Source organism: Acetatifactor aquisgranensis (assembly GCF_943193215.1).
Lineage (GTDB): Bacteria > Bacillota > Clostridia > Lachnospirales > Lachnospiraceae > Acetatifactor > Acetatifactor aquisgranensis.
Genome location: NZ_CALPDH010000016.1, coordinates 1 through 57,671, shown reverse-complemented (window position 1 = coordinate 57,671; position 57,671 = coordinate 1). Strand labels below are relative to the sequence as shown.

Below are 57,671 nucleotides of genomic sequence, written 5' to 3'. Positions count from 1 at the left end.
GCATGGGGGCAGTATGCGGATTTCCCCTACGACAAGGTGTACGACGAGGTGGACATCACCGCCTGCTGTACAAAGGGGGCGAATTGCATCGCCATAGTGGTGTGGTATTATGGCATAGCCAGTTCCTCTACATACTGCCTGGGCAACGCGGGCTTGCTGTATGAGGTTGTGGGAGAGGAAAAAATGCTGTGCAGAAGCAGTGAGGACACGCTCTCCCGCATGAGCAGGGCCTACCGGAACCACAGGATGCATATCATCACCGGCCAGCTGGGCTTAGGATATGGCTACGATGCCGCCAAAGAGGATGACTGGATGACAGGAGCGTCATCAGATTTTCATCCGGCAGTGGTGGTAAAGCAGGAACTTCCCCTGCGCATCAGGCCCTGCGATAAACTGACATTGCTGTCAGATGTAGACGGCACAGAGTGCAAACGAATCAGCGACACGGATGTCATTTTTGACCTTGGCAGCGAGCAGGTAGGATTCCTGCGCCTGAAGCTGAACTCTCCCCGGGAGCAGGATATCACCATAGCCTACGGAGAGCATATAGAGGACGGCTGTGTGCGCCGGATTATCGGCGGCAGGGACTTCAGCGTTTCCTACAGGGCGAAGCAAGGGGAAAACGAATACCTGAATCCTTTCCGCAGGCTGGGCTGCCGGTATCTGGAGATTCATACGGAGCATCCGGTGACCGTGGAGAAGCTGGCCATTGCCCCTGCCATGTATGTCCTTGCGGAAAAGGCAAGGCCCCGGCTGAACGCGCTGCAGACGAAGATTTACGACATGTGTGTGGAGACCCTGCACCTGTGCATGCATGAGCACTACGAGGACTGTCCCTGGAGGGAGCAGGCGCTGTACGCCATGGACAGCCGCAACCAGATGCTGGCCGGGTATTATGCCTTCGGGGAGTACCGTTTCCCCAGGGCCTGCCTGCAGCTGATGTCCAAAGACAGGCGGGAGGACGGGCTGATGTCTATCTGCTATCCTATCAAGATGGATTTCGTCATTCCCTCTTTCTCCCTGCATTATATCACGGAGTGCAGGGAGTACCTGGACTACAGCGGCGATTTGGCATTCCTGGAGGAAATCTATCCGAAGCTGGTGTCCGTGGCGGAGGCGTTCACCAGCCATATAAAGGACGGCCTGATACCGCCCTTTGCGGGGAAAAGATACTGGAACTTCTATGAATGGCGGCAGGGGCTGGACGGAGCGGCCACCGATACCTCCCGGCCGGATGTGATCCTGAACGCGCTGCTGTCCCTGGCGCTGCAGAATCTGGGGGCAATAGCGGACAGGCTGGGCAGGAAGAACGATTACAGCGCTCAGGCCCAAACCCTTAACGGCCATATCCGTCAGGCATTCTGGGACGAGGAGGCCGGACTATGCCGCAATCTGTCCCGGGGAGGCGGCGGCAGCCAGTTGGGGAACGCCCTGGCAATCCTCTGCGGCGCGGTGACGGGCAGTGAGGCGGAAAGCTTATGCCGGCGCCTGCGGACGGATGAAGCGCTGACGCCGATCTCCCTGTCCATGCTCTGCTTTAAGTACGATGCCTGGCTGAAAGTGGACAAAGAGCGCTATGCCCCGGTGATTCTGGAGGATATCGAGAGGATATACACCCCCATGGTGGAATACGGCGGCACGACGGTATGGGAGACGGAGCTGGGGGAGAAAGATTTTGACAATGCCGGAAGCCTGTGCCATGGATGGAGCGCAATGCCGATATATTATTATCATATTTTAGAGAACCGGCTGTAGGGCGGCCAAGCCGCGTTTTTGGATCGCCGGGACAGCCTGATAAAGAGTTTTGCCGGGGAGGCCGCGGGAATGGATTCCCGCGGCCTCCTTTTCAGTAGGTCAGAAAATAGTCCTCGGTCTGGGCAGGCAGATCGATGGTGCTGGCTTTATCCAATTCATGCCCGGAGGTATGTCCCTCGGAATTGTCCGCCTGGCGGAACTCGCTGGGGCTCAACCCGGTCTTCTCCTTAAAAATACGGGAAAAATAGAGAGGGTCAGGAAAGCCGCACTGATAGGAAATCTCGCTGATGCTCCGGTCTGTCTTCAGAAGCTTGTTCTTCGCCGCCTCTATGCGGTATTCGGAGAGGTATTGCTTGATAGAGACTCCCATCTCCTGTTTGAACAGGGACGAGAGATAGCTGCGGTTCAAATGCAGATAGCTGGCGATGGCTTCTACTTTCAGATTTTCGCTGTAGTTGTCCTGAATCAGCGTGACCACAGCGCTGACCCACTGCTGCCTGGAATAGCCGATTCCGAACAGGGCGGCATTGTCCTCCAGCAGAGGCGAGTGGAACGTCAGGCGCTTTTCCTTGTTTTCCAGATATAAAATGGAAAAAAGCTGGTACAGCAGGCTGCAGGTCTTCATATACAGGGCGTAGATGTCATCCTGATACAGCATTGCCACATCGACGATTTGCGCCAGCACATCGAAGACAGAGGGATCGGAAAAATGTACGGCCTGCTTTCCGGGACGGAAACCGATTTTGGCAAGCAGATCCTCCGCCAGCGTCCCGGAGATGCCGATCCAATAATAGGCCCAGATGCTGCCGGTCTGAGAATGATAGGTGGACAGCTCGTTGGGATATATCAAAAAGCAGTCGTTGGCGTTCACCTTATAGGAGGCGTTCTGCAGATGGAGACAGCCGGAACCGGCGCTGACGAAATGCAGCAGGAAATGGTCGCGGACTCTGGGACGGACCTGGACGGAATGGCAGCGGTCCTGGCAGCCTGTCTGGATCAGAATCAGGTTTTTGTCCCGTTTGACATTGTAGAAATGAATGAAGCGCTGTAAATCGTCATGGTATTTATGGATTTTGATTAATGACTGCGTTGCCATGAGAGAATCCTCCCCGAATCGGATGTAATTCACATCTTTCCCCTCAATTATATAGGAAAAATATATATCTTGCAAGCGCCTGGGACAAATGACTTGTGCAGTTTGAGAGAAAGGGAATCCGAAAAAGATTCCTCCACTGACAAAATGTATAGCCGACCCAACATTTCTCCATGTCGGCGTAGCTTTTTTCCATTGGTAGAAAAAGCGGAAATCCTTATAATTTCATTATAAACCTTAGATTCAGGGACGACAATCCCGGGAAAGCAGAAAAGGAGAAAAATTATGAGGAAGAAAAAGAGTTCACTGATTGCGGCAGTTTTAATCGCGGGCTTACTGGCAGGATGCGGGAATTCGGGAAGCGCAGGGGTATCCGGCAGCGCGGGAGAGTCCGGCGGCACAGACGCTTCACAGGCGCAGGCAGAATCCGGCCAGGGCTCCGGCAATTTCAATGAGTTCGGCTGGGAAGTGCCCGAGGAGACCCTGGAGATCAATATCCTGGACGCCTCCGGAAGCTATGCCCCCACAGAGGCGGAAAAAGCCGGAGAAGAGAACGTAATCGCGTATTTTAAGGAAAAATTCAATATCCAGTTCAATATTCAGCACATTACCGGTGACGGGACGGAAGCCGTGAACCTGGCGCTGGCATCCGGGGATTACCCGGACATCATCAGGAACCTGTCCTTCACCACCATGGAGAAATTCGTCAAGATGAATAAGGCGGTGGAGCTGACCCCTTACATGGACAACATCGGGGCGGACGTGAAAGCTTCCATGGGCGAGCACTATCCTCTGTTCCTGGACAATGACATGAAGCTCTGGTACGTGCCCACCCTGATGGGCAGCATCTCGGAACTGCCGGACAACAGCGCCCACATCCGCTACGATGAGTGGCAGGCAATCGGCGCGCCGGAAATCAAGACGCCGGATGATTACTACAATGCGCTGAACGCGATTCTGGAGAAATTCCCCACCGCTCCCAACGGGGAGACCAGATACGCCATGTCCCTGTACGAAGACCCCGATCCGGCTACATACAGCGGCTTCTGGGGCCTGAAGAACGGCTACAAAGTGGATGATGAGGGCAACTTTACCTACTGGGCGTTCACGGATGAAGGCAAAGAGATGACAAAGTTCTTCAACCGCTTCTATCAGGACAAGACCCTTGATCCCGATGCCTTTGCCAACAATTTTGAACAGTGGAAAGCCAAGTTCTCCAGCGAGAGGATCGTGGGCGCGGTTGGCGGCTGGTGGATCAGCTACAACGCGGGACATGAGGTGTGGCAGAGCATGGATCCCAACATGCCTGAGGACAAACGCTTCGTGCAGATCAGCTTCAAGGGGGAGAATGCCGAGGGCGCGTACCTGAGCGGCAAGAATTACCTTGGCAGCTCATGCACCATCATCACGGACAAGGCGAAGAATCCGGAAGCCCTCATGAAATTCATCAATTTCCAGGCCACAGACCTTGGGAAAGCAATCTCCGGATGGGGCATTCCGAACGGTACGCCGATAGGAGATACAGGAAGAACCGGCAAGTTCTGGAACATCGATGAGAACGGCAACTGGGAGGTGGATTCCGAGGCCAAGCAGCAGCTCGTTACCGAGACCTGGTCCTACGATGACGAATATTACTGGCAGGGCGTGCCCTGGCTGTTCATGAACCAGTCCAGATGGGAGGACGGGGAGCACAATATCTGGCCTAACCAGATGTGGTATGAAGAGAACAAGTGGAAGTCCATGATGATTGAAAACATGGCGGGCACGATTTTTGACGCCTCCACCTACACGCTGCGGGTGAAATCCGATGAAGTCAAACTGGCGGAGCAATCCGTGAAAGATGCCTGGAAGATGAACTGGCCGATCGCGGTACAGGCCAACAATGATGAGGAATTCGAGGCTGCGTGGACGAAACTGCAGGATGCCCTGACAGTGGCGGGAATCGATAAGATTGAAGAGGCTTATTCCGAGAACTACAAGAAAGCCATGGAGAAGATGGGGCAGTGATACAGCTGACGAGAGGATAAAAGCATGGTAGAAAAAATCAAAAAGAAAGCGGGACATTGTTGGAAAATGTTTCAGAAGCAGCGCCAGCTCTGGCTGCTGTGCATTCCGATTATCATATGGGTAATCCTGTTTGCCTATGTGCCCATGTACGGTCTGCTGATTGCTTTTGTGGATTATATGCCCGGCATGTCCGTTTTTGACTGTGAATTCGTGGGACTGAAATATTTCAGGGAATTTGTGCTCAGCCCGGTGTTTCTGCAGCTTTTGCGCAACACGCTGGCCATGAGCGTCATGGGGCTGACATTCGGATTCGTGGCGCCTATACTGTTCGCGCTGTGCGTCAATGAACTGAAGAACGGATGGTTCAAGAAATGCGTCCAGACCACCTCCTATCTGCCGCATTTTATCTCCTGGGTCGTGGCGGGCAGCATGATTTTCATGCTGCTCTCCAACGAAGGAATCATAAACGATATCCTGAAGCGGCTGCATCTGGTGGAGGAGGCGATTCCGTTCCTGACGGAGGGCAGGTATTACTGGGTGATGTACACCATAGCCAACATCTGGAAAGGCATGGGATGGGCCTCTATCATCTATCTCTCCGCCATGTCCAGCATGGATTCGGAGCTGATGGAAGCCGGGGCGGTAGACGGCATGGGGCGGCTGGGAGTGGTGCGCTATGTCATCCTGCCTACGATTCTGCCCACCATAGTAGTGCAGTGGATTTTAGGAATCGGAGGAATCCTGAACGCGGGATTTGAGCAGCATCTGGTGCTGGGCAATGCCTCCACGCAGAATTACTGGGATGTCATCGATACCTATTCCTACCGGTACGGCATCCAACTGGGCTACTACTCCATCGGTACCGCAGTAGGGCTGATGAAGTCCGTGATCGGGGTGCTCCTGGTATGGGCCACCAACTGGTTCTGCCGCAAGAAGCTGGATACGGCAATTTTTTAAAGGAGGGATATCATGAGTCGTCCGTTCTATATCAAACAGACAAAGTCGGGAAGAGTGTTCGACGCGTTTAACATTGTATTGATGATTCTGGTTCTGGTCGCGGTGGTATATCCCTTTGTCAACGTGCTGGCGATTTCGTTCAATGACGGCTATGACGCGGTCAGGGGGGGTATCTATCTGTGGCCCAGAGTGTTCTCGCTGGAAAACTATAAATTCGTCCTGGCGGACAGCAGCCTGATACGCGGTTTCGTGGTGTCCGTGCTGCGTACCGTGATCGGCACCGTGACGGCGGTCCTGGGGAATGCGCTGCTGGGGTATGTCGTCAGCTGCAGGCAGTTTAGCGGCAGGAAGTTCATGCGGATCCTGTTTCTGATCACCATGTATTTCGGCGGCGGGCTGATTCCGGTCTATCTGCTCATGACTAGACTGGGCCTGGTGAATACGCTGGCGGTCTATTGGGTTCCCTCCATATTCAGCGCCTACTATATGCTCCTGTGCGCGTCCTATGTCCAGAATCTGCCCGAAGCGCTCTTTGAGGCCGCAAGGGTGGACGGAGCCAGCGAACTGTGCATCTTTACCCGGTTCGTCCTGCCGCTGAGCGTCCCCATGCTGGCCTGCATCGCCATTTATGTAGGGGTGGGCCACTGGAATTCCTGGTTCGATGTGAATCTGTACAGCAAGAACGGTACCTGGGACAATCTGCAGATTATCCTGTACCGCATCCTGAACCAGACCAATGCCATCTCCAACATGACGGATTCCGTCATGATCGCGGAAAAGATGAGGGGAATCCAGCCGCTCACCGTGCGCGCGGCCATTACGATTATCGTGGTGGTGCCCATTATCGTGATTTACCCTTTTTTCCAGAGATATTTCGTCTCCGGCATGACGCTGGGCGCGGTGAAACAGTAGAGGAGTACAGGGAGGCAGACTATGGCAGAAAAGGGAAGAATCGAATTTACCACATCGGAGGAATTCTGGAACAGAGGATTTGCCTGGGCGAAAGAACAGGCCCTTGCCTACAGCCATGAGGGCGACCTGGTAGGGAAATGGTACGAGGCCGCCCTGCCTGACAGACAGGCATTCTGCATGCGGGATGTGGCCCATCACGCGAAAGGAGCGGAGGCTCTGGGGCTTCGGGAGCACACCAAGAATATGCTCCTGCGCTTCGCCCAGAGCGTTGCGGAGAGCAGGCAGTTCTGCGGCTTCTGGGAGATAGACAAGGATTACAGGCCCTGTCCGGTGGATTACGCCGGAGACCAGGACTTCTGGTACAATCTGCCCGCGAATTTCGACGTGACGGACGCCTGCTACAGGATGTACCGGATGACAGGGGACAGGGACTATCTGTTCCAGTCGGATTTCGTGCGCTTTTATCAGACCACAGTGGAGGAATACGCCCGCTTATGGGACAGGGACGGGGACGGGCTCCTGGAGCGCAGATATCCCGGCTCCAGGCTGGGGATACCCTCCTACTGTGAGGACAGCCGGTTCATGGAGGCTCAGGCGCTGATCGATCTTCTGGCCATTGAAATCAGGGGATACCGCTCCGCGGAGGCCCTGTTCGGATGCCGGAAAGACCAGGAGAGGAGCGCCCGCTGCAGAGCGACGGCGCATAAGCTGGAACAGCTGCTGTACGAGCAGTGGTGGGACGATGAAGAACAAATGTTCTATAAGGTAAAAGACAAAGAGGGGAAGCTGCGGCACAGCGATGAAATCGGGCACACCCTGAGCCTGAGCTATTACCAGGTGGTGGAGGATGGGCAGAAATCAAAGGCGGTGCTGGACATCCTCGACGAAGAGGGGCTGAAAGGGATAAATGTGGAAAGCCTTTCCCATTACCCGGCGCTGTTCTATCGGAACGGACAGCCGCAGCGGGGAGAGAAATGGCTGAAAGAGCTGATATCGCCCGATCTTTTCCGCAGGGAGTACCCGGAAGTGTCCTACGCGGCTGTGGAGACATTTATCTACGAAATGGCGGGAATACATCCGAATGGGCCCGAGGCGGGCATCCGGATAGCGCCGCGGCTGCCGGAGGGAATGACCTGGTTCCGGATAGAAAATCTGCCTTTCCTGAACGGCGAAATAGATGTATACTGGAAGAGCGGTTCACTTTCTGTAACGAACCGCACAGGGCAGGCCATAACAGTGAACGGAAGAAAACTATGAATGCAGGAGGAATGGCAGATGGAGATGCCGATTATCAAAAAGGGCGCGCGATATGCGACTGGCTTAAGCCGCAAAGAGACAGGAGAAGAAACGGAGGTTTTCAGCGTTTCCCTCGCCCGAAGCAAAGAGGCAGGAGAGGAAAAGGAGATTTGGGCGGAATGGAGGTTCCCCTATGTGGACTGCGCCGGTATCTGGAATCCGCTGTGCGGCTTCGACCGCTCCATAGATGCGGATTACGGCAGGTTCCGGGAAAGCATGACAGCCAGGTCGGCGCCAATCTGCTGTATCTTCAGCGAGGACGGGGAGAACCGCTGCACGGTGGCGGTGTCCGAGACCAGAGAGCGGATTGGCATCCGGGCCGGCGTGCGTGAGGAAAACGGGACACTGGTTCTGCAGATACGGATTCCGGCGGAGATTGTGGAAAAGAACGGCTCCTGCGTGCTGGACATTCGGATAGATAGAAGCAGGGTGCCTTTTTACAGGGCCATCGAGAAAGTGAGCGAATGGTGGGAGGAGTGCGGCATCGCGCCGGTGCACGCCCCGGACAGGGCCAAGGAGCCGGTGTATTCCACCTGGTATGCGTACCACCAGAACCTGTCGGCGGCGGAAATCGAGGAAGAGTGCCGTCTTGCGGCGGAGCTGGGCTTTAAGACCGTCATTCTGGACGACGGCTGGCAGACGGACGACAACAACAGAGGCTATGCGTTCTGCGGGGACTGGGAGGTGTCCGGGAACAGGTTCCCCGATTTCGCGGAGCATGTGCGGAGGGTCCATGCCATGGGCCTGAAATACATGATCTGGTACAGCGTGCCTTTTCTGGGGAGGAAATGCCGGAAGTGGGAGGAGCTTCAGGACATGCTTCTGACCTATGACGACAATCCGCTGATTCAGGCGGGCGTGCTGGATCCGCGCTGTAAAAAGGTAAGGGACTATCTGACGGATATCTATGAGCGCGCTGTGAGAGAGTGGGACCTGGACGGACTCAAGCTGGATTTCGTGGATACCATAGTGGAGCAGGAGGATTCCCCGGCTTACGATCCGGAAAAGATGGATTTCGAGAGCGTACAGGAAGCGCTGGACTGTCTGATGCGCAGGGTGTATGAGAAGCTTTCCGGGAAAGACAAGGATATCATGATTGAATTCCGGCAGGGCTATATCGGGCCGAACATGCGCCGGTACGGGAATATGTTCCGCGTCTCGGACTGCCCCGATTCGGCTGTACGCAACCGTGTGGGAATCGTGGATCTGCGCATGCTCAGCGGACAGACGGCGGTGCACAGCGATCCTCTGATGTGGCATGAGGAGGAAGAGCCCCGGATAGCGGCCATCCAGATTATCTCCAGTATTTTTGCCACGCCCCAGATTTCCGTGAAGATGCAGACCCTGACGCCGGACATGCGCAGGATGCTTCGGTTCTGGATCGGATTCATGAGGGAGAACAGAGAGCTCCTACAGGGCCAGCCCATCTGCGCTGCGGAGCCCCACAATCTGTATCCGGTGGTCTGGACCCGGAAAGAGGAACGGGCGGTCATGGCTGTATATACGGAAAACCGTATACTGCACATTCCGGGAGGCGTAAAGGACTGCGTGATATTGAACGGCACGAAAGGGAACCGCATGGTTCTGGATACGAAAGGCGTTTCGGGCAGCGTGACGGTAAAGGACTGCTTCGGAGATGTGGTGGGCAGCCAGGAGATAGACGGCCGGTGCGGATTCTGCGAGATTGCCGTGCCGGTGTCGGGACAGGTATACTTCCGCGGGCGGTAAGCCTGGCCGGGAAACGTAAAAAGCCTTTCATGCACGGAGAATGAGACTTTATCCCATGTTATAGTGCATGATTCCATCTGGAAGAAATCTGTCTGGGAGAGTATAATGGTTCCTGAACATGGAAATGGTTCCCGTGTAACGCCGCACATTGGCAAGGGGAACCTGGTGCGAAAGAAAGGAACGAAACAGATGGCAGAGATGGATTACCGTAGAGAGATTGACGAGGCGATGTGCGCGGGACAGGAGGCGCTCCGCTGCCTGAACCAGGCGAAAGACTGTTTGAACAGCGCAGGGAACTGGGGCATTGTAGACATGCTGGGAGGCGGGATGCTCACCACTTTCATAAAGCGTTCCAAGATGAAAGACGCGGACGCGCTGGTGCAGCAGGCCCGCAGCGCCCTGAAGCGGTTCCAGAGGGAGCTGATGGACGTGGACAGCATACCGGAGTTCCACATCCAGACAGGTGATTTCCTGTCTTTCGCGGATTATTTCTTTGACGGATTCGTGGCCGACATGCTGGTGCAGTCCAAGATAAACGACGCCAGGCGCCAGGTGGAGAATGCGATACAGAAAGTGAATTATATCATGAGCCAGCTGAAGGCATTGTAAGGCAGAATATAGCATTTCTGCAGATTGGAATGGCTGGCAGAGCCATCGATAGAAAATTAAAGGTAACTTAAGAAAGAAGCCTTTGGAATGTTAAGAAATCCATGTTTCAATAGAAGTCAGAACAGAGGCGGAGGAAAGAGACATGGATTTGGCGGTTCTGGCGGATATTCACAGCAATTACATCGCCCTGGAGCGGTGCATGGAATATGCATTGGCCAGGGGCATCGAGGATTTTTTGTTCCTGGGGGACTATATAGGCGAAATGGCCTATCCGGAGCGGACGATGGCGCTGATTTATGATTACAGAGAGCACTATGGCTGTACTTTTATCCGGGGCAACAAGGAGAACTATTGGATGAACTATCGCGCCGGCGGGGAAAGGGGATGGCAGGAATTTGACTCTACCACGGGAGCGCTGTGGTACGCCTATCATCATCTGACGGACAGGGATTTGGACTTCTTCGGCGGGCTGCCCATTGCCCGCAGGCTGGAGTACGGATTTCTTCCGCCGCTTATGGCCTGCCATGGCTCTCCGTACAGCGAGCGGGAGGATATGCGGGCGGGGACAGAGAGGGCCAGGGAAATCCTGGCACAGGCGGACACGGAGCTGGTTCTCTGCGCGCATACCCATAAGCAGGAAAAAGAGGTCTGGCAGGGCAGGACGATGCTGAACCCCGGTTCCGTAGGCCATTCGCTGGGGGCCGGGGGAAAAAGCCAGTTCATGATTTTACACGGAGAGACAGAGGCTGGGCAGAGAGACGGAATCTGCAAGACGGGCAATGGGGACGAGGCGGCCAGGCTCCCCGGCGCAGGCCATGGCGATGGAATCGAAGCCCCGCGGGAGAGGCGGGAAGCCTGCGGCGGGCAGATATGTGCAGGAACCTGGCGGGAGGAATTCGTCACGCTGGACTATGACAGGGAAGAAGTCATCCTCCAGCTGACAGAATCCGGCCTGCGCGCCCGGACGCCGAACTGGTGCAGGATTACGGAACATTCCCTGCGGGGCGGTTCGGAGGAGATTCACCATGCGAAGGTGCTTGGCCGGGTGATGGCGCTGTGTGAAAAGGGGGAAGGACAGTGCGACTGGCCCCATATTCCGGAAAAGTATTGGGAAATGGCAATAAAGGAATTTTTCCCGTAAACTTTTTCAGAGAATAGCCGAAATATGTAACATAAGGACAGGTGGAAAGCTAAGGACAGCAGACAAATGTGGAAGCACAGGTTTGCTGTCTTTTTGTATGTCTTGGGAGTTTGACAGCCGTCTGCAACGGTTCGTGACATTACAGACCGCATTTTGTTACATAATACAAAAGTGGCACAGCCATCCTGTCGAAATAAAAAGGGAAGCGTGGTCATGGGAAATATGGACGCGCCGGACATAAGAGGTGGGGCATGAGGGTCGCGATATGTGATGATGATAAGGAGAGCTGCGCCAGACTGCGCAGTCTGATCAAAAAGCAGGAGCCGGAATGCGAGGTGGCCTGTTTTGACACGGGAAAGCATTTTCTGGAGACAAGAAAGCATTTTGATATTCTGCTTCTGGATATCGAGATGGAGGAGATGAGCGGGATAGAGGTGGCCAGGATCCTGCGCATTAATCAGGAGAAGACCATACTGATATTCGTGACGGCCCGAAAGGAATACGCCGCGGAGGCTTTCGAGGTAGAGGCTTTTTCCTATCTGTTAAAGCCGGTGGAGCCGGAGAAGTTCTGCAGGGTATTTGAGAGCGCCTGCAGGGAAGCAAGGAAGATGGAGAGCGCAGGCGGGGAGAAGCTTTTTTTCCAGACAAAGGCCAGACGCTTTGTGGTACAGAAGAGGGAAATCCTGTATGTAGAGAGCCATAAGCGCAAGGTTGAGATTCATACCCTGGGCGAAAACATCACGATTTATGCCACGATGAAGAGCATGGAAGAGCTGCTGGGAGATGGTTTCTTCCGCTGCCACAGGGGCTATCTGGTGAATCTGGCCTATGTGGCGGAATACGAAACAGGCGCCATCCTGCTGAAAAACGGCGAGAATGTGTATCTGGCCAGAGAGAAATATTCGGAATTCGACAGAGCATACACAAAGTATCTTCAAACCGTATAATGCAAAATGCGCCGGTATTGAGTTGAGTGCTGGACATATCAGGACAATACATAAACAGAAATGAGGGAAAAGAAATGAGAATCAGAACAGGAATGAGAAGAACTACCACACAGATGCTGAACAACAGCAGAAGGAGAACCGGTTTATCCGCTTCCAGGCGCAGTTCTCTGTTGAGTTCAGTGAGGAATCAGGATTCAAGGCTTACGAACTCCAGGCTGATGAACACCGCCAGCATCCAGAGTGCCAGGCTGACGCGGAGCACTTATCAGAAGCTGGAGAACTCAGCCACGTCCCTGATGGAGCAGACAAAGCTGCTGGCGGAGAAAGTGGACGCAGGCGGGAAAGATATCACGAAAACCGCGGCTGAGGCAGTGCGGCATTTCAATGACACGCTGGACGGATTGAAAAAGACATCCGGTATATTGAATAACTATTATCACCAGACCATGAGGGAAATTGCCACCACCAACAAGAGCGCCCTGGCGGAGATCGGCATCACCGTGAGAACGGACGGAACCCTTTCCGTAAATAAGGAGAAGCTTGCGGAGGCGGATCAGGAGAGAATCAAGAAAGTCCTCGGCGGGAAAAGCGACTTTGCCAAGCGGATGGATGCCGTGGCCTCCAGGGTAGCCGACAATGCCGCGGCGGGAGCGGCCAGCGCTGCCAGCCAGTACAATTCATCCGGGTATCTGGCGAATTCTTACTTTAGCAGGTATAATTTCAGAGGATGAGCCCGCGGGCGCAAGTTCAGGGACATTTTTTAAGAGAGAGGATATACGAGATGAGAGTCGGTACAAGCATAACAGGATCGGATTCCGCAGTAAATACAAAAACTACCAAGAGAATGGGAAGCCGTTTCATGGAGACGGGATATGCGGAGGCTGTCTCCGCCGGCAATACGGCCTGGACAGCATCCGGCAGACATCTGCCCGGGCCGGACGAAGAGAGCACAGCCGATGAAGAAAAGGAAAGGGCGAAAGTATCCGGGGCCAGGTCAGAGGCGGAGAAAATCTATCAGGCCGCTGTGGCCGGAAAACCGAATCCCTGGGGAAGCATGCGGGAGGTCGCCAAGGTTCCCTATGGGAGTCTGGCCAAGGACGGCGTGATAGAATATAATGGCGTAGTATTCACCTGCGACGAGAAGACCAACAGCATCTGCCTGGGAGATATGACGGATGAGAAAAACGTGCTGAACATTCCCCTGTCCGGAGGCGGGCACCTGAAAGTGAACCGAAACAGCATAGGGCTTCTGTCAAAAGCCGCGGGGATGTTCTCGCCGGAGGATATGAACCTGATCATGCGGGCCATCACCCAGGATGCGAAGATTGAGTCCGTGAAGAAAGAGATTGAGGACGAGGAGGCCAGCGTCGGCAACCAGCTGCGGCCTGAGGATGGCGCGAAGGCTGAGGATGGCGCGGAGACTGAGGAAGAATAAGTGTATTTCTATAGAAAAAGACGGTTCTGCGGGAGAAAATCTGCCAAGAACCGTCTTTTTTGCCGCCCTGACCGCGGAGATTCAGGCTATCGACGGTTCAGAAGAGTTGTAAACAGGCGGAAAAGGTATTATAATACAAAAGAGAGCATGTTTTACAGGAAAGGAGATCAGGATGCAATACGATATCATCATTGTAGGGGCCGGGCCGGGAGGTATTTTCTCGGCGTATGAGCTGTCAAAGAAAAACCCGGGGCTGGAGATAGCGGTCTTTGAGGCGGGACATGCCCTGGAGAAGCGCCGCTGCCCCATTGACGGGGACAGGGTGAAGAGCTGCATCGGCTGCAAGTCCTGCTCTATCATGAGCGGATTCGGCGGCGCGGGTGCGTTTTCCGACGGAAAATACAATATCACCAATGATTTCGGAGGCACCCTCCATGAATACATCGGAAAAAAGCAGGCTATCGAGTTGATGGAATACGTGGATGCCATCAACATGGAGTATGGCGGCGAGGGGACGAAGAAATACTCTACCGCCGGGACCCGGTTCAAGAAAATCTGTATGCAGAACAAATTAAAGCTTCTGGACGCCTCTGTGCGCCATCTGGGGACGGACATCAATTTCGTGGTGCTGGAGAACCTCTATGCCGAACTGCGGGAAAAGGTGGAGTTTCATTTCGACACGCCTGTGGAATCCATCGCCCTGGCCGGGGGCGGCTATGAGATAAAGTGCAAAGACCAGTCCTATTTCTGCGAGAAATGCATCGTATCCGTAGGGCGCAGCGGCAGCAAATGGATGGAGAAAATCTGTGAGGAACTGGAAATCCCCACCAAGTCCAACCGGGTGGACATCGGCGTCCGGGTAGAGCTGCCCGCGGTGATATTCTCCCACCTGACGGATGAACTCTACGAGAGCAAGATTGTATACAGGACGGAGAAGTTCGAGGATAATGTGCGCACGTTCTGTATGAATCCCTACGGCATCGTAGTCAATGAGAACACCAACGGCATCGTCACCGTCAACGGCCACAGCTTCGAGAGCCCCGAGAAGCGCACGGAGAACACTAATTTCGCCCTACTGGTGGCAAAACATTTCTCCGAGCCTTTCAAGGACAGCAACGGATACGGCGAGAGCATCGCCAGGCTCTCCAATATGCTGGGCGGCGGAGTCATCGTCCAGCGGTTCGGGGATCTGGTCAGAGGACGGCGCAGCAATGCCAACCGCATCGAAGAAGGGTTAGTTGCGCCTACCCTGGCGGCCACGCCGGGAGACCTGAGCCTGGTGCTGCCCAAGCGCATCCTGGACGGCATCATTGAAATGATCTACGCCCTGGACAAGATCGCGCCGGGCACGGCCAACGATGATACCCTGCTCTACGGCGTGGAGGTGAAATTCTATAATATGGAAGTGGAACTGGATAAAAATCTGGAATCCAGGCACAAAGGTCTCTACATCATCGGCGACGGCAGCGGCGTGACCCACTCCCTGTCCCACGCCTCCGCCAGCGGCGTGTACGTGGCCAGAAAATTGCTGGAAAAGTGAGAAAGCCCCATAAAACAGCCCCCACAGCAGATTTTGCGCTACATCTGCCGTGGGGGCTGCCGGTTAGTGCAAAGTCTTTATTCTGCCCCGAAAAAGCTTGTCAGATGTCTGCCAGTCCTACAGTTCATTCGTCAGCTGCTCGATTTCCGCAATGATTTCGCCGATATAGGCGATGGTGTCCAGAAGCGGGCCATCGGTGGTGATATCGATTCCGGCCAGTTTCGCCAGGCCGATGGGATCTAAGGTACTTCCGGCCGCAAGGACTTTCTTCCAGTCTTCCACCGCGGGCTGTCCCTCGGACTCGATTCGCCTGCACGCTTGCGTAGCAACTGTAAGCCCCGCGCTGTAGGTGTAGGAATACAGGCCCATATAGTAATGAGGCTGGCGCATCCAGGTGTGGGCTGCGTCATCGTCAATCTCCACATCCTCGCCCCAGAACTTCTCCAGGGTCTCTTTCATCAGGCGGTTCAGGACTTCCGCATTGACACTGCCGCCCTCGTCCACGATTTTGTAGACTTCCCTCTGATAGGCGGCTTCCATCAAATGAGTGACGAAATTGTGATAATATGTATTGCTTATCATGCAGGACAGCACCCAGCGGCGGAATCTCCTGTCGGGATTCGTCTTCAGCAGGTAATGGGCCATGAGCAGCTCATTCATGGTAGAGGGCGCCTCCACGAAATAAGTGGATACATTGGTGTCGAAGATGGACTGGGTGCTGTTGCAGGATTTGAAATGTCCAGCATGTCCCAGTTCATGGGCCAGTGTGAAGACGTCAGCCATGCGGTTGTTCCAGGAGAGCAGGATGAAAGAATTCTTCCCATAGGGGCTTGCGCAGAAGCCGCCGGTGGATTTTCCCGCATTCTGGGCGAAGTCCACCCAGCGGTCCCTGTAGGCTGTCCGCACCATCTCCACGTAATCCTCCCCCAGAATAGAGAGGCCTTTTTCTATGTAAGCCCTGGATTCCTCGATGGTGACTTTGGGGTCATATTCCGGGTCGATGGCGATTTTTAAGTCTGCGAAGGTCATTTTGTCCAGGCCGTGAATCTTTTTCAGCAGGCGGGCGTATCTGCGCATATGGGGCGCAAGTTGCTCTGTGATCAGGTCAATCTGGCGGTTGTACAGTTCCCTTGTGACTTTCTGACCGAAGAGCAGGCTGTCGAAAACGGAGTCGAAGCCCCGCAGGGTGGCCATGGTCTTCTCGGTCTGTACCTGGGTGTTGTAGGCGGCTGCCGTCACGTTCTCGTATTCCCGTATTTTTTTGGAGAAAGCGGCAAAAGCGGTGCGGCGCACTTCCGCATTTTTCTCATATTCATAGTCGTCCTCGAAAAGGGAGTAGCCCAGAGGGTATTCCTTTCCGGCGGCCGTAAAGGAATCGAACTTCATGTCCGCCAGCTTGGCCATGTTGTAAATCTGGTAAGGGGCGTACAGGCTCTGGGAGAGGGCCGCGAGAGCGCGTTCCGTCTCTGGGTGCAGCTGATGAGGCTTGTTCCTCAGGATATCCTCCAGATAGTGCCTGTTGTCCGTGGCCAACCGTACGGCCTCCTGCAGCGTGCTTTCGTCCTGCTCGATGATTTCGCTGTCGATGAAGCTTAAGGCGCTGGAGATTTCGGCTGCCAGACGGCTTAGTTTATCATTGCGCTCCTGATTGTAGGTGTCGTAATAGTCCACCGAGACCGCCAGGGAGCAGTAGGTGCCGGTCAGGGTGAGCAGGCGATTCAGCTCCCTCAGGTCGTCCAGGCAGGCGCCTATGGTCCGGGGGTCGTTCAGATTACCCTTGTAATCTTCTGCCATGCGGGCGCTTAAGCTTTTCAGCTTTTCCACATCGGCGTACATTTCTTCTTCCGTGGCATAGATGGAGGACAGATCCCAGGTCAGCTCCGCCGGGATGTCCTTACGTGATTTCAGTTCCATGTGTGGCTCCTCCTTTTTAAAGCTTCCTTTTAGTTTAACCGAAAGGAAAGGGAAATGCAACTTGCCGAAGAGCTTTTTTTATTATAAACTGGATCTAAGCTGTAAAGGCAGGGCAGGTATCAGGATATTTTCCAAATACAAAGGAAGAGAGGAAACGGTATGGCATATCGAATTACAGAAGATAAGATTACGGATTACAGGACATGCCTGATTGCTGAGGAGCTTTCAGACGGAACAGTGCAGAAATATATACGGGATGTACTGGCTTTTCGGACATGGCTGGGGGAGAGGGCGCTGGATAAGGCAGCAGCGGCAGGATGGAAAGAGCATCTGATGTCCAAAGGATATGCGGCAGTTACCGTGAATACCATGCTCTCATCGCTGAACCGCTTTTTGGGCTTCATGGGATGGCAGGAGTGCCGCGTAAAATTCCTGAGGATTCAGCGCAGGATATTCCGGAATCTGGACAGGGAGCTTAGCAGAGAGGAATACGAGAAATTGCTGGCAACGGCACAGAACCTGGGCAATACGAGGCTGAAGCTGCTGCTGGAGACCATCTGTGCTACGGGTATCAGAGTGTCCGAGGTGAAGTATATTACAGCTGAGGCTGTCCGGAAAGGGCGGGCGGATATTTTTCTAAAAGGGAAGATTCGGACGATTATCCTTCCTGGCAAGCTCTGCGGAAAACTCAGAACCTATATGAAAAAAAGAAAAATCACAGCGGGTGAAATATTTCTCACCAGAAACGGAAAGAGCCTGGGCAGATGTCAGATTTGGAAAGAGATGAAAAATCTGTGCAGGAAAGCCGACGTTCTGCCATCTAAGGTGTTTCCGCATAATCTGCGCCATTTATTTGCCAGAACTTTCTATAAGGTGTATAAGGATGTTGTGCGGCTGGCAGATGTCCTGGGCCATAGCAGTATTGATACTACAAGAATCTATCTGATTACCACGGGCGAGATGTACGCGCAGCAGATGAACCGACTGGGGCTTGTCAGTTGATATGCCGAAAAGATACAAAATCATCATTTTGTATCTTTTCGGCATCAGTTCAAACTCAATCTGTGCTCACAATCCCATACTTTACCACTATATCACGTCATAATAGTTTTTTCAAGTTTTCAATTCGCAATATGCTTTCATTCCTTCTTTCTTGAAAAGGAACCTATAGTGATATTGACAAACCGTGGAACAAGATTTTTCCGACGGTCTTTTTGGTCTGCACATATTTAGACATACGTAATTGTCATTATTAGCTGTTTTCTGTATTTTTCGACATCCTTTCGCCATCTCTTTGAACAAATGCAACAAAATGATGAGTTTGTGTCTTTTCTCTACATAAATAATGAAAATATAAAAAAGGAACAAGGGCATGGAACAGAGAAAGATAATCGATGTGCACGCGCATATCCTGCCGGGCATAGATGACGGGGCTGCGAACCTGGAAGAGTCCTGCAGTCTGCTGGAGAGAGCGGTGTCCCAGGGAATCATCGGTGTCGTTGCCACGCCCCATGATTTTGCGCGGCTAAAACCGGACATGCTCCGGGAACTGGCTGCTGAGGTGGAAAAAGAATTCAGGAGACGGTATCCGGATTTTACCCTGTATCTGGGACAGGAGATTTTCTTTCACGAAGAGGTACCGGAAAAACTGAAAGCAGGAGAACTCCTCACCATGGCAGACAGCAGATATGTCCTTGTGGAGTTTGCCACAGATGTGTCCTATGGCAGCCTGTACCGGGGAATCCGCCGGTTGGTCACGGTGGGATATCTGCCTATACTGGCCCATATGGAACGGTATGACTGCCTGCGGAAAGAGGAGAATCTAAGGGATCTGGAGGGAAGCGGGTGTCTGTTTCAGATGAACTATGGGAGCCTCCAGGGCAGACGGTTCCAATCAGATGTGCGCTGGTGCCGCAGACAGGTGCTGGAGGGCAGGATACATTATCTGGGAACGGATATGCATCGGATGGATTACAGGCCTCCGGACATAGCCGGAGCCATGGAGTGGGCAGGACGGCATGTGGATGGGACATTGCTGGAGGAAATGACGAGGGATAACCCGCTGCATATGTTACATGCGGCAAATAAAGGAAAGGATACATAAGTAAAATGGCAAAGGAACAAAGTCAGATTACCAAAAAGGACGATGATATTGAAATAGATTTGCTGGGGCTGCTGCTGGCGTTCCGTCACAGGCTGTGGCTGATTCTGCTGGCTGCTGTGGTTTGCGGGAGCCTGGCAGGCGCATACAGCAAGTTCGTATTGATACCGCAGTATACTTCCTCGGCTATGCTCTATGTTTTATCAAAGGAGACCACGCTGACTTCGTTGGCGGATTTGCAGATTGGCAGCCAATTGAGCGAAGACTATAAAGTAATCATTGGCACAAGGCCTCTGCTGCAGGAGGTCATTGACCGTTTGGGACTGGATATGAGCTACAGACAGCTGCGGAGCAAGATTTCCATCTCGGACAGCTCAGAGAGAATCATGACGCTGACAGTGACGGATCCGGATCCTGTGCTGGCAAAGGAGATTGTGAATCAGGTGGCAGCCACCGCTTCCGATTATATTGGAGATATCATGGAAATGGTTCCGCCGAAAATCATTGAGGACGGCGAAGTGAATTTCATTCCTGTAAGCCCTAATAATAAGAGGAATACTCTGTTGGGGGCCATGTTCGGAATAGTGCTGGTCTGTGGTGTGATTACGGTAAGGTTCCTTATGGATGACACTGTCCAGACAGAGGAAGATGTTGAACGGTACCTGGGTCTTAGCGTACTGGCCATTGTACCTGAAAGGGCAAAGACAAAAGAAAGCAAAAAAAGAAAAGCCTCCCGAAAGGCGCGGAAGAAAGGAGCAAAGAAATGAGTGTCAGCCAGCTGATGCTGCTTAAAAAGGCAGAGGATGACTATGCATATGACGAAGCTATCAGGACTTTGCGGACGAACCTTCAGTTCAGCGGCAGAAATGTCAGAGTAATCATGTTCACCAGTTCCATGCCGGACGAGGGCAAGAGCAATATATCCCTCTCCATAGCCAGATCCCTGGCGCAGATTGGAAAGAAGACTGTGCTCGTGGACGCAGATATCCGCAAATCCGTTCTCTTAAGCCACTGCGAGGTGAAAGGGGAGGTGGATGGTCTGTCCCAGTATCTGAGCGGACAGAGGGTATTGAAAGATATTATTTTTGAAACCAATGAGGAGAATCTGAACCTGATTTTTGCGGGGCCCTTTTCCCCGAATCCGGCGGAACTGCTGGAGGAAGAACTCTGTGGGCAGATGTTCGAAGCATTAAAACTTTCCTACGACTACATAATCGTGGACACTCCGCCTATGGGCAGCCTGACGGACGGCGCCATAGTAGCCAGATATTGCGATGGAGCAGTGATTGTGATAGAAAGCGGCGCTATCAGCTACCATCTGGAGCAAAAGGTGAAGAGCCAGCTGGAGAAGACAGGATGCCGCATCCTGGGGGCGGTACTGAACAAGGTAGACGCCCATGAAAAAGGTTATTACGGTAAATATGGAAAATATGGCAGATATGAGAAATATGGACGATATGAGAAATCTGAAAAGAAAGGGAAAGGGGCCAAAAAAGAGAAAAATGCTCCTGTAAATCAAAAGCAGAGCATTTCGAAAAAGTCCGGACATGATATCGAGTACTGGAATCTGAACGATCATGGCAAAGCAGGAGACCCCTATGAGCCGTAAAAGAAAGCGCAGAAACCGAAAAATCTGGTATCTGCTGGCGGTGGCCTTGCTGTGTGTGGCAGCCTTTGGCTATAAGACGGTTCGGCTCTACAGGCTTCGGAAAGAGACGGAAGCACAGATCGCAGAGCGGGTCTACACGCAGGCGGAAAGCAGCGTGCTGTTTCAGAGCGCGACTGTGGAATACGATGGGAAGACATATCGCCGCAACACCCATGTGAAAGCCATCCTCTGCATGGGCGTGGACCGGAAAGGGACCATGGAGGGCACTACGATTCCCACTATGGGCGGACAGGCGGACGGAATTTTCGTCATAGCCCAGGATACGGCCAGGAACACTTTGAAGATTCTGATGGTGCCCAGAGACTCCATGACAGAGATTACCATGACCGACTTGAGCGGCAATGTGCTGGGGAAAGATATCCAGCACCTGACATTGGCTTACGCCTATGGTGACGGCCGGGAGAAAAGCTGTGAGCTGACCATGGAGGCTGTATCGAATCTGCTATGCGGATTGGATATAGACCATTATATCGCGGCTAACATTGAGGTGATCAACATACTCAACGACAGCGTAGGCGGAGTGACAGTGACAGTGCCCTCCGCAGGCATGGAGAAGAAAGATGCTGCTTTCATAGAAGGCGCTACCGTGACCCTGCATGGGGAGCAGGCAGAAGCCTTTGTCCGTTACCGTGACATCGAAGAGACCCATTCGGCCATCTTTAGAATGTCCAGGCAGCAGGAGTACATCATGCAGTTCTTCGGCATAGTGAAAGGCCAGGCGGCCAGGAACAGCACAATTGTCACGGATATGCTGGGCCTGATAGAGCAGCATATGGTGACGGATATGGGAAAAGAGGAATATCTGAAAGTGGCTCTGGATGCGCTGGAGATGGAAAGCCTGGCGGAAGAGGACTTTTATGTAGTGCCCGGCCAGGCGGTGATGACAGAGGTGTACGATGAATTCCATGTGAACCAGGAAGCGCTGATGCCCATCATTCTGAAGCTGTTCTACCGGGAAGTGTCCTGATAAGGCAATAACCGGTTCGGAGACGGGCCGTTTATTGATAAATACTTTGAAGAAAGGAGGGTGGTAACATGAAAAGGAAGTATTTGCTGGCGCTTGTGCTGGCAGGAGCGCTGATTTTTGGCAACGCGCCGATTACTGCCAACGCTGCAAGCCCCAATGCCGGCGGCGCCATTGTCGGCGGCCAGGCGGCTGATGCCGGTGATGCATTGACCATCGGCGATGCGGGCACTCCGCTGGCAGCTCCTGCGGCTGGCGCGGCTGATGCCGGCGATGCGCTGGACGAAGGTGACGACGAAGCTCCGCTGGTGGCTGATGCCGGTGATGCGGGCGATGAGTTGGACATTGACGACGAAAACGCTCCGTTGGCGGCTCCTGAGGAAAGCGCGCCTGAAGGGACTCCTGAGGATGTCTCGCTGGACGACGATGATACGCCATTGGCTGTTTTGTCGCCGGAAGCTCAGACGAGGAGCGGGTTTTCCTGGTGGGGGTTCTGGCTTGGCGTGCTGACCATGGGCATCGTAGAGACTGCGGTCGTACTGGTGTTCAAGTCACGGAAGAAAGAAGAGAAATAATGGATGACATTATTCTTTCCTGAATCCGGTATTGCCAGGTGAAGAGGCACAGCAGGAACAGACGGGAAGGATGGTCTCTGCAAGAGACGTCCTGCCTGTCTGGCATGAAACAATAGTGGTCAGTATGGTGAGAAGATGAAACTGGGAAGAGGCTGGATAAAGGCTCTGGCGATATGGACGGCGCTGGGACTGACAGGCTGTGGTGCGGCTTCTGAATATGGAGATTCATCGGATTGGATTACAGAAGAATCATCCATGGAGGAAACAGTTGACGTCCCGTCAAAGGCAGAAGACGATGAAGAAGAGATTTCCCGGGAGCTGTTGGATGCAGCTGAGGAGACGCCTCAGACGGCATCGAAAGGAACGGAGGAGACATCCCAGGCTGAAGCGGATTTACAGGAATCCGGCACAAAGCTTACTTTCAGCCTTGGCGGTGATGCGTCCATGATGGACCTTCCGCAGGAAGTCGTCGACCAAATCGCGGCCATCAATACAGGAGAGCCGCCCGCCGGCGCGGTGGGAATGGATGAACTGAAGAGCTTTTATGCTCTGATTGCTACACATACGATTATCGGAAAGGATGCAGAGACCGGGGAGGAGGTCACCGGGAGCGGTAAATTGACCTTTTATGTCCCCAACTTACTGGAGGGTCTGGAGGATGTATCTGTACTGTTCTACGACAAAGCGGCAGGACAATGGGAGATTCTTCCCGTGGAACAGCTGGATACAGAAGCCAGGACAGTAAGCGTGATGCTCACAGGGTCAGGAGTCCTGACCGTTATATACAGGAGACAGGAGTAAGGGGTTCCGTACATGGAAATGTACAAGAGATGAGGGGATTATGTACAGAAAAGCGAGCAGCGGATGGGCGAAGCACATTGATTTTGTATTGCTGGACATGGTGTGCCTGCAGGTGGCATACTGTCTGGGGTGCCTGATATGGCAAGGGATGCTTCTGCCATTCAAGAATCCAATGTACCGGAATATGATATTTATCTTTTTCCTGTCTCAGATTTTTGTGACGCTTTTCGATGACAGCTTTAAAAATGTTATGAAGAGGGACTACCTTGCAGAATTTAAAGCTACCATCCGACATGCGTTCTTCATTGTTCTGTTTGCAACTTTCTATCTTTTTTCTACCCAGGAGGCAACAGACTACTCCCGGGGCACCATGCTGGTCACAGCGGAGGCATATATCCTGCTGGCCTACGCTGTGCGGTGCGGATGGAAAAGGGTACTTCGGGCACAAATCAAGCGATGGGATCGTTCTCTGGTAGTGGTGACTACGGCCGGGATGGCGGAAGAAGTCGTAGATAACCTGAAAGTGAACGATTATAACCGTATCCGGGTTATGGGATTGGTTTTGATGGATGAGGGCGACGCTTCTCTGGTGGGAGGAGAAATCGCGGGAGTCCCGGTGGTGGCTGACAGGGACACTGTGACAAATTATGTGTGTCAGGAGTGGGTGGACGAGGTGCTTCTGACGCTTCCCAAGGAAATGTCCTTTCCGGATGAGCTGTACGATGAGCTGGTGGAGATGGGGGTCACAGTGCATCTGCGCATTCTGCGCGCCATGCCTCTGGCGGAGCAGAAGCAGAGCATCGGAAGGCTTGGCTCTTACATGGTGTTAAGCTCCAGCGTGAATATGATTTCCCTGCGGCAGGTCGTCTATAAGCGGGCAATGGACATCTGCGGCGGCACCATAGGCTGTATCATTACGGTGGTTCTGACTTTTTTCATCGGTCCGCTTATCTATATCAAGTCTCCCGGGCCTATCTTCTACTCCCAGGAGCGGGTAGGTAAGAACGGCAGGATATTCCGGCTGTACAAGTTCCGCAGCATGTATCTGGATGCGGATGAGCGGAAAAAGGAGCTGATGGCCCGGAACCAGGTGAAAGATGGGATGATGTTCAAGATGAAGGACGATCCCCGCATCATTGGAGGGGCCAATGGGATAGGGGGCATCATCAGGAGATTTTCCCTGGATGAGTTCCCGCAGTTCTGGAATGTGCTGAAAGGGGATATGAGCCTGGTGGGGACCAGGCCGCCCACTGTGGACGAGTGGGAGAAGTACGATCTGCACCATAGGGTGAGATTGGCGGCAAAGCCTGGAATCACCGGGATGTGGCAGGTGAGCGGACGAAGCCGGATTACAGATTTTGAGGAGGTTGTGAAGCTGGATCGGAAGTATATCATGGAGTGGAGCACTGGGCTGGATTTTAAGATTCTGCTGAAGACGGTTCAGGCGGTGCTGAAGAAAGATGGGGCGTTGTAGGATTGAAAGATAAAAATAAATTGAATGTAGCCATGTTAGGCCACAAGCGCATCCCATCTCGTGAAGGCGGTATTGAGATAGTAGTTGAAGAACTCAGTACACGAATGGTGAAGCTGGGCAACAGGGTGACCTGCTATAACCGTTCCGGTCATCATGTCAGCGGGAAAGAGTTTGATGTGGATGCTTCCCATGAATACAAAGGTGTAAGGCTGAAAAAGGTATGGACGGTAAACCGGAGGGGATTTGCCGCCATGACATCATCCATGTGTGCGGCTGTGTGTGCGGCATTCGGGAGATATGACGTTGTGCATTTCCATGCGGAGGGACCATGTGCCATGCTTTGGCTGCCGAAACTGTTCGGTAAGCGGTGTGTAGCTACCATCCATGGGCTGGATTACCAGAGAGCCAAGTGGGGTAGATTTGCCAGCGCGTATATCATGGCCGGTGAAAAGTGCGCAGTGAAGCATGCAGATGAAATCATCGTGCTGAGCAGAGGCGTTCAGGAGTATTTCCGGGAGACATACGCCAGGGAGACGAAATTCATACCAAATGGCGTGACAAGGGTGCAGATTCGGAAGGCGGATTTGATTCAGACGAAATTCGGTCTGAAGAAAGACGGATACATCCTGTATGTGGGCAGGCTGGTTCCGGAGAAGGGCATACGGTATCTGATTGAGGCATATAGGAAGACGGCCACGGAGAAACGGCTAGTCATTGTAGGGGGGACTTCTGATACGGAAAGCTATATGGAAGAGCTGAAGAAGGTAGCAGGTGTGGATGACAGAATTATGTTCATGGGTTTCGTGCAGGGAGAGATGTTGGATGAACTGTATAGCAATGCGTATGTGTATGTGCTGCCATCGGATTTGGAGGGGATGCCTTTGAGTTTGTTGGAGGCTATGAGCTATGGGAACTGCTGTCTGGTGTCGGACATTTCGGAACTCACAGAGGTGGTGGAGGATAGAGCGGTTACATTTCGGAAAGGCGATGCGGGGGATTTGAGGGATAAGCTGCAGCGGCTCTGTAATGATGGAGATTTGGTGCGCAGGTATCAGGAAGAGGCTGCAGAGTTTGTATGTGGGAAGTATGACTGGGATGATGTGGTGAGACGGACGATAGAGCTGTATCGGGCATAGAAAGTGATTCCCAAACAACGGTAAATGCGTAGTCGATGTGCGGAAAGGTTCAAAATAATGATCATTGAGCAAAAGCAATTGAAAGGTACACCAGCAAAAGCAATGCATTATGAAGCATTAGACGGGGTGCGGGCGTATGCAATTATGGGAATTGTACTTATGCACGTTAGGGCAAATGGAAAGTATGCGATAGACGGATTTGTTTATAATACGCTGATTACCTCATTTACAAACTTCGTGTTTTTGTTTATGACAGTTAGCGCTTTTGGAATGTGCTGCGGGTATTATGATAAAATATTGAATCAGAAAATTACAGTAGAACAATTTTATACAAAGAGATATCAAAAAATATGGCCGTTTTTTGCAGCATTGTGTATGTTGGATTTGATTGTGTCACCAAGCATCGACTCGGTATATGAAGTATTTGCAAATTTGACATTATGTTTTGGACTGCTGCCAAACGCCAATATTGAAGTGATAGGTGTTGGCTGGACACTGGGAGTGATTTTTGTATTTTACATGCTATTTCCATTCTTCTGCTATTTATTGGCCAATAGAAAGCGGGCTTGGCTGGTCTTTGCAATTTCAATAGCTTTTAATGTATTGTGCCAGATATATTTTTTTGATACCAATCATATGTCTGTGCGTTTTAGGGCTAGAGCGAATATTGTCTATAGTGCGGTTTATTTTTTTGCAGGTGGATTGATTTATCTTTATCGTGATAAGATTTCGGAAATATCTAAGCATTATTGGAGAGTGATGCTTGGATTATGCGGGGGAGCAATCGTGATTTATTTTGCAATTGGGGAATCTACGATGACGACACTGTTGGTGAGTGTTGCATTGTTGATATATGCGCTTGGAGATTGCAGAAAGGGTATACTGATTAATCCTGTCATGAAATTTCTTGGTGGAATTAGCTTTGAAATTTATTTATGCCATATGGTAAGTTTCCGTATATTGGAGAAACTGCATTTAACACATGTTGTTTCGAACGAATTAATAGCTTATTGCATAACAGCTATAGGAACGATTGCAGGTGCAATTATATTTTCTGTATGTGCAAGATGGCTTTTATCTAAAGTCGGTGAGCTGAGAATAAATAGAGACGCTAAAATATGAGAAATGGACTGTAGATGAATACAGGTTGCAAATGAAAGGACAAAAAATGATTCGTGTATTGCATTCTGTGAGTAATATGGATCGGGCTGGTATTGAAACAATGCTGATGAATTATTATCGCCATATAGATAGAAATAAAGTCCAGTTTGATTTTTTGTGCAATAAGCTGAAACCCGGAGCCTATGATGATGAAATTAAAGCGATGGGGGGACAGATTTTTCACACGCCGGGATTGAATCCGGTTAAATATCCGTCATATCTTAGATATATGAAAAAAATGTTTCGGGAGCATCCGGAATATAAGATAATAGAGGCTCATAATGGAGCATTGGGAGTGTATGCGCTTCACGCAGCAAAGGTAAGCGGCATTCCTGTGAGGATTTTTCATGCCCATGGGGCAAGCATCACGAAAGATTGGAAGCTCCCCATAAAATTAGCATGTAAGGCTTTTCTGCCAGCTAATATGAATCAGCATTTTACGTGTGGAATTGCGGCGGCTCAGTGCTATTTTGGAGAATCAGTAGTTGCAAAAGGGAATTATGAATGGTTTCCGAATGCAATCGAAGTGGAAAGGTTTATATATAACCAGCAGATTCGCGATTATATCAGGGAAAAAAATGGGTTAAAGGATAAGAATGTTATCGGACATGTAGGACGCTTCATGACTCAAAAGAATCATATGTTTCTTGTGGATATTTTTGCAGAGTTTTCCAAGTATGACAGCAGCGCAAGGCTTGTTTTGCTGGGAGATGGTGAATTGCTGGATACCGTTAAGGAGAAAGTAAGGCAACTTGGACTTGAAGAGAAAGTTATTTTTAAAGGAAATGTCAATAATGTCAACGAGTGGTATCAGGCTTTTGATTGTTTCATGCTTCCGTCAGTTTGGGAAGGATTGCCGGTTGTAGGAGTGGAGGCACAGGCGGCAGATTTGCCGTGTATCTATTCTGATACAGTGACAAAGGAAATTGCACTTTCAGAAAAGGCGAAATTCATTCATTTGAAAGCTCCTAAGCTAGAATGGGTAAATGCGCTAAAGGATGCACTTAATATGAGGGAACGTGCAGATAATACGCGTTTAATATCGGACAAGCGTTACAATATAAAAAGGGAGGCGGCCAAGCTTCAAAACAGATATTTGGAATTGGCAGAGAAGAACACGTGAAAATTGGAATCCTAACTCATCAATACATCAATAATTATGGCGCATTTCTTCAGGCATGGGCGTTGAGGGAGGCAGTTAAGGAGATGTTTCCAAATGAGGAAGTGGAAATTATAAACTATATAAACAGGAAGCATTTCATAATCAATGTGTGTGGATGGTTTCGATTTTATAGGCATAAAGAGAATCTGAAATGTTGGATTCAAAAGACAAAGTTACCGAGGACATTTGAGAAAGCTCGAAAAAAGGAAATGGTACTTTCCTCACGATGCTATAATGCACAGCAGATTAATAAGCTGGCTTTTGACTGTATTATTGTAGGAAGCGATGAAGTCTGGAACTTTATGGATGGAAAAGGAAATACCCCTATTAAGTTTGGAATAGGTCTTACCTGTGAGAATCTAATTACATATGCACCAAGTGTTGGAAAAGCAGTGGCTGGACAACAGGTACCGGATTATGTAAAAGAAGGGGTTAAGAAGTTCAAGGCTATTTCGGCCAGAGATGACTTAACATTTGAACTTGTGAAAAAGATAACAGGACAGGATGCCATAAGAGTTCTAGATCCTACATTTTTAGTAAAGTTTCCAATGGTGAAACAGAATATTGCTCCTAAACCCTATATTTTGTTTTATTATTGTCAGCAGTTACCAGAAAGTGTGCTCCGTCAGATTTTTGAATATGCCCATGAGAATAATTTGAACGTATATGGGGCTGGAGAATGCGACAGAAAGTATACAAAAATAACAGTTAACCTCACGCCGTTTGAATGGATTGAGATGTTCCGCAATGCAGAGTTTGTGTTTACAGGGACATTCCATGGAGTGGTATTTTCTGTTATGAGTAAAAAACAATTTAAAGTCTATTTAACAAATGAAAGCCGTATAAGGAAGGTAAATGCCTTACTAAAAGAACTTGGGATTGAGAACAGACAAATGACTCAAAGTTTTCGATTTGATTTGAACGAGCTGGCAGAAGAAATTAACTATGACTGTGTATATCAAATAATTGACGAAAAAAGAAAGATAAGCCGAGCATATCTGGAAAAGGCAATTAAGGAAAGCGTGGATAGATGAAGATAGGAATTCTTACGCATCATTATGTAAAAAACTATGGTGCATTTCTTCAAATGAAAAGTTTATATGAAGTAATCCGTCAGATTTACCCTCAGGCGGAGATATCAATAGTCAATTATGTAAAGTATAAGCATTGGCAAAAAAATATCTTGCATGTGCTTCATTACAGAAAGTCCATTGACTCCTTGCATACTTATGCGAGTAAAGTGAAACAGCTCCTGGTATTTACAAAGTATGAAAGGTCTTTGCCTCGAACGAGAAAGGTTTACAGCGCTTCCGGAATCGCTAAATTGGGATTGGACATGTTGATACTTGGAAGTGATGAGATATGGAATATTCAGGGGTCTGGCTATCATCCCCTGAAATTTGGATGTGGGGTGGAGAAACTTAATGTAATCGCATATGCGCCAAGTGTGGGAGCAGTTACAGAAGAAACGGTGGTTCCGGATGAGATTAAGGGAGGTTTGTCGAGCATTAGATTTGTTTCTGGGAGAGATGAGGAGTCGATTAAATTTGTGAAACGTGCTGTCGGACGCGAGGCAGTAAAAATGCCGGATCCTACGTTTCTTTATAATTTTGACAAGGATATCAAAGCAGAGGGGATTAGGCCGAAGCCTTATAAATATATTTTGCTTTATGACTGTAAACTTACGGACGAGTTGGTGGTTTTGTTGTGCGGGTATGCGAAAAAGCATGGCTACAGGATTTTGGGGGCAGGTGATTATAAAGCGTTTTATGACGAAGTGACAATAAACCTGACACCGTATGAATGGGTAGACTTATTCAGGAATGCGGGAAAAGTAATAACCGGTACATTTCATGGAACGGTTTTCTCCGTCAAATACGATAGGGATTTTATATGTTATCCCACTGAAAAAAATAGGATAAATAAAATTTCTTCTCTGTTGGCTGATATAAAATTATCAGAGAGACTGATGAAGATAGGGGAAGAAGAGAAATTTGATAGTTTGATAGACGAAATTCCTGATTATGCGTATGCCCATGAGTACCTTACCTGCAAAAAGAGAGAGGCGATTGACTTTTTGCACATTAAATAAATGATATGTATGACATATTACGAGGGAGTGAGATGGCGATTATTTTATTTGATGATAAAAATGATTGTTGTAGCTGTGGGGCATGCATGAATGTCTGTCCTAAAAATGCGATAACTATGAAAGAGGATGAGTATGGCTTTACCTATCCTCATGTTGACGAAGCGCTATGTATTGAATGCGGGGCTTGTAAGAGAGTCTGCGGATACGGAAAAGGAGCAGAAAAGCAAAAGGCGCACAGCGTCTATGCAGCAGCTGCTACAGACGAAAAAATATTAAGGGATTCTGCTTCCGGAGGAGCATTTGCGGTACTTGCCAGAAACGTTTTAAAGGGTGGAGGAGTTGTTTATGGCGCGGCTCTGCAAAGGAAGGATGACATTCTGACACCGAAGCATATTCGAATCGACAGACTGGAGGAACTTAAAAAGCTTCAGGGCTCCAAGTACGTGCAAAGTGAGATAGGTTATACATATCGGGAGACGAAAGAAGATCTGCAGCAGGGAAGACAGGTACTTTTTTCAGGAACACCATGCCAAATTGAAGGTTTGAAAATGTATTTAAAGTCTGAAGATGAAAACTTATTGACTGTCGAAGTGATTTGCCATGGTGTGCCAAGTAAGAGGTTATTTCAGGATTTTATCAAGGATTACGGAAATAAGCTGGGCGGATGTGTTAAAGAATTTTATTTCAGGGATAAGAGTAAGGGGCAGGGAAAAGTTACTAGATGTATTTGGCGTAATGAGGGCGGAATTGAGAAGGAGAAGATTAATGTCTGCAATCCTTTGGCATATATTCATTTTTTCTCAGAATCGTACATATGTAGAGTGAATTGCTATAGCTGTCCTTATGCGTCACCCGAAAGGGTAGCGGATATAACACTAGGAGATTTTTGGGGATTTCACGAAGAATATCCAAAGTTAGGAAAAGATATTCCATTGTCTAATGGAAAGGGAATATCCTGTATATTGGTTAATAATGAGAAAGGAGAAAAGGCAATACAGAATAATAGAGCGGAATTTATTTTATTGACCAGTGAGTTTGAAAAAGTCAGTCGACATAATGAACAGCTTTGCCGTCCCAGCAGACACAGCGAAAGAAGAGAAGTGATTCTTGAACTATATAAAAAGCAGGGATATCAAGCCATAAATCAGTATTATCGCAAACATTGCAAAAAGGAACGATTAAAATATTTTGTATCAGGAGTGATGCCCAAAGGGTTTAAAAGGTTCATCAAGAAAGCGGCAGCGAGGATAAGATGAAGAAAATATTGTTTGTTATGACATCCTTGTATAATGGCGGGGCAGAAAGAAGTCTTGTTAATCTTTTGAATGAACTGCCAGAGGAAGAATATGAGATAGACTTATTGCTATTTAAGAAAAAGGGAATGTTTCTGACGCAGGTGCCGGAATATGTGAATGTAATGGAAACGCCGAAATCCATAGACAGAATGTACAATTCTATTTTCAATGCAGGTTTATTGATGCCTTGGAAGCTGGCAGGCAATGGTATTTCGCGGGTAATGACGCATAACAGCAGAGAGAAGAGGGGATTTCGGTGGAAATATTTTTATAGCCCCACGATATCAAAACTGGAGAAGCATTATGATGTTGCATTAGCGTATATTTCAGGGGAGATTTTATATTATGTTGACGAAAAGGTAAAGGCAGATAAGAAGATTGTGTGGATTCACAATGATTATCGTGCAGCGGGGCATCCTAAAAAATATGATTATGAACATTTGACGAATATGGATGCTATCGTATCCATTTCTGATACCTGTGTTGACATATTAAAAGAGGAATTTCCGCAATTAAAAAATAAGATTTTCATGCTGGAGAATATAACATCATCTACGGTATTAAGAAAGCGTGCAATGGAATTTTCACCTAAAGAATATGTGGATAGAGAAATCAATATCCTGTCAATTGGACGGCTCCATGAGCAAAAGGGCTTTGATATGGCAATACAGGCGGCAGGAATCATGAAGAAGAGAGGGATAAATTTTTGCTGGTTTGTTCTGGGAAACGGAGAACTGGAAAGCAAGTTAAAAAAACAAATAAGCGACGAGGGAGTTGAAGACTGTTTTGTATTGCTTGGAGCTAGGGAAAATCCTTATCCCTATATAAAAAATTGTACTGTTTTTGTACAGCCCTCCCGATATGAAGGAAAGTCCGTTGTTTTGGATGAGGCAAAAATATTAGCTGTCCCAATTGTGACAACGGCGTACCCAACGGTGGGAGATCAGCTGGAAGATGGACAAGAAGGGCTTATAGCACCTATGACATCAGAAGGAATTGCGGAGGGAGTGCTTAAAGTCTTGGAGGATACAGCGCTGTATAATCGGATTTCGGGATATTTGAAAAGTCGGGAATATGGAAATCAGAAGGAGATTTTGAAATATCTTAAGTTGATTGGTTAAAAAAGAGGAAAACGTTATGCCGAGTGTAAGTATCGTTATTCCAGTTTTCAATGCTGAGCAATATTTGGAAGCTTGTCTGGATTCAGTCATAAAGCAAACTTTACAGGATATAGAGATAATATTAGTGAATGATGGTTCGATGGACTGCTCTTTGAAAATATGCCAAAAGTATGCGGAAATAGACCATCGTATCGTTGTATGCAGTCAGGAGAATCAGGGAGTCTCTGCGGCCAGGAATGTTGGAAAGCAGAAAGCGGTAGGAGAGTATATTATATTTATTGACGCAGATGACAGGCTGGAACTCAATATGTTGTCTCTGATGCTGTCAGATGCAAAGACATATGAAGCAGATATGGTCATATGCGGTATTCAAAAGTGGAACGATATAGGTATGATAAGCCAGAAAACCGTATCAAGAGGAATAGAAATATTTGGAAAGGAAGAGGCATTAAGGTTTTTCTTTCGCGGAGGAAAGTTCGAACTGGGGGCATGGAATAAACTAATAAAGCGCTCTGTGGTAGATGGAATAGATTTTGATATAAATCGTAAAATGAATGAAGATAAATTTTTTTGTTTTGAAGCTTTAAAAAACTCTTTAAAAATTATATATCATGATGAAAATCTATATTGTTATTATCAAAGAAATACATCAGCTACATACAAGCCCTTTGACTCAAGATGGTTTGATAATGACTATTTTGCAGAAAGGATTTATGAAAGCACCAAAGAGTCGTTTCCGCAGTTAGAAAGGGAAGCACGCTATCAAATGCTTATGTCCAAATACTATTTACTGTTGGTCATGCTGCGGAGAAAGGCAGGGGGGCAGTTCCGGAAAGAATATAGTAATCTTGTGAAAGATATTAAAGAAATAAAAATATGCGATATTGTAGATTTTATTTCATACCGGGCGAGGATTTCATTATTTCTAGTCAGGCATTGTGCAGGGTTATACACATTTATAAATAAGGTGAGGTCAACATAAGAGGGAAAAATGAAAATAAGTATCATAACAGTTCTGAATACAGTAAATTATGGTTCAGCGCTTCAGACATTTGCGACACAAAATTTTTTTGAAAAGTTAGGCGCAGAAGTAGAATTCGTAGATTACTGGAGAAAGGATCAAACAGTCAAAGAACAGATTAAGTACATAGTTTTTGATAAGAAGAAGAACATTCTTCAATGGATAAAAAAACCATTAAGAGATTTGTTAAGGGTTATTTCTGTTTGGAAAGCATATAAATGTTTTCGAGGGTTTATTAAAGAACATATACATATTACGGCTAAAGGATATAATTCGATAGATGACTTGAAAAGAGATGTCCCTGAAGCAGATATATATTGCACTGGAAGCGACCAAATGTGGAATAGCAATTGGAATCAGGGGATAGAGAGGAGCTTTTTTCTGGAGTATGCGCCGGTGGATAAAAAGAGAATCGCATTTGCAACAAGTATCGGAAAAACTGCCATTGATGATGCGGAAGCGGCAGAAATTATGCCTTTGATACGGAAGTATGATTTTATTACTATGCGAGAGCAATCGGCTGTAAATATTTTAAATAAATATAATATTTCTTCAGAGATGATATTGGATCCGACTTTGCTGTTCAGCAGAGAGCAATGGGAAGAACATATCAGTGCAAAAAAAAGAGAAAAGCCATATTTGCTAGTATATCAGCTTCATCAAAGCCACCGTGATATAAATTTTGATGATGTGGTCAAGAGAATAGCTAATAACCGAAAGCTGGAAATAGTGAGGATTGTGTATTCGTATGCTGACAGAAAATTCGGTTCAAAGGTTTGCTGTCCGTCAGTATTTGATTTTCTGTCATTGTTATATTACGCAGATTATATTGTGACAGATTCATTTCACGGTACGGCTTTTTCGATAAATTTTAATCGTCTTTTTTTTGTTGTATATCCGAATTCTTACAGTACCAGAATGGACAATATATTGGAATTTGCAGGATTGCAGAACAGGAGATTTAGCAAGGAGACAGAGGATGGACAGATAGGTCAGGCAATGGATTTTAGCAATGTGAATGATAAATTAAATCATCGCAGAAGAGAGATTTATTATAGATTTGAAAGTTTTTTGACAACAAGTGAAGAAAGTACTGAAAGAGGTTATATATAATGTGTTTAACTACCACAAAACGGAAAGCTTTATCTATGATATTCAGTTTGCTTGTTGTGGCATTATCTACTTTAGCATCCTTATATTATAAACTATCGGGATATGCGCAGTTGTTTATGATAATGTTATTAGCTGTTACATTACTTATCCCCTTTTTTTCAAAAAGTAAATCAGCGAAGATTATCTGTGTTCCTAAAATTACAGTACTATTATTTTTGATGGCGATATGTGTATTACATAATAATTCTAGGTTGAAAGCTATAAATACGGCGACTACGGTGATTTTGTTCATAACCTCTATTTTCATGGTATGGTTGTCAAAATACCAAGATAAAGATTGGCTGGGAAATGCTTTATTGTTTTCAAAAGGAGTTTATATGTTTTATGCACTGTACACCATAGGCATGTATTTTATGCCACAGCTATTCAGGATTACGCTGATGTTATTTCCGAGTAATATGCTCGTACTGACACAGCAATATAGCCAGGGATGCATGCCAGGGTTTACGAACCATTATTCAACGAATGGGATGTTGGTTGGAATGGCAGTAGTACTGTGGGGCTGTGTTATGTTCTTTAACGGAAATAGAAAGACATATAAAATATGGTTTGCTATTTCTCTTATAGCGCTTTTGCTTACGGGAAAACGTGCGCATATATTATTTAGCTGTGCTGCTTTGTTTTTTGCATATTACGCATATATGTCCAATAGAAGAAAAACGCGTCTCGTTAGGACATTTGGTATTTTAATTGGCGTTTTGGTAGGAGTTTATATTATAGCAAATTATATTCCGGCATTGGCTGTTTTTATGACACGTTTTGCCGACACAGCTGAGAGCGGGGATATTACATTGGGAAGGACGCAGATGTGGGCTATTGCATTTGATTTATTTTTAGATAATCCCCTGTTCGGAATTGGGTGGGGACAATTTATACATCGGAATATTCATGAATGGAATGCCCATAATATATATGTTCAATTACTATGCGAGACTGGAATTATTGGATTTACATTTTTTGTTTGCTTTTTTGTATATTCGCTTTTTTCTGCTTGGAAAGCAATGATAAGGATTAGAAAATATGGAAGACATGATGACAGTGGTGCATTATACCTTATGATATCAATAGCAGTGCAATTCTTTTTCCTAATGTATGGATTTACAGGAAATCCGCTTTATGATAAGGAAATGTATTTGCCCTATTTCATTGCTTGTACAATACCTGGCTGGATTAGACAAAACTGTGCAATGGATAATGAATTGAAAGGGGATTGAAAAAGTGAAATTGGGAATCGTCACGCCGTATGATTCAGCGAATTATGGAGCTTATCTGCAGGCCTATGCTTCAAAAGTTTTTTTGGAATCAATGGGTCATGAAGTGTTTTTTATACAGTTTCGAACGGAAGAAGAACGGAAAGATGTTTTTTTTAAACCAGTTACTTCGCTGAAAGGCATGATTAGAACAATACAGCAAGGCAAATATAATAAGCTGATGTATAATGTGATGTCAGAAGCGCTGGATTTGTTTACAGTCATTAATCCATCGGAGATTCGCGGACTTAAGTTGGATGCAGTCATACTTGGAAGTGATGAAATATGGAATATCAATGTAAAGACATTTCAGAATCCATATTTTTATGGTATGAATTTGGGGATAGATAACAGGCTGGCATATGCACCCAGCATGGGAAATGCCGATTTGTGTGATTTTAAGAACTTTCCTGAAATCATAGAGGGCTTAAGGCAGATTAAGATTATAGGGGTGAGAGATAGAAATACGCAGAGTATTGTGGATGGAATCTGTGGAAAGCTTTCTCAAATTGTGTGCGACCCAACTTGTTTGCTGGATGCAGCTGAATATAATTTTGGGCATCAGCACTTTATAAAAGAAAAATATATATTGGTTTATTCGTATAATGTGAATTCGGCTTTTCGAGAATATTTGAAGAAATACGCAAAGCAGAGAAATTTGAAATTAGTTGCTGTATGTATGTACCAGTCGTGGTGTGATTATAATATTTGCTGTTCTCCATTGGAATTTGGCGGATTGATTAAGGATGCGGAGTGTGTTTTTACCACAACATTCCATGGGACGATATTTACTTTAATGCTGCATAAGAGATGCGCAGTTGAAGCAAAATCGAAAAAGGTTTTTGATTTGATTCAATGGACAGGGATGATGGAGACAGGAATTTCAGCGGAAAGCTCTTACAAGGAATTCTGTGATAGCTTGGATACCGTTCCGAATTATGAGACATATGATATAGAGATAAAGAAAAAAAGATGTGATTCTATTGCATTATACCGAGCAGCATTGGAGGCACTAGAGGATGGAAAATATATGTAGCAGGAATTTATGCACTGGATGTGGACTGTGCAATGATTTGTGTCCGCAAAAAGCAATTACAATGGTGGAAGATACAGAAACGGGTCATTTTGTGCCTTGCATTAATAATGAGCTCTGTGTTGATTGTAAAATTTGTGAAAAACATTGCCCATCTTTAAAGAGTCCGGAATATAAGTCTGAGCTTGTGACCTATGCGGCATGGAGAAAGGACAGCGGGAAAAGGGAAGGTAGCAGTTCTGGAGGGGTAGCGGCAGAGTTTTATGAAATCGCATTAGCAGAAGGGTATTGTGTTGTCGGAACATATTTGGATGACAAGTGTTCTGCAAAATTGAAATTGACAGATTCTGCGCGGGACATAGAAAAATTCAGAGGGAGCAAATATATTCAGGCAGACGGCAGTGGAGTGTATGTAGACTGTATCGAAAGAATGAAAGCAGGCAATAAAGTGCTGTTTATCGGAACTCCGTGTCAGTGCGCGGCTATGCGGGCAGCCGCAGGCAAGTTATACTTGGATCAGGTTTTGACAGTAGAACTAATATGCCATGGAGTATCCTCACAAAAAATATTTGCTGATTATGTAAAATCGATAGAAGCAAAGAAAAAGAAAAAAATTACAAAGGTATCTTTTAGGAGTCCATGGGGAGTAGAGCTTTCCTTGTATGCAGGAGAAAAGAAAGTATGGCAATATAAAGGGCATGAGGATGATTTTCTGGTGTCGTTTCAGGAGGGTATATTGCATAATGATATCTGTTATAGTTGCCCTTATGCAAGAGAGGAAAGAGCTTCAGATATAACAATAGGAGATTTCTGGAAAATAGGTGGTGAAATCCCGTTTGATAAGCCGGATTGTAAGGTTTCGGTCCTCATAGTCAATTCAAAAAAGGGGATGGATTTCTTGAAGCTTTGCAAAGGATTGCAGTTAGTTGAAAGAGACTATCAGGAAGCGGTTAATGGTAACCCGAATTTAAGACAGCCTTCAAAAAGCCATCCTCAAAAGGAAAGATTCTGGATAACATACCATGAGAAGGGTATCGAAGCCGCTTATAGGGCAACAATAGGGCCGGGTTTAAGAAAAAAGCGCATTAAGAACAGAATGAAAAGTGTGGCAAAAGGGTGTCTTAAATATTTTATAAAAGGCAAAGGGATAAAAGGATGTTAAAGAAATATAATAGTATACCAATTGCTGCCAAGGCGACGATATGGTTCATATTTTGTTCCGTTTTGCAGAAGTGCATATCATTGCTCACAACCCCTATATTTACGAGAATAATGTCACCGACACAATATGGCCAATTCAGTATATATAATTCATGGCTTCAGATTTTTACGATAATAGCAACGTTGCGGCTAAATTATGCAGTTTTTAATAAGGGAATGAGCAAGTATAAAGAAGACAGGGATGGATATACATCCACAATGCAGTCATTGACATTTATGATTACATTGTGGATGCTAACGATTTACCTTTTTTTCAGAAAGCAAATAAATGAAATTACGGAACTCCCTACATTCATTATGGTAGCCATGTTTACAGAATTACTGGTTACGCCAGCAATTGATTTTTGGACGATTCGGAAAAGATATGAATACATATATAAACCAGTAGTGTTTAGAACTCTTTTGATGGCTTTCTTGAATGCATCTATAGGCATTGTGGCTGTATTGCTGGCAGAGGAGAAAGGATATGCCCGTATCTTGACATGCATTTTGGTTAATTTTTGTTTTGGAACAGCCTTGTTTTATTATAATAGAAAGAAAGGAAAAATTTGGTTTAAAAAGGAGTATGCGATATTTGCATTACAATTTAATCTTCCATTGTTGTTGCATTACTTTTCTCAATATATATTAGATCAATTTGACCGTATTATGGTTCAGAAGATGGTAAGCATGGCAGCGGCTGGCATATACAGTGTGGCATATAACGCGGGATTGCTTATGAAAATAGTGACTCAAAGTATCAATAACGCTTTGGTGCCATGGCAATATGATAAGTTGGAAAAAAAACAGCTAAAAGCCTTGGACGATGCATTGTTCCTTATATACATATTTGTCGCCGGTTGTGCGCTATTTTTTGCATTATTCGCACCAGAGATTATGAGGCTGCTGGCAGATGAAAAATATTATGAGGCGGTTTATGTAATTCCGCCGGTTGCAATAGGGATGGTATTTTCTTTTATGTATACCACATTTGCCAATGTAGAATTCTATTATGATCAGAATAAATTTACAATGTATATCTCTATGGGAGGAGCATTGCTTAATATTGCATTAAATTATGTAGGCATAAAGGTATTCGGATATATTGCTGCAGCGTATACTACGCTATTTTGCTACGCTGTTTTTGCACTGGGGCATTATATTTATATGACAATAAGTGTTAAAAAGGCCCTTAAGATTAATCATGTATTTAATACAATGAGATTATGTATACTGTCATTGTCGGTGTTGCTTTTGGGACTGGCAGTGATTATCTTTTATGAACAAATATGGATTCGACATCTGATGATATTGATAATAGGAGTTATAGCATACAAAAAGAAAGATGAACTTTTTCTTGCATTAAGCGATTTGCAATCTGTAAAAAAGAGAAAAGGTCAGGATAAGTAGAATAGTTATGGCTGATAAAAAGAAAACAGGAAAAAAATTAAATGGAACTGTAATTGTCACATATCGCTGTAATTCGCGATGTAATATGTGCAGCAGATATAAGGAGCCATCCAGGCCAGAAGATGAAATATCTCTGGATGCGCTAAAGAAGCTTCCACCAATGTATTTTACAAATATTACAGGAGGAGAGCCTTTTATACGGATGGACCTCAAGGACATAGTGTGGGAGCTGTATAAAAAAAGTGACAGGATTGTCATATCGACAAATGGCTTTTTTACAGAACGCATTATCGATTTATGCAGAGAATTCCCACAGATTGGCATACGTATTTCAATAGAAGGCTTGGAAAAGAATAATAATGAAATTAGGGGGTTAGAGGATGGATTTAATCGGGGATACACTACGCTGAAGAAGCTGCATGAAATGGGGATGAAAGATATAGGCGTTGGCATGACCATTCAGGATAGAAATGCTTCAGATTTAGTACCACTATATGAGCTGGTTGATGAATTAGGGATGGAGTTCGCAACTGCCGCTTTGCATAATAGCTTCTATTTTGTTGAAAATAGAAATATTATTCATAATCGTCCAAGTGTTGCTGAGAACTTAGAGGATTTGATAAACAAATTGCTGAAATCGAATAGTCCTAAAAAATGGTTTCGAGCATACTTCAATCATGGATTGATTAATTATATATATGGTCAGAAACGTCTGCTGCCTTGCGGCACTGGTGTTGACGTTTTTTTTATCGATCCATACGGTGATGTCATGCCGTGTAACGGTACAAAAAAGAAGGAAGTAATGGGGAACCTAAATAACCAGACATGGGAAGAAATATGGAATAGTCCAAGTGCGGAGAGCGTACGTAAAAAGGTACATCAATGCAACAGAGATTGCTGGATGATTGGCTCTGCATCGCCAGCTATGCGAAGATACATATGGAAACCTGCGTGGTGGGTTGTAAAGCATAAGTTCCTGTTTTTTTGTAAAGCAAAATCTTATGACATGTATGAGAACAAAATTGTAAGAGATTATCGTGATGGTATAGTTACAAAAAGTGAGTTAGACTATTTGAGCACATGTGATATATGTGGTTCAAAGTAAGAAAAATATCATAATTAAGATTTGCGGATATGATATGTGAATGAGAATAAAGGATAGAAATGACTTAAGAGGCGGGACAATTCATGAAAGTTTTGATGATTAACAAGTTTTTGTATCCTAATGGAGGAACGGAGACATATATTCTTAAATTTGGAGAGTTCTTAACAAAAATGGGCCATGATGTCCAATATTTTGGCATGGAACATGAGCAGAGATGTGTTGGAAATCGAGTCAATGCGTATACAAAATATTTAGATTTTCATGGAAAGAATTCTATTTTGAAAGCCGGATATGCCGTTAAAACGATTTATTCTATAGAAGCTAGAAAAAAGATTCGACTGGTTCTAGATGATTTTAAACCGGATATTTGCCATTTGAATAATTTTAATTATCAATTGACGCCATCCATAATATTAGAAATCCAAAAATGGCGAAAAGAGGGAAATAAGTGCAAAATCGTATATACTGCGCATGACTCTCAACTGATATGTCCTAATCATTTGCTCTATAATCCGTATGCTAAAAAGCTATGTGAGAAATGTTTGGATGGGAAGTATATAAACTGTATATTGGGTAAATGCATACATGGATCGGGAATAAAGTCGGCAATTGGAATGATAGAGGCATATTACTGGCATAAAAGAGATGTATATGGCTTTATTGACACGATAATATGTTGCTCTGGTTTTATGAAACAGAAAATAGATATGAAAAAGAATTTTGCTTCGAAAACAATAGTATTACATAATTTTATGGAAGCAATTGAACAAAAAAAAGTGAAGAAACAGGATTATGTTTTGTATTTTGGCAGATATTCTGAGGAAAAAGGAATAAAAACGTTACTTGAAGTTTGTAGAAAGCTTCCAGAAATACAATTCGTCTTTGCGGGAAAGGGGCCAATGGAAAGTGAGGTTGATAAAGTAGAAAATATCAGAAATGTTGGATTTTTGACGGGTAAGATGCTAGACAAGGTAATCAGTGAAGCCAGATTTGTGGTATATCCGTCAGAATGCTATGAGAACTGTCCATTTACTATTATGGAGAGCCTGGCGTACGGAACTCCTGTTCTGGGAGCGGATATAGGGGGAATTCCGGAACTGATTACAAACGGCAAGACAGGAGAATTATTTGAGAGCAAAAATGAACAAGATTTGAATAACAGGATATTAAGATTGTGGAATAACGAAGATGTTACGAACCAGTATGCGGCGAATTGTAAAGAAGAAAAACTGATTAGTATTGAAAAATATTATGAAGAAGTTATGAAAATTTATGTTGCGGGAAGGAAAAATGTTAAATAGGAATAGAGCAAAGAGATTTATTGTTTTCCAAATTATATTTGTGTTATTCTCCGGCCTGCTGATTGATTTGGGACTTCCTGCAGGTGTCCGATACCTGACAGATATTATCAATCTGATTCTTTTTCTGGGGGTTTTGATATCGACAGGTACGGTGAGGCATAAAAATGATATGTATAAAAGGGAGGTGGTCATTGCAGACATAGTTCCAATGGCAACCATGTTCCTTTGGCTTTTTTTCATGCTTTTGTCAACTTGCTGGAAAACCCCGTCCATACTCCGTATGGCATGGGCCGCGAGAAACTGGGCACGGTTCTTTCTTTTTTTTGTGGCATGTAGGATATTTCTGGACAAAAAAGCTGTAGAGAATGTATATCGTGGACTGTTTGGAATTTATATATTTGACTTTTTTTTAATCTGTTTTCAATTTTTGTTTTTAGGCTCTAAAGGAGATAATCTGGGTGGAATTTTTGGAAGCATGATAGGAGGAAATGGACAGACGAACATTCTCCTCTGTATTATGCTGATTTTAGGCATATGTGTATATTTTGAACAGAAAATGAATGTTGCCATGCTGTTTTTTCTGCTGTCTTCTACAATGGCTATTGCTGCATTGGAGGAACTTAAAATTTTTTATTATGAATATATAGGAATCACAGTATTGGTCAGTGTGATATATGTGGTAAAGAAGCAGGCAAGGATACAGAGAATGCTGCGTTTTGCTGTTGCTGCAATTTTGGCCTGGCTGGTTGGACTTGCAATACTGGCTGCTATATTTCCGAGGCATTTTGATGTAATAATTGGTAAGACAAGCTATTGGACGTATGAAGCCCACAGCAGCTCACAGTACAAAATTAGCCGCGTAAAATTCATACCCGAAGTCAACGACCTGTTTTTTAAAAAATCCCCCATCTTGAACCTGACAGGGTACGGCTTCGGAAACTGTGAATACTCTAAATTCGATTTCCTGATTAGCCCCTTTTACCGTGAGCATGGGGAGACAAATTATCTATATTTCAGCCACCAGACGCTGTTTCTGGAGGGCGGACTGATTGGGCTGGGGTTGTTCGTGGCCATCTTTGGTGTTATAGCGGCACAGCATCTGAAGAAATTGATTGCATGCAAAATCGTCAATAAATATGCTGTTTTTGGTTTTGTGTTTGGATTGGTTACCATGGCTAATGTCTTTTACAACAATGCTACAAGAACGGAAATATCCTATCTGACCTATTTCTTCTTGGCTGCGGCATCTATCATGACTAATGAAAGCGAGGACAGTGGGCCAGGCGTACAGTCTGTGGCATAGAGTGAGCAACAAAAATGGGGGAGAGACCGGTGATGGAAGCTGTTACTGTTAATGTTCTGTATGTGTATGGTGACATATTACATTATGGTGGAATTGAAAGTTTCATGATGAATTACTTCCGCTATATTGACAAAACAAAAATACACATCGACTTTGTGTTGCAGGGAAAAGGCCCCGGAGTTTACGATGATGAAATCCGTGCGGCGGGCAGTGAGATTTATTATCTTCCGAAGCCGGGGCATGAATTGCTGCGATACATCAGAGAATTATGCCGGATTTATAAGACAGGAAGATATAAAATCGTGCATGCTCATTGTGATGCGATGAACCATCGAGTGCTGAAACTGGCTAAAAGATGCGGCGTTCCGATTCGGATTTCGCATGCGCACAACACGGATCATGTACTCCCCAAGGAAATAGGGCTGAAACATTTCTTTTATGACTATAGTCGAAATAGGGGGAGCGATTATGCCACTGCAAGATGGGCATGCTCAAGAGAAGCCGGCATATGGATGTATGGGAAATCTGACTTTTCAGTGATTCCAAATGCAATAGAACTAAACCGTTTTCTATTTGACAAGGACAGAAGAAATGAGCTGAGAAAGAAATATCGGATATCAGAAGACGTGATTGTATTAGGGCATGTCGGACGATTTGACATACAGAAGAATCAGGGCTTTTTGGTAGATTTGCTTCAGAAATTGATGGAAACAGGGAGAAAATATAAACTACTTTTTCTCGGCACCGGGTGGATGAAGCAGGAGGTTGAGGACAAAGTACGAAAGTATCATCTGGAGGAGAATGTCCTTTTTGCAGGAGAGGTATCTAATCCACAGGACTATTATCATATGATGGATATCTATGTGATGCCTTCTTTGTTTGAAGGTTATGGGATAGCGCTGGAAGAGGCGGAAGTGAATGGGCTGCCATGCCTGGCATCGGACAAAATTCCCAGAGAGGTGGATGTATTAGGACAGATTGCATATTTACCTTTGGATATAGATATATGGAGGAAAAGAATAGAAAGACAAAGCGCAGAGCGTAATTTTGCGGTATATGAGGAACTGAAAAGGCAGGGCTATGACATCGTGGATGCTGCCAGGAAAGTGCAGGATGAGTATGTTCGTATGTATAATGGAGCGGTGAGCGGCAATGGCTGAGATTTCAATCATCATACCAATCTATAATACGGGAAAGTATATAAGGGAATGTCTGCAGTCGGTCATCGATTCTGTGGGCTTCGATATGTGCGAAGTCATTTTGATTGATGACGGTTCCACCGATGACAGCGTTGAAATCGTGAAGAAGACAGCTGGTGTGTACCCGAATATTGCTTTATATCAGTTTGCCAATGCCGGGCCGAGCAGCGCCAGAAATCATGGCATGGAGCTGGCTGCCGGGAAATATATCTATTTTCTGGACAGCGATGATTATCTGGAGAGGGATTATTTGGATAAATTGTACCATGCGATAGAAGAAAACCAGTGCGATATGGTTTTCGCAGGCTTTTCAAAAGCATCAGAGGACAGATTCGCTATTCAGCCGGTAAGCAGACCAATATTAAATGAGACGCAGATAATGAGCGGAATCGGGTATCTGAATCGCCGTATGGATTTGGGAGATTGGGAGAACCGGGTCTGGAGCATGATGTTCCGCAGAGATTTCCTTTTAGAAAACCATTTGTGCTTTGATACAGAGGTCTTTCTCTATGAAGATGTGTTGTTGATTAATCAGGCATTGCTATATGCAAAGAGAATCTGTTCTGTACCGACCTATGGATATCAGTACCGTTTCAGAAAGGAAAGCCTTGTACAGGGTGGCGTGAAAGAAAAGGATATAGAGGAATGCATAAAGGTGTTGCAATGTTTTCGAACATTGTGTTTGGAATTGAATCAACAACAACAAAAAGCATTGGGAAGAGTTCTGTTTGAGCATATATCCATGACTTTGTACTATATCGGTATATTAAAACCGGACCGTAAAAAAGAATATTACAGACAGCTGCAGCAGACGGAAATCTTAAGAATATTGAGGAAAAGCATTACCGGAAAAAGAGAATGGATGAAATACCTGATATTCCGTTATGCAATCGGGATGTACTATATGTTGGTGAAAAAATGACGTGATATAGGGGATGAAGCGATGGAAGAAGTCAGCGTAATTATACCTGTGTATAATTCGGCCAATTACATAGACGCCCTTTTAGGAAAATTGATGTTACAGACCTATAAGAATTTAGAGATTATTCTTGTTGACGATGGGTCCGCAGATGACAGCAGGGAATTGATACAGTCATTTCAGAAAAAAGATTGCCGGATTATGATGTATCAGAATAATCAAAAAGGGGTTTCCTCAGCCAGAAATTTTGGTATTCAGAAAGCCACTGGCAAGTATATTCGTTTTTTAGATGCGGATGATATGGTGGAAACGGATTCTATAGAGATTATGCTGCGGGCAATGAAATCGGATGCTGCTGTTGACCTGGTGATAGGAAGCTATATGGGCTCAGGCATAGGACATTATCATGGACCGACAACATTGGAAGGAAAAACAGATAAGAAGAAATTTCTGCATGAATTTGCAGAGTATCCAAAGACTTTTTATTATGGTGTGGTTTGGAATAAACTTTACAGAAAGGAAATTATTGACAGAGAACAAATCCGTTTTCCGGAGGAAATAGACTGGTGTGAAGATTTTATATTTAATCTGCAATATTATTCTCATTGCCGTTATGTGTATTATCTACCGAAAATAATATACACATACATTTCTCGTGAGAACAGTATTACTCAAAACTATGACAAGAATGAAAAAGACAGGATAAAGGAAATAGAGGCTTACAGATGTCAATGGGCAATATCCACACTTGCAGGTATAGCGGGTGAGTATGCAGAACATTTTGAAATGACATGTTCGTACATAGATTTAAAAGAAGAAGTCGGCAGATTAGTACGTTCAAATCCAAAAAACAGATTCTGGCAAGGATGTAAAAACTTAAAGGCCTTTTTGAGTCAACAGCAAAATATAAAAGTATTATGTTATGAAAGTGAGAGAAATAAAGACTTTTTAGTGAGGATTATATATAAGGGCATAAAATATAAACTTTATTTTCCTCTTTTTATGCTATTGAGTTTAAAAGAATTCCTTTCAACTCACTGTGTCATATTGAAGAAATTATGGGTTCGGTTTGTCAAGAGACATGAGTCACTGTAATGAATCGGAAAAATTAGTATCAAGGCTGAGGACATAATAAAGGGAAAAGAGATGAATATGAAAGAATTAATTTCAATTATAGTTCCAATATATAATTCAGAGCAATTCCTGACAGAATGTCTTGATTCCTTACAGATGCAAAGCTATCGGAATATAGAAGTGATAATGATAAATGACGGATCGGGAGATGGTTCTCCGGGCATTTGCAGGAGATATTGCGAATGTGACCCTCGTTTTATTCTGCTGGAACAGGAAAATAAAGGACTTCCTATGGCAAGGAATGCCGGACTGGATATTGCGAAAGGCGCTTATATATGCTTTGTGGATTCGGATGATTTTGTAGGCAGAGAATATGTTGAAATTCTGTATTCAAATATAAAAGAATATCAGGCGGATGTTTCCATGTGCAATTATGTGAAGTTTGGAGAGGAGGGGGTTTATGATAAGGGAGAAGCGGAAAATAAGAAGAAAGAAGAAAACGATATAACTATTCTTGATAAGGTGGTCATACTGCGAAAATTAGCAACAGTGGGGCCGAATAACCAGAGCGAGGAAATGGCTGTATGTTGGAATAAGATGGTGAGCCATAAGTTTTTTGAAGATGGCCTGCGTTTTCCGGACAAGCTTCATGAAGATGAATTTATGGTGAATGAATATATTTTTCGGTTGAAAAAGGCTGTCTGGACAGATGATAGACTGTATTACTATCGACAACGTTCTTCAAGTATTATGGGGGAAAGGCAGAAGAAAAATATGCGGCATCTGGATGCTTTGGAAGCCATTAGAAGCCGAATAGAATTATTTAAAGAGCAGGAATATATAACAGTATTTACTGATATTTTGTATTCCTATTTTGAAAATGCTGTCATCATGTATTTTAAACTGTTTGACAAGAATAATAGAAGCGAGCTGAAGAGAAAGATATACCCACAATATTTTGCGACATTGTGGCGTTATCGAAGGAAACTGGGATTAAGGAAACAGCTTCGTTATGGACTATTTCTTATTTCTCCAAAACAGTTTCGAAGGAGGTATTGGATATGACTCAAAAAAAGAGACGCATCATAATTTCTCTCAGCGTGTTATGTGCTTTGGTTATTTTTACATTTTTGACTGTGACAGTATGGTTTCATTATATACCGGTGGGAGGAAATACAAACTCTTTTTTTACGGAAGATAAGCTGGTTCAATGGACTGCAGAGGATATGCTGAGTGTATCGGAGAACAGGATTGTCAAAGGAAATGGCGAAGAAATCATTTTGTCAGGTGTCAATCTTGGCGGTTGGCTTCTCCAGGAATATTGGATGTGTCCCGTCAAAGGAAGCGATACGGTTGAGTTCTGGACATATCTGGAGACGCTTCAGGTACTTGAGGAGCGCTTTGGATTTGAAGATGCGCAAAAGCTGGTGGAAAGCTATGAGGACAATTGGATTACAGAAGAAGATATTCACAGAATAGCGGAAATAGGGTGTAATGTAATCAGGGTCCCTTTCTGGTACCGTAATTTTATGAAAGATTCAGGAGGAAGATGGATTACGGAAGATATGGATGACAATCCGGGATTTAAGAGATTGGATTGGGTAATTGAAATGGCGGAGAAGTATGGGCTATATGTCATTTTGGATATGCATGGGTGCCCGGGAGGACAGAGCACCGATCATTGCGCCGGCTCAGCCAGAAAATGTGAATTGTTTTCTGATTCATTGTATCAGGATGTCATGGAGAAACTGTGGGTGGCGATTGCACAGAGATATCAGGGGAATCCAACGGTTGCCGCCTATGACATCATGAATGAAGCTTTAATTGCAGCGGACAGTGTAGAGACTGATCCAAGGAATCTTGTGTATGACCGCATGATGAAAGCCATTCGAAAAGTAGATTCGGAACATATGATTATTGTGGAAGGGATATGGACATTGGATGCGCTTCCGGAACCGGCAGAAAGCGGGTGGAGCAATGTGATTTACGCGGTGCACTTGTATGGACATGAAGATGTTGAAACGGTCTGCAGCAGTTATCGGGATTACAGCGAAAAACATAATATTCCGGTTTATATCGGTGAATATTCAGATATGGAATTTCTGAAATATTGCCGTGAAATGGGGATAAACAGTACCTCATGGACATATAAGGGAAACCAGAAAATGGAGGATACCTGGTTTATGTATTATGCAGACAGAATGCTTGCAGCGAACGTTTGTCAGGATCCATATTGGCTGATTAAGCTAAAATGGGGAAACTGTTTGAAAACAAAGTACATGATAGAAAATGATGCGACTTTATCTTATTGGAAGCAATAGTTATAGTTGGGGTGAGACATATTAGAATGAAAGATTTACTGGTAAGCATCATTGTGCCGGTTTATAACACAGAATGCTATGTGGCTGATTGTATCAATTCGATACTTGCACAGACCTACCCATTTTGGGAATTGATTGTGGTAGATGATGGCTCATCCGATGCCTCTGGAAGCATCTGTGATGATTATGCAGAAAAGGATCGGAGAATACAATGCTATCATCAGGAAAATCAAGGTGTGTCCAGTGCCAGAAACCTTGGAATACAGTGCGCAAAGGGAGAATATCTTTTGTTTGTGGACAGTGATGATATGATTACGCCCCGGCTTCTCGAAACAGCAGTAACTTATATGAAAGAGGAGAATCTTGATTTATTATATTTTAACCTTGATATGATTGTAGAGAAAAAAGAAGGAAAAGAGCCGCTAACCGTTTGGGAGCCAAAAAATAAAATTGAGTCTTTTCAGCTTTCAGGCAGCAAGGAAAGAGTGGCTTATATATTAGATGAATATCTGGAATTTAACGCATGTTATTTTCTTTGCAACAAATTTTTCAGGCTGAATCTGGTTAAAGCTAAGGGAATTTATTTTGAATCTGGAGTAAGGATGGGAGAGGATATAGGGTTCTTGATTCAGTATTTATTATATGCTCACAAAGTGAAAGGAATTTCGGAAGTACTTTCCTGGTATCGTATCAGATACGGTTCGGCTATGAACAAAGATAATACAAAAATATTTTGGCTGGATGATTTTGTCTCTTTGCTAAAGGGAGTTTGGAGGCATAGAAAAAAAGCAGGAATTTCATGCGGCAGTTTTAATACAATTTTTATGAAAGTTATGGATAATCAGTATCAAAAGAGGGAATCGCGCAGGGAGTATCGGGATGCTGTGAAGCAACTTGAAAGAAAAAACAGACCATTTTTTATATGGCAGACATGCGAGGCCCTCTTACATCCATTCAGATTTATCAGAGCTTTTGGAAAATCAATGGGAAAACGGAAATGGAAAGACAATTTATTTGCATTAGGTTATCTGATTTTGCCTGGTAAAGCGGAAAGAAAGGCTTAGTTGATAAATTGCCATGGGAGAAGACATGTATGAAAGTAAGTATTGTGATGCTGGCTTATAATCATGAGAGATTTATAGAACAGGCTCTTGACAGTGTATTAATGCAGGAGACGGAATATGAGTATGAGCTGATTGTGGGGGAAGATTGCTCTAAGGATTGTACGAGGGAAATCGTTAAGAGATACGAGGAAAAGTTTCAGGGCAGAATGAGCCCCCTGTATCGTGACAAAAATTTGGGAATGATTAAAAACTTGTTGGATTGTCTGACGCATTGTACGGGGGAATATATTGCGATGCTGGAAGGGGACGATTTTTGGACAGATTGCGGTAAACTGCAGAAACAGGTTGATTTTTTGGAGACTCATTCAGAATATGCTGCATGTGTGCATAACTGGAATATCGTGAGTGCATGCAACGCATTTATCAGAAAAGGCTTCGAGGAGGATTCTGCTCATGACTATACACTGCAGGATGTGGAGTCTTTTGCTCTGCCAGCCCAGACTTCAACATTAATAGTAAGGAATATTTTTCAGGAAGCAAAAGAAAAGTATTATAGGACATTAGTATGGTTCTTATGGATGCCGATGGATAGAATTGCCGTGCTTTTGATGTTGCAATACGGGAAAATACTGGTTTTGCCGGAAGTGATGAGCACTTATCACTATTATATAGAAGAGAATGGCAGTAACTGGTCCTCTGCACATGAAGTGGAGTCCAAACAAAATTATTTATATTTTTTCATGATGGCACTGGGATTGGAACGGTTGGCTGGAAAACTGGGTTCACCTATTTCCATGGTAAATGAGAAAGTGAGGTTGTTCCGTGAATCAAGAAGAGCGCGCAGCTGGTCAAAGAGAAGAAAGTGGCTATGGCTTCAGGGGATACTAATGATTTTAGCAGAACCTCATCGTGTTTCCTTTTTGAAAAAAATACAGGAAGACCGCGTCAGAAAACCAAGTGTGAGGTAGGTAATATGGAAGATATATATGTTACAAAAGCTTTTCTGCCTCCTATGGAAGAGTACATAGACCGGATAAGAAGTATCTGGGAATCACATAGATTGACCAATATGGGTTCATTACATCAGGAATTTGAGAGAAAACTGACACAGTATTTGCGTGTGCCATACTGTCTTGCTTTTGCCAATGGACATTTGTCATTGGAGACAGCTCTGCAGGCATATGGGCTTACAGGGGAAGTGATTACGACTCCTTTTACGTTTGCTTCAACTACTCATGCGATTGTGAGGAATCAATTGGCTCCGGTATTTTGCGATATCTGTAAAGAAAATTACACAATCGATGTAGATAAAATAGAAGAGTTGGTTACGGAGAAAACCAGTGCGATTCTACCGGTTCACGTCTATGGACAGGTTTGTAGCGTGAAAAAAATTCAGGAGATAGCGGACAGGCATCATTTGAAAGTGATTTATGATGCAGCGCATGCATTCGGTGTCACAGTGAAAGGACAGGGAATCGGGAATTTTGGAGATGCCTCTATTTTCAGCTTTCATGCGACAAAGCCATTTCATTCGATAGAAGGAGGGGCAATAACATTTCGTAGTTTTGAAGATGGTGTAAAAATGTATCAGATTAAGAACTTCGGCTTCATGGGTGAAGATATGGTATGCGCAGTGGGCGGAAATGCTAAGATGAGTGAATTTCATGCTGCAATGGGGCTATGCAATATGGAATATCTGGATGAGATTCTCACCGGAAGAAAAAGAGTAGTGGAGAGATACCGCGAAAGATTGAAAAATCGAGATGGGATTGTCCTTTTACCAAGCCAGGAGGGGGTACAGGAAAATTATGCATATTTTCCGATTCTTATTAAGGAAGACATATTCGGGGAAAATCGTGACTCAGTATATGAGAGATTGGCTAAGAATGGAATTCATGCCAGAAGATATTTTTATCCGCTTACGAAAGATTTTCCATGTTACAAACACCTATTTCAAGAAGTACGCACACCGGTTGCTGAGTATGTGGCGGAGCGTGTTTTGACGCTACCATTGTATGACGGTTTGTCTGAAGATGAGGTGGATCGAATAAGTGATATTTTGCTGCAATAGTCGTTTGCACATCTTGATTAGAGATTAAGTTGGAGAAAGCAGGAATGACAAAAGTAAAGAAAATAGTGTCTAAGATAAGAGAAGGATTTCTGAAAAAGGCTGTATCAGAATTCTTTTGGATTTATAATACCCTAGCAGAATATCGATGGCAAATTATATTTTATACATTGCTTATTTTAGTGTCATCGGGAATATCATTAAGTTTTTCATTGCAGAGTAAGCGCCTTGTAGATAGCTTAGTTGCAGGGACATGGTCCGGAGTGGCGTTTGTTGCAGCTTACTATGTTGTGGCCGGAAGCATGAATGTAGGACTTTCGATGCTGAGCCAGAGGATTTCAGCAAAAGTAAATTCTGTAGTAAAAAAAAGGCTGTCAATAAAAACATTTCGGAAGATATTATGTGCGGACTGGGAAACCATCATAGAGCATCATAGTGGTGACCTTATGGCGAGAATGCAGGAAGATATTGGAACAATATCAGAGAGTACAGTAGGATGGATTCCCTCATTGCTTGCCATTGGATTACAACTTTTGATTTCGATTGTAATCATAGTATACTATGATTACACAATGATTTTTGTGATTGTATTAGTAGCGCCTATAATACTGATAAGTTCCAGATTTTTTCTTGGAAAACTGTATGTGAACACTCAAAAACAAAGGGAAATGTCTAGTGACATCATGGGTTTGTATAAGGAGGCTTTCCAGCATTTACAATCTATCAAAGGTTTTGGTTTAATATCGCTTTTTGACGAAAAGATGCAGAAAAAGCAGAATGAACGGCAGCAGATTGATTTAGAAGCGAACAAATATGCGATAGCCTCTTGGAGTGTCATGTATATCAGTGGTCAGGTGGCGGCGCTTGTCTGTCTTGCATGGGTGCTTTATCATGTATATTTGGGGATTATTTCGCTCGGCACAATGACTTTGCTGATTGCGATGGCATTGAATGTTGCGACTAATTTCAAGTCTCTGATACAGCTCATTCCGGCCGCGATTGGGACGATATCTTCTTCGGAACGTGTGAGGATACTTTTGGAGCTACAGGAAGAGGTGATTGAGGGGGCTGATGATTATAAGAAGCTGAATGGGCAAGAAAATGACGAAAGAATTTCCTTGTCGATAAAAGGGATGAGCTTCCATTATAAAAATGGTAAAAAAGTGTTTGAAAATGTATCTTGTTATGTGAATTCAGGTGAGATTGTTGCTTTTGTGGGACCCTCAGGGGAAGGGAAAACAACGATGCTGCGTATTTTGCTTGGCATTGTCAAGGCTGAAGGCGAATGTGTGTTTGTTACAAATGGAGGGACTATGCCGATAACAACGGCTTCACGTAAGTTGATGGCGTATGTACCGCAGGGAAATACTATGCTGAATGGAACCATTGCTGATAACTTGCGGATGTTGAAGCCAGATGCCACAGATGAGGAAATTATTCAGGCATTAAAAGAGGCATGTGCATACGAATTTGTGGAACTTCTGCCGGAAGGGATACATCAGAAAATTGGCGAAAGCGGTCTTGGATTTTCGGAAGGACAAAATCAAAGGCTCGCAATTGCAAGAGCGCTGATGTGCCGCACTCCTATCTTATTGTTAGATGAAGCTACATCAGCGTTAGATGTAGCGACAGAACGCCGTGTTCTGGCAAGTTTAATGAAAGGTTGGAGACAGCGGACTTGTATATTGACTACACATAGGCCGAGTGTACTTAATATGTGTGACAGAGTGTACCGCATAGCTAATAAAGAAATAAAAGAAGTCGGAGATACTGAAATTCAGAAGATAATGGATGAATTTTGAAATATAAGAAAGGAGAATGAAGATGATTTTTGCAATATATGGCGCAGGAGGGAGCGGCAGGACATTTATGAATCTTGCGCTCAGGCGCAATAAAGAAGAACACGAGTGGAGCGATATTATTTATGTAGATGATATAATTGGAATTTCTGAATGGGAAGGTAGGAAAGTATATACATTTCAACAGGTGACAGAGAAATTTTCACAGACAGAAGTACAATTCATAATTTCTCAGGGAGAGCCTTCAACAAGAGAAAAGTTGTTTAGCAAAATACGCGAAAAAGGATATTCATTCTATACATATATAGATAAATCAGCATTAGTTTGTGAGGGGGCAAGCATCGGAGAAGGATGTATGATTGCACCTAATGTATTCATTGATGCACATGTCAAAATAGGAAATAATACTTTAGTGTATATTGGGGCTGTTGTTGGTCATGATACAAAGCTGGGAATGCATAGTGTGGTTTCTGTAAGTTCATTTATTGGAGGACATTGTGTATTGGAAGAAAAAAGTTATGTAGGGCCAGGCGCAATGATAAGGGATCGGATTAGTGTAGGTAAGGAAGCTGTTTTGGCGATGGGGGCAGCGGTATATAAGGATGTGCCGGAAAAAATGGTTGCTATTGGAAACCCGGCGCGGATGATGAAACATCAGGAAGGGAAAGGATTATTTTGAAAATTTTCTATAAAAAGTGGAACGCGAGATTGAAGATACCAGATAAATAGCCTGACAGAAGATTATGCTGATATGGAGGAAGTATGAAATCAGCAAGCAGCACGGAGCGAATTAAGCCAATGGACAATCAAAAACAAAATTTTCTATCTCTGCTTGGAAAAGCAGTAAATGAAAACCAGGAATTTCAATTAATCCCCCCTGTTGACTGGCCGGAAATCCTCAGGCTTGCCAGAGCCCAAAATGTCCATGCACTTATATTTGATGTGGCTTCCGAAATCCTGGAATTTAGGAAAACACAGGAATATGAAGCTTGCATGCGCACAGCGATGGCGCAGACTGCAGGTCAGATTAAGAGAACGGAAGCCTTTTTGGAACTCTATCGTGCGTTTGGTGCCGCCGGGCTGCATCCCATAGTCATGAAAGGGGTTGTCTGCCGCCGGATGTATGGCGGCTATAGTGACCATCGCCCATCCGGCGATGAAGATATCCTGATTCAAAAGGAAGAATATGAAAAAGTTAAAAGGGTATTGGTGTCACAAGGATACCTGCCGGAACGGGAAACGGTGACATCCGGCCAGCTGGAAGAACTGCAGGAGATTAGTTTCCATCATGCTGATTCAGGATTGTGCATAGAGGTTCATACGAATCCTTTTGGACGCGAGAACAATCTGCGCCGACAGATGAATGATTGCTTTCAGTCTGTTTTCGACCATCCTATTAAATTGGACGTGGAAGGCACGATTCTCTGGACGATGAACCATACCGACCATTTTTTGTTCCTGATTCTGCATGTGTTCCGACATATGATGGCCAGCGGCTTTGGAATCCGGCAGGTACTGGATATTCTTATGTATGATAAGGCTTATGGGGACGAAATAGATCAGGACTATATCAGGAAAGTACTGGGGCAGATAGGAGCGGAAAAGTTCTTTGGAGATTTAGTTTACATAGGGAATCGGTATCTGGGATTTCGGCTGCCGGAGATGGGAGAGACAAGCTGCCCGGAAGAATTATTGCTGGATTTGTTGGATAATGGCATATTTGGAAATGAGACTCAGGCCTGGAGGACATCGATTCACATGACGGAGGCTGCTGTGGAAAGCAGCGGGACACGAAGCAGGCTGCGGTTACTTGGCAGGACCATATTTCCGGGGCGTGCAGCCATGATTGGGATGCACCCTGAGCTTCAGGAGAAACCATGGCTTCTTCCTGTCCGCTGGGTACAGCGCTGGGGGCGCTTTGTCAGGCACAACAGGGAAAATGGCGGGAAACTGGCAAAGGAAAGCATGGAAATCAGCCGGCGCCGAATTGAATTGTTGAGGAAATATGGGAAAGGATGGAAATGATCAGATATCTTCTTTCCGCGGATGGCGGTTATGTTTCCCGATATTTGACAGATATATTCGGGGACGATTGGGCTCAAGTCTTTGAATGTATCAGCGAAGATATGCAGGAGCCGATAAGTTATATTCCGCAGGGATTGCTCCTGGGGCTGGCATCGCTCCCGATTCTGTGGCTGTGCTGGAAAATCTTTTGCCGTAACCGCAGGCCGGACTGGGTACGGCTGGGCGCATATGCCTGCTGTATCGCCTATGTGTTCGTCCTGCTGAATATGACATTTTTCAGCCGTGAGCCAGGTTCCCGGACAGGGGTGAATCTACAGCTCTTCGGAACCTGGGGAGATACGCCGAAGTCCCGGGGATATGTGATTGAGAACATCATTCTGTTTCTGCCTTTCGGTATCCTCGTGCCCGGCGCCATTCCCTTCCTGCGGCGGGCATGGTGCTGTGTGCCTGTTGCCTGCCTGTGCAGCATTGCCATTGAAGGGGTGCAGTTTGTCACCCAGAGGGGCTACTGCCAGCTGGATGATGTGCTGATGAACACAGCGGGCGCGGGAGCCGGATGGCTGCTGTATCGGATAGTCTTGCATAGGCGGATGCTGTTCCATGAAAAGAAAAGGAAGTCTCGTGCACTTACGAGTATAGCACAGTGAAATGAAATCATGCCAGGCAGGCTTTTTTGTAGTGGGTTAATGAAATATTGTTCAGGGGAGTACATATTGTAATGTTCAGAATAAAAATGGCAAATTTAGTAATAGGAATAGACAATCAATATGAATACACCAGCGGATTCTGTGAACACTACAAAGCCGATTCAGAGCAGGAAGATTTCCGTGTATCCGTCACAGAGCAGGAAATTCTCGAAGAGCGGGAACGCAGCGAAATCCCTTACGCACTTCCTTACTGCGAAAGCATTGCCCTATATCGTGCCATATGCCGAAAGCTGATTGATTATGATGCATTCCTGATGCATTCAGCCGCCCTGGAGCTGGATGGGAAAGCATATGTGTTTGCCGCTAAAAGCGGTGTGGGAAAGACAACGCATATGAAACTGTGGATGCAGGAATTTGGTGAACGGGTTCGGGTAATTAATGGCGACAAACCAGTGTATCGTTTCCTGAATGGAATGTTATATGCTTGTGGGACTCCATGGTGCGGTAAGGAGAGGATGGGAAATAATATCATGTCTCCGGTGAAAGCCATCTGTTTTCTGGAGCAGAGCCCTGATAATCGTATTCAGCGTTTGGCGGTGGAGGAAGTCATCGGGCGCATTTTTCACCAGCTTCTGATACCGAAAGAGGAGGCTGCAATGAAGCATTTTATCGATATGGTAGATAAGATGATATGCAGTGTGAACAGTTATCTTCTTCAGTGTAATAAAGAGAGAGAGGCTGCGGTAGTGGCATATAATGGAATGGTACAGGATTCTGCCCACTGTTGTGGCATAAAGAGTCCAGCTAAGAAATGTCAATAGGTAAAACGAAAAATGTTTAAAAAGTTTTTTTCAAGCAGTTGATGTAAAAAAGG

51 protein-coding genes (1 of these 51 running past the window's edge) are annotated in these 57,671 nt (G+C 45.5%); 49 read left to right on the top strand and 2 right to left on the bottom strand.

The features are described from left to right. Positions 1-1,755, top strand: partial view of a family 78 glycoside hydrolase catalytic domain gene (locus NFS35_RS14755; protein WP_251207885.1) — the 3' portion only. Its footprint begins 165 nt before the window's first position; the window shows 1,755 of its 1,920 coding nt (coding positions 166-1,920); its start codon lies off the left edge, out of view; the stop codon is at positions 1,753-1,755. A gap of 91 nt (positions 1,756-1,846) precedes the next feature. Here NFS35_RS14755 and NFS35_RS14750 read toward each other — a convergent pair whose 3' ends face one another. Continuing rightward, positions 1,847-2,851 (bottom strand): helix-turn-helix transcriptional regulator, encoded by a 1,005-nt coding sequence (locus NFS35_RS14750; protein WP_251207884.1) that lies wholly within the window; start codon positions 2,849-2,851, stop codon positions 1,847-1,849. A gap of 282 nt (positions 2,852-3,133) precedes the next feature. Between NFS35_RS14750 and NFS35_RS14745 the strand changes: the two genes are divergently transcribed. From NFS35_RS14745 to NFS35_RS14695, 11 genes are all read left to right on the top strand, one after another. Next, positions 3,134-4,855, top strand: a complete 1,722-nt coding sequence (locus tag NFS35_RS14745; protein ID WP_251207883.1) for a type 2 periplasmic-binding domain-containing protein — start codon at positions 3,134-3,136, stop codon at positions 4,853-4,855. A 24-nt stretch (positions 4,856-4,879) separates the two neighbouring features. Beyond that, positions 4,880-5,812 carry an ABC transporter permease gene (locus tag NFS35_RS14740; RefSeq protein WP_251207882.1) on the top strand — a complete coding sequence of 311 codons (933 nt, stop codon included), beginning with the start codon at positions 4,880-4,882 and terminating at the stop codon, positions 5,810-5,812. Positions 5,813-5,824: 12 nt separating this feature from the next. Beyond that, positions 5,825-6,724 carry a carbohydrate ABC transporter permease gene (locus tag NFS35_RS14735; RefSeq protein WP_251207881.1) on the top strand — a complete coding sequence of 300 codons (900 nt, stop codon included), beginning with the start codon at positions 5,825-5,827 and terminating at the stop codon, positions 6,722-6,724. A 21-nt stretch (positions 6,725-6,745) separates the two neighbouring features. Further along, entirely contained in the window at positions 6,746-7,981 is a 1,236-nt protein-coding gene (locus NFS35_RS14730; protein WP_251207880.1) for a glycoside hydrolase family 116 protein, read from the top strand. Positions 7,982-7,999: 18 nt separating this feature from the next. After that, positions 8,000-9,748: a glycoside hydrolase family 36 protein gene (locus NFS35_RS14725; RefSeq protein WP_251207879.1), complete on the top strand. Its 1,749-nt coding sequence runs from the start codon at positions 8,000-8,002 to the stop codon at positions 9,746-9,748. A 105-nt stretch (positions 9,749-9,853) separates the two neighbouring features. Next, positions 9,854-10,357, top strand: coding sequence for a hypothetical protein (locus NFS35_RS14720; RefSeq protein ID WP_330640238.1), 504 nt, complete (start codon positions 9,854-9,856; stop codon positions 10,355-10,357). A gap of 142 nt (positions 10,358-10,499) precedes the next feature. Further along, a complete protein-coding gene (locus tag NFS35_RS14715; RefSeq protein ID WP_251207878.1) occupies positions 10,500-11,498 on the top strand; it encodes a metallophosphoesterase family protein in 999 nt (332 codons plus the stop codon). Positions 11,499-11,749: 251 nt separating this feature from the next. Next, positions 11,750-12,445, top strand: a complete 696-nt coding sequence (locus NFS35_RS14710; RefSeq protein WP_251207877.1) for a LytR/AlgR family response regulator transcription factor — start codon at positions 11,750-11,752, stop codon at positions 12,443-12,445. A 74-nt stretch (positions 12,446-12,519) separates the two neighbouring features. Then, a complete protein-coding gene (fliD, locus tag NFS35_RS14705; RefSeq protein WP_251207876.1) occupies positions 12,520-13,176 on the top strand; it encodes a flagellar filament capping protein FliD in 657 nt (218 codons plus the stop codon). Positions 13,177-13,226: 50 nt separating this feature from the next. Beyond that, positions 13,227-13,880, top strand: coding sequence for a hypothetical protein (locus NFS35_RS14700; protein ID WP_251207875.1), 654 nt, complete (start codon positions 13,227-13,229; stop codon positions 13,878-13,880). 172 nt (positions 13,881-14,052) lie between these two features. Next, entirely contained in the window at positions 14,053-15,420 is a 1,368-nt protein-coding gene (locus tag NFS35_RS14695; RefSeq protein WP_251207874.1) for an NAD(P)/FAD-dependent oxidoreductase, read from the top strand. A gap of 117 nt (positions 15,421-15,537) precedes the next feature. On the opposite strand, the gene pepF is transcribed toward NFS35_RS14695, so the two are convergent. After that, positions 15,538-17,334, bottom strand: coding sequence for an oligoendopeptidase F (gene pepF, locus NFS35_RS14690; protein ID WP_251207873.1), 1,797 nt, complete (start codon positions 17,332-17,334; stop codon positions 15,538-15,540). Positions 17,335-17,493: 159 nt separating this feature from the next. On the opposite strand from pepF, the gene NFS35_RS14685 reads away from it, so the two are divergent. The 37 genes from NFS35_RS14685 (at position 17,494) to NFS35_RS14505 (ending at position 57,618) form a co-directional block, all read left to right on the top strand. After that, entirely contained in the window at positions 17,494-18,336 is an 843-nt protein-coding gene (locus NFS35_RS14685; protein ID WP_251207872.1) for a tyrosine-type recombinase/integrase, read from the top strand. A gap of 370 nt (positions 18,337-18,706) precedes the next feature. Beyond that, positions 18,707-19,438 carry a tyrosine-protein phosphatase gene (locus NFS35_RS14680; protein ID WP_251207871.1) on the top strand — a complete coding sequence of 244 codons (732 nt, stop codon included), beginning with the start codon at positions 18,707-18,709 and terminating at the stop codon, positions 19,436-19,438. A 5-nt stretch (positions 19,439-19,443) separates the two neighbouring features. After that, positions 19,444-20,202 (top strand): YveK family protein, encoded by a 759-nt coding sequence (locus NFS35_RS14675; RefSeq protein WP_251207870.1) that lies wholly within the window; start codon positions 19,444-19,446, stop codon positions 20,200-20,202. Next, complete coding sequence (locus NFS35_RS14670; RefSeq protein WP_251207869.1) at positions 20,199-21,044, top strand: CpsD/CapB family tyrosine-protein kinase; 846 nt, start codon at positions 20,199-20,201, stop codon at positions 21,042-21,044. The genes NFS35_RS14675 and NFS35_RS14670 overlap by 4 nt, the downstream gene beginning before the upstream one ends. Next, on the top strand, positions 21,034-22,071 hold the full coding sequence (locus NFS35_RS14665; RefSeq protein ID WP_251207868.1) for an LCP family protein: 1,038 nt from the start codon (positions 21,034-21,036) through the stop codon (positions 22,069-22,071). Before NFS35_RS14670 ends, NFS35_RS14665 begins: the two co-directional genes overlap by 11 nt. Before the next feature lie 68 nt (positions 22,072-22,139). After that, a complete protein-coding gene (locus NFS35_RS14660; protein WP_251207867.1) occupies positions 22,140-22,643 on the top strand; it encodes a hypothetical protein in 504 nt (167 codons plus the stop codon). A 135-nt stretch (positions 22,644-22,778) separates the two neighbouring features. After that, positions 22,779-23,444: a hypothetical protein gene (locus NFS35_RS14655; protein ID WP_251207866.1), complete on the top strand. Its 666-nt coding sequence runs from the start codon at positions 22,779-22,781 to the stop codon at positions 23,442-23,444. A 40-nt stretch (positions 23,445-23,484) separates the two neighbouring features. Continuing rightward, complete coding sequence (locus tag NFS35_RS14650; RefSeq protein ID WP_251207865.1) at positions 23,485-24,918, top strand: sugar transferase; 1,434 nt, start codon at positions 23,485-23,487, stop codon at positions 24,916-24,918. Between the two features lie 32 nt (positions 24,919-24,950). Beyond that, positions 24,951-26,054, top strand: coding sequence for a glycosyltransferase family 4 protein (locus NFS35_RS14645; protein WP_251207956.1), 1,104 nt, complete (start codon positions 24,951-24,953; stop codon positions 26,052-26,054). Positions 26,055-26,111: 57 nt separating this feature from the next. Continuing rightward, positions 26,112-27,176 (top strand): acyltransferase family protein, encoded by a 1,065-nt coding sequence (locus NFS35_RS14640; protein WP_251207864.1) that lies wholly within the window; start codon positions 26,112-26,114, stop codon positions 27,174-27,176. Between the two features lie 46 nt (positions 27,177-27,222). Beyond that, entirely contained in the window at positions 27,223-28,338 is a 1,116-nt protein-coding gene (locus tag NFS35_RS14635) for a glycosyltransferase family 1 protein (protein ID WP_251207863.1), read from the top strand. Further along, the gene (locus NFS35_RS14630) at positions 28,335-29,411 is read left to right on the top strand and encodes a polysaccharide pyruvyl transferase family protein (RefSeq protein ID WP_251207862.1); all 1,077 of its coding nucleotides are present in this window, start codon (positions 28,335-28,337) and stop codon (positions 29,409-29,411) included. The genes NFS35_RS14635 and NFS35_RS14630 overlap by 4 nt, the downstream gene beginning before the upstream one ends. Then, positions 29,408-30,469 (top strand): polysaccharide pyruvyl transferase family protein, encoded by a 1,062-nt coding sequence (locus NFS35_RS14625; protein ID WP_251207861.1) that lies wholly within the window; start codon positions 29,408-29,410, stop codon positions 30,467-30,469. Before NFS35_RS14630 ends, NFS35_RS14625 begins: the two co-directional genes overlap by 4 nt. Positions 30,470-30,501: 32 nt before the next feature. Further along, positions 30,502-31,725 (top strand): Coenzyme F420 hydrogenase/dehydrogenase, beta subunit C-terminal domain, encoded by a 1,224-nt coding sequence (locus NFS35_RS14620; protein WP_251207860.1) that lies wholly within the window; start codon positions 30,502-30,504, stop codon positions 31,723-31,725. Further along, the gene (locus NFS35_RS14615) at positions 31,722-32,885 is read left to right on the top strand and encodes a glycosyltransferase (RefSeq protein WP_251207859.1); all 1,164 of its coding nucleotides are present in this window, start codon (positions 31,722-31,724) and stop codon (positions 32,883-32,885) included. Before NFS35_RS14620 ends, NFS35_RS14615 begins: the two co-directional genes overlap by 4 nt. A 16-nt stretch (positions 32,886-32,901) precedes the next feature. Next, positions 32,902-33,867: a glycosyltransferase family 2 protein gene (locus NFS35_RS14610; protein ID WP_251207858.1), complete on the top strand. Its 966-nt coding sequence runs from the start codon at positions 32,902-32,904 to the stop codon at positions 33,865-33,867. A 9-nt stretch (positions 33,868-33,876) separates the two neighbouring features. After that, positions 33,877-35,019 carry a polysaccharide pyruvyl transferase family protein gene (locus tag NFS35_RS14605; RefSeq protein ID WP_251207857.1) on the top strand — a complete coding sequence of 381 codons (1,143 nt, stop codon included), beginning with the start codon at positions 33,877-33,879 and terminating at the stop codon, positions 35,017-35,019. 35 nt (positions 35,020-35,054) lie between these two features. Then, a complete protein-coding gene (locus NFS35_RS14600; RefSeq protein ID WP_251207856.1) occupies positions 35,055-36,293 on the top strand; it encodes an O-antigen ligase family protein in 1,239 nt (412 codons plus the stop codon). A gap of 4 nt (positions 36,294-36,297) precedes the next feature. After that, complete coding sequence (locus tag NFS35_RS14595; protein ID WP_251207855.1) at positions 36,298-37,365, top strand: polysaccharide pyruvyl transferase family protein; 1,068 nt, start codon at positions 36,298-36,300, stop codon at positions 37,363-37,365. Further along, positions 37,349-38,524, top strand: a complete 1,176-nt coding sequence (locus tag NFS35_RS14590; protein ID WP_251207854.1) for a Coenzyme F420 hydrogenase/dehydrogenase, beta subunit C-terminal domain — start codon at positions 37,349-37,351, stop codon at positions 38,522-38,524. Before NFS35_RS14595 ends, NFS35_RS14590 begins: the two co-directional genes overlap by 17 nt. Further along, positions 38,518-39,972, top strand: a complete 1,455-nt coding sequence (locus NFS35_RS14585) for a lipopolysaccharide biosynthesis protein (protein ID WP_251207853.1) — start codon at positions 38,518-38,520, stop codon at positions 39,970-39,972. The genes NFS35_RS14590 and NFS35_RS14585 overlap by 7 nt, the downstream gene beginning before the upstream one ends. Positions 39,973-39,979: 7 nt before the next feature. Then, positions 39,980-41,077, top strand: a complete 1,098-nt coding sequence (locus NFS35_RS14580; protein WP_251207852.1) for a radical SAM protein — start codon at positions 39,980-39,982, stop codon at positions 41,075-41,077. A gap of 83 nt (positions 41,078-41,160) precedes the next feature. Then, positions 41,161-42,378, top strand: coding sequence for a glycosyltransferase family 4 protein (locus tag NFS35_RS14575; protein WP_251207851.1), 1,218 nt, complete (start codon positions 41,161-41,163; stop codon positions 42,376-42,378). Next, positions 42,368-43,681, top strand: a complete 1,314-nt coding sequence (locus tag NFS35_RS14570) for a hypothetical protein (protein ID WP_251207850.1) — start codon at positions 42,368-42,370, stop codon at positions 43,679-43,681. Before NFS35_RS14575 ends, NFS35_RS14570 begins: the two co-directional genes overlap by 11 nt. A gap of 14 nt (positions 43,682-43,695) precedes the next feature. Continuing rightward, positions 43,696-44,841: a glycosyltransferase family 1 protein gene (locus NFS35_RS14565; RefSeq protein WP_330640234.1), complete on the top strand. Its 1,146-nt coding sequence runs from the start codon at positions 43,696-43,698 to the stop codon at positions 44,839-44,841. Further along, the gene (locus NFS35_RS14560; protein ID WP_251207848.1) at positions 44,834-45,802 is read left to right on the top strand and encodes a glycosyltransferase family 2 protein; all 969 of its coding nucleotides are present in this window, start codon (positions 44,834-44,836) and stop codon (positions 45,800-45,802) included. The genes NFS35_RS14565 and NFS35_RS14560 overlap by 8 nt, the downstream gene beginning before the upstream one ends. Positions 45,803-45,823: 21 nt before the next feature. Continuing rightward, positions 45,824-46,894: a glycosyltransferase family 2 protein gene (locus tag NFS35_RS14555; RefSeq protein WP_251207847.1), complete on the top strand. Its 1,071-nt coding sequence runs from the start codon at positions 45,824-45,826 to the stop codon at positions 46,892-46,894. Positions 46,895-46,951: 57 nt separating this feature from the next. Next, a complete protein-coding gene (locus tag NFS35_RS14550) occupies positions 46,952-47,938 on the top strand; it encodes a glycosyltransferase family 2 protein (RefSeq protein WP_251207846.1) in 987 nt (328 codons plus the stop codon). Beyond that, on the top strand, positions 47,842-49,194 hold the full coding sequence (locus tag NFS35_RS14545) for a glycoside hydrolase family 5 protein (protein ID WP_251207845.1): 1,353 nt from the start codon (positions 47,842-47,844) through the stop codon (positions 49,192-49,194). The genes NFS35_RS14550 and NFS35_RS14545 overlap by 97 nt, the downstream gene beginning before the upstream one ends. Positions 49,195-49,220: 26 nt before the next feature. Continuing rightward, complete coding sequence (locus NFS35_RS14540) at positions 49,221-50,258, top strand: glycosyltransferase (RefSeq protein ID WP_251207844.1); 1,038 nt, start codon at positions 49,221-49,223, stop codon at positions 50,256-50,258. Between the two features lie 29 nt (positions 50,259-50,287). Then, complete coding sequence (locus NFS35_RS14535) at positions 50,288-51,226, top strand: glycosyltransferase family 2 protein (RefSeq protein ID WP_251207843.1); 939 nt, start codon at positions 50,288-50,290, stop codon at positions 51,224-51,226. A 5-nt stretch (positions 51,227-51,231) separates the two neighbouring features. After that, positions 51,232-52,329 carry a DegT/DnrJ/EryC1/StrS family aminotransferase gene (locus tag NFS35_RS14530; protein ID WP_251207842.1) on the top strand — a complete coding sequence of 366 codons (1,098 nt, stop codon included), beginning with the start codon at positions 51,232-51,234 and terminating at the stop codon, positions 52,327-52,329. Positions 52,330-52,373: 44 nt separating this feature from the next. Beyond that, a complete protein-coding gene (locus NFS35_RS14525; RefSeq protein ID WP_251207841.1) occupies positions 52,374-54,128 on the top strand; it encodes an ABC transporter ATP-binding protein in 1,755 nt (584 codons plus the stop codon). 22 nt (positions 54,129-54,150) lie between these two features. Next, positions 54,151-54,804 (top strand): NeuD/PglB/VioB family sugar acetyltransferase, encoded by a 654-nt coding sequence (locus NFS35_RS14520; RefSeq protein WP_251207840.1) that lies wholly within the window; start codon positions 54,151-54,153, stop codon positions 54,802-54,804. A gap of 83 nt (positions 54,805-54,887) precedes the next feature. Beyond that, positions 54,888-56,150, top strand: coding sequence for a nucleotidyltransferase domain-containing protein (locus NFS35_RS14515; RefSeq protein WP_330640233.1), 1,263 nt, complete (start codon positions 54,888-54,890; stop codon positions 56,148-56,150). Further along, on the top strand, positions 56,141-56,797 hold the full coding sequence (locus NFS35_RS14510; protein WP_251207839.1) for a VanZ family protein: 657 nt from the start codon (positions 56,141-56,143) through the stop codon (positions 56,795-56,797). The genes NFS35_RS14515 and NFS35_RS14510 overlap by 10 nt, the downstream gene beginning before the upstream one ends. An 86-nt stretch (positions 56,798-56,883) precedes the next feature. Beyond that, positions 56,884-57,618, top strand: coding sequence for a hypothetical protein (locus NFS35_RS14505; protein ID WP_251207838.1), 735 nt, complete (start codon positions 56,884-56,886; stop codon positions 57,616-57,618). Positions 57,619-57,671 lie beyond the last annotated feature (53 nt).

What these genes read in the sequence shown, in the direction of transcription:
- NFS35_RS14570 (WP_251207850.1), top strand. Translation starts at nt 42,368, where the DNA reads ATGTTAAATAGGAATAGAGCAAAGAGATTTATTGTTTTCCAAATTATA.
- NFS35_RS14675 (WP_251207870.1), top strand. Translation starts at nt 19,444, where the DNA reads ATGGCAAAGGAACAAAGTCAGATTACCAAAAAGGACGATGATATTGAA.
- NFS35_RS14680 (WP_251207871.1), top strand. Translation starts at nt 18,707, where the DNA reads ATGGAACAGAGAAAGATAATCGATGTGCACGCGCATATCCTGCCGGGC.
- NFS35_RS14725 (WP_251207879.1), top strand. Translation starts at nt 8,000, where the DNA reads ATGGAGATGCCGATTATCAAAAAGGGCGCGCGATATGCGACTGGCTTA.
- NFS35_RS14535 (WP_251207843.1), top strand. Translation starts at nt 50,288, where the DNA reads ATGAAAGTAAGTATTGTGATGCTGGCTTATAATCATGAGAGATTTATA.
- NFS35_RS14685 (WP_251207872.1), top strand. Translation starts at nt 17,494, where the DNA reads ATGGCATATCGAATTACAGAAGATAAGATTACGGATTACAGGACATGC.
- NFS35_RS14670 (WP_251207869.1), top strand. Translation starts at nt 20,199, where the DNA reads ATGAGTGTCAGCCAGCTGATGCTGCTTAAAAAGGCAGAGGATGACTAT.
- NFS35_RS14520 (WP_251207840.1), top strand. Translation starts at nt 54,151, where the DNA reads ATGATTTTTGCAATATATGGCGCAGGAGGGAGCGGCAGGACATTTATG.
- NFS35_RS14555 (WP_251207847.1), top strand. Translation starts at nt 45,824, where the DNA reads ATGGAAGAAGTCAGCGTAATTATACCTGTGTATAATTCGGCCAATTAC.
- NFS35_RS14735 (WP_251207881.1), top strand. Translation starts at nt 5,825, where the DNA reads ATGAGTCGTCCGTTCTATATCAAACAGACAAAGTCGGGAAGAGTGTTC.
- NFS35_RS14565 (WP_330640234.1), top strand. Translation starts at nt 43,696, where the DNA reads ATGGGGGAGAGACCGGTGATGGAAGCTGTTACTGTTAATGTTCTGTAT.
- NFS35_RS14720 (WP_330640238.1), top strand. Translation starts at nt 9,854, where the DNA reads ATGGTTCCTGAACATGGAAATGGTTCCCGTGTAACGCCGCACATTGGC.
- NFS35_RS14610 (WP_251207858.1), top strand. Translation starts at nt 32,902, where the DNA reads ATGCCGAGTGTAAGTATCGTTATTCCAGTTTTCAATGCTGAGCAATAT.
- NFS35_RS14515 (WP_330640233.1), top strand. Translation starts at nt 54,888, where the DNA reads ATGAAATCAGCAAGCAGCACGGAGCGAATTAAGCCAATGGACAATCAA.
- NFS35_RS14740 (WP_251207882.1), top strand. Translation starts at nt 4,880, where the DNA reads ATGGTAGAAAAAATCAAAAAGAAAGCGGGACATTGTTGGAAAATGTTT.
- NFS35_RS14665 (WP_251207868.1), top strand. Translation starts at nt 21,034, where the DNA reads ATGAGCCGTAAAAGAAAGCGCAGAAACCGAAAAATCTGGTATCTGCTG.
- NFS35_RS14510 (WP_251207839.1), top strand. Translation starts at nt 56,141, where the DNA reads ATGGAAATGATCAGATATCTTCTTTCCGCGGATGGCGGTTATGTTTCC.
- NFS35_RS14585 (WP_251207853.1), top strand. Translation starts at nt 38,518, where the DNA reads ATGTTAAAGAAATATAATAGTATACCAATTGCTGCCAAGGCGACGATA.
- NFS35_RS14530 (WP_251207842.1), top strand. Translation starts at nt 51,232, where the DNA reads ATGGAAGATATATATGTTACAAAAGCTTTTCTGCCTCCTATGGAAGAG.
- NFS35_RS14650 (WP_251207865.1), top strand. Translation starts at nt 23,485, where the DNA reads ATGTACAGAAAAGCGAGCAGCGGATGGGCGAAGCACATTGATTTTGTA.
- NFS35_RS14640 (WP_251207864.1), top strand. Translation starts at nt 26,112, where the DNA reads ATGATCATTGAGCAAAAGCAATTGAAAGGTACACCAGCAAAAGCAATG.
- NFS35_RS14700 (WP_251207875.1), top strand. Translation starts at nt 13,227, where the DNA reads ATGAGAGTCGGTACAAGCATAACAGGATCGGATTCCGCAGTAAATACA.
- fliD (WP_251207876.1), top strand. Translation starts at nt 12,520, where the DNA reads ATGAGAATCAGAACAGGAATGAGAAGAACTACCACACAGATGCTGAAC.
- NFS35_RS14645 (WP_251207956.1), top strand. Translation starts at nt 24,951, where the DNA reads ATGTTAGGCCACAAGCGCATCCCATCTCGTGAAGGCGGTATTGAGATA.
- NFS35_RS14715 (WP_251207878.1), top strand. Translation starts at nt 10,500, where the DNA reads ATGGATTTGGCGGTTCTGGCGGATATTCACAGCAATTACATCGCCCTG.
- NFS35_RS14600 (WP_251207856.1), top strand. Translation starts at nt 35,055, where the DNA reads ATGATATTCAGTTTGCTTGTTGTGGCATTATCTACTTTAGCATCCTTA.
- NFS35_RS14605 (WP_251207857.1), top strand. Translation starts at nt 33,877, where the DNA reads ATGAAAATAAGTATCATAACAGTTCTGAATACAGTAAATTATGGTTCA.
- NFS35_RS14745 (WP_251207883.1), top strand. Translation starts at nt 3,134, where the DNA reads ATGAGGAAGAAAAAGAGTTCACTGATTGCGGCAGTTTTAATCGCGGGC.
- NFS35_RS14540 (WP_251207844.1), top strand. Translation starts at nt 49,221, where the DNA reads ATGAAAGATTTACTGGTAAGCATCATTGTGCCGGTTTATAACACAGAA.
- NFS35_RS14505 (WP_251207838.1), top strand. Translation starts at nt 56,884, where the DNA reads ATGGCAAATTTAGTAATAGGAATAGACAATCAATATGAATACACCAGC.
- NFS35_RS14750 (WP_251207884.1), bottom strand. Translation starts at nt 2,851, where the DNA reads ATGGCAACGCAGTCATTAATCAAAATCCATAAATACCATGACGATTTA.
- pepF (WP_251207873.1), bottom strand. Translation starts at nt 17,334, where the DNA reads ATGGAACTGAAATCACGTAAGGACATCCCGGCGGAGCTGACCTGGGAT.
- NFS35_RS14625 (WP_251207861.1), top strand. Translation starts at nt 29,408, where the DNA reads ATGAAGATAGGAATTCTTACGCATCATTATGTAAAAAACTATGGTGCA.
- NFS35_RS14550 (WP_251207846.1), top strand. Translation starts at nt 46,952, where the DNA reads ATGAAAGAATTAATTTCAATTATAGTTCCAATATATAATTCAGAGCAA.
- NFS35_RS14655 (WP_251207866.1), top strand. Translation starts at nt 22,779, where the DNA reads ATGAAACTGGGAAGAGGCTGGATAAAGGCTCTGGCGATATGGACGGCG.
- NFS35_RS14620 (WP_251207860.1), top strand. Translation starts at nt 30,502, where the DNA reads ATGGCGATTATTTTATTTGATGATAAAAATGATTGTTGTAGCTGTGGG.
- NFS35_RS14695 (WP_251207874.1), top strand. Translation starts at nt 14,053, where the DNA reads ATGCAATACGATATCATCATTGTAGGGGCCGGGCCGGGAGGTATTTTC.
- NFS35_RS14580 (WP_251207852.1), top strand. Translation starts at nt 39,980, where the DNA reads ATGGCTGATAAAAAGAAAACAGGAAAAAAATTAAATGGAACTGTAATT.
- NFS35_RS14660 (WP_251207867.1), top strand. Translation starts at nt 22,140, where the DNA reads ATGAAAAGGAAGTATTTGCTGGCGCTTGTGCTGGCAGGAGCGCTGATT.
- NFS35_RS14710 (WP_251207877.1), top strand. Translation starts at nt 11,750, where the DNA reads ATGAGGGTCGCGATATGTGATGATGATAAGGAGAGCTGCGCCAGACTG.
- NFS35_RS14525 (WP_251207841.1), top strand. Translation starts at nt 52,374, where the DNA reads ATGACAAAAGTAAAGAAAATAGTGTCTAAGATAAGAGAAGGATTTCTG.
- NFS35_RS14560 (WP_251207848.1), top strand. Translation starts at nt 44,834, where the DNA reads ATGGCTGAGATTTCAATCATCATACCAATCTATAATACGGGAAAGTAT.
- NFS35_RS14635 (WP_251207863.1), top strand. Translation starts at nt 27,223, where the DNA reads ATGATTCGTGTATTGCATTCTGTGAGTAATATGGATCGGGCTGGTATT.
- NFS35_RS14615 (WP_251207859.1), top strand. Translation starts at nt 31,722, where the DNA reads ATGAAGAAAATATTGTTTGTTATGACATCCTTGTATAATGGCGGGGCA.
- NFS35_RS14590 (WP_251207854.1), top strand. Translation starts at nt 37,349, where the DNA reads ATGGAAAATATATGTAGCAGGAATTTATGCACTGGATGTGGACTGTGC.
- NFS35_RS14730 (WP_251207880.1), top strand. Translation starts at nt 6,746, where the DNA reads ATGGCAGAAAAGGGAAGAATCGAATTTACCACATCGGAGGAATTCTGG.
- NFS35_RS14575 (WP_251207851.1), top strand. Translation starts at nt 41,161, where the DNA reads ATGAAAGTTTTGATGATTAACAAGTTTTTGTATCCTAATGGAGGAACG.